Source organism: Pseudomonas sp. AC016 (assembly GCF_979253365.1).
This window is the reverse complement of sequence record NZ_CEEDCC010000001.1, coordinates 3,097,414-3,154,054: the sequence shown is the minus strand read 5'-3', so window position 1 is coordinate 3,154,054 and position 56,641 is coordinate 3,097,414. Positions and strand designations below refer to the sequence as shown.

The 56,641-nt window shown below is 60.0% G+C and carries 50 protein-coding genes and 1 pseudogene (2 of these 51 running past the window's edge); 21 read left to right on the top strand and 30 right to left on the bottom strand.

Annotated features, from left to right (window positions below):
• Positions 1 to 546: the 3' portion of a zinc ABC transporter substrate-binding protein ZnuA gene (gene znuA, locus AC0IXS_RS14310; RefSeq protein ID WP_122667959.1), read on the top strand. Its footprint begins 399 nt before the window's first position; only the last 546 of its 945 coding nucleotides appear in the window; its start codon lies off the left edge, out of view; the stop codon is at positions 544 to 546.
• Positions 547 to 777: 231 nt separating this feature from the next.
• Here the strand turns inward: znuA and AC0IXS_RS14305 are convergent, their stop codons facing one another.
• Together AC0IXS_RS14305 and AC0IXS_RS14300 are read right to left on the bottom strand one after the other, a co-directional pair.
• Positions 778 to 1,728 (bottom strand): homoserine kinase, encoded by a 951-nt coding sequence (locus tag AC0IXS_RS14305; protein ID WP_122690918.1) that lies wholly within the window; start codon positions 1,726 to 1,728, stop codon positions 778 to 780.
• Positions 1,729 to 1,762: 34 nt separating this feature from the next.
• Positions 1,763 to 2,050 carry a DUF2782 domain-containing protein gene (locus tag AC0IXS_RS14300; protein ID WP_004887635.1) on the bottom strand — a complete coding sequence of 96 codons (288 nt, stop codon included), beginning with the start codon at positions 2,048 to 2,050 and terminating at the stop codon, positions 1,763 to 1,765.
• A 74-nt stretch (positions 2,051 to 2,124) separates the two neighbouring features.
• Between AC0IXS_RS14300 and polA the strand changes: the two genes are divergently transcribed.
• Entirely contained in the window at positions 2,125 to 4,890 is a 2,766-nt protein-coding gene (polA, locus tag AC0IXS_RS14295) for a DNA polymerase I (protein ID WP_057410156.1), read from the top strand.
• Positions 4,891 to 5,134: 244 nt separating this feature from the next.
• Here polA and yihA read toward each other — a convergent pair whose 3' ends face one another.
• Complete coding sequence (gene yihA / locus AC0IXS_RS14290) at positions 5,135 to 5,770, bottom strand: ribosome biogenesis GTP-binding protein YihA/YsxC (protein WP_004887638.1); 636 nt, start codon at positions 5,768 to 5,770, stop codon at positions 5,135 to 5,137.
• A 352-nt stretch (positions 5,771 to 6,122) separates the two neighbouring features.
• Between yihA and AC0IXS_RS14285 the strand changes: the two genes are divergently transcribed.
• The 6 genes from AC0IXS_RS14285 to AC0IXS_RS14260 all read left to right on the top strand — a co-directional run bounded on the left by AC0IXS_RS14285 (position 6,123) and on the right by AC0IXS_RS14260 (position 13,095).
• Positions 6,123 to 6,737, top strand: a complete 615-nt coding sequence (locus tag AC0IXS_RS14285; protein WP_057410157.1) for a c-type cytochrome — start codon at positions 6,123 to 6,125, stop codon at positions 6,735 to 6,737.
• 164 nt (positions 6,738 to 6,901) lie between these two features.
• Positions 6,902 to 7,549: a thiol:disulfide interchange protein DsbA/DsbL gene (locus AC0IXS_RS14280; protein WP_025996459.1), complete on the top strand. Its 648-nt coding sequence runs from the start codon at positions 6,902 to 6,904 to the stop codon at positions 7,547 to 7,549.
• A gap of 9 nt (positions 7,550 to 7,558) precedes the next feature.
• The gene (locus AC0IXS_RS14275; protein ID WP_004887642.1) at positions 7,559 to 8,434 is read left to right on the top strand and encodes an endonuclease/exonuclease/phosphatase family protein; all 876 of its coding nucleotides are present in this window, start codon (positions 7,559 to 7,561) and stop codon (positions 8,432 to 8,434) included.
• The gene (locus AC0IXS_RS14270; RefSeq protein ID WP_191953875.1) at positions 8,431 to 10,521 is read left to right on the top strand and encodes a GGDEF domain-containing protein; all 2,091 of its coding nucleotides are present in this window, start codon (positions 8,431 to 8,433) and stop codon (positions 10,519 to 10,521) included. Before AC0IXS_RS14275 ends, AC0IXS_RS14270 begins: the two co-directional genes overlap by 4 nt.
• Before the next feature lie 94 nt (positions 10,522 to 10,615).
• Positions 10,616 to 11,395 (top strand): N-acetylmuramoyl-L-alanine amidase, encoded by a 780-nt coding sequence (locus AC0IXS_RS14265; protein ID WP_122667956.1) that lies wholly within the window; start codon positions 10,616 to 10,618, stop codon positions 11,393 to 11,395.
• A gap of 83 nt (positions 11,396 to 11,478) precedes the next feature.
• Positions 11,479 to 13,095, top strand: a complete 1,617-nt coding sequence (locus tag AC0IXS_RS14260) for an EAL domain-containing protein (protein WP_471824934.1) — start codon at positions 11,479 to 11,481, stop codon at positions 13,093 to 13,095.
• A gap of 149 nt (positions 13,096 to 13,244) precedes the next feature.
• On the opposite strand, the gene AC0IXS_RS14255 is transcribed toward AC0IXS_RS14260, so the two are convergent.
• From AC0IXS_RS14255 to algB, 3 genes are all read right to left on the bottom strand, one after another.
• A complete protein-coding gene (locus AC0IXS_RS14255; RefSeq protein WP_057409210.1) occupies positions 13,245 to 14,192 on the bottom strand; it encodes an IS110 family transposase in 948 nt (315 codons plus the stop codon).
• A 611-nt stretch (positions 14,193 to 14,803) separates the two neighbouring features.
• Positions 14,804 to 16,591: a KinB sensor domain-containing domain gene (locus AC0IXS_RS14250; RefSeq protein WP_191957363.1), complete on the bottom strand. Its 1,788-nt coding sequence runs from the start codon at positions 16,589 to 16,591 to the stop codon at positions 14,804 to 14,806.
• A gap of 10 nt (positions 16,592 to 16,601) precedes the next feature.
• A complete protein-coding gene (gene algB, locus AC0IXS_RS14245; RefSeq protein WP_025996454.1) occupies positions 16,602 to 17,948 on the bottom strand; it encodes a sigma-54-dependent response regulator transcription factor AlgB in 1,347 nt (448 codons plus the stop codon).
• Positions 17,949 to 18,145: 197 nt separating this feature from the next.
• On the opposite strand from algB, the gene AC0IXS_RS14240 reads away from it, so the two are divergent.
• From AC0IXS_RS14240 to AC0IXS_RS14215, 6 genes are all read left to right on the top strand, one after another.
• A complete protein-coding gene (locus AC0IXS_RS14240) occupies positions 18,146 to 18,991 on the top strand; it encodes a BON domain-containing protein (RefSeq protein WP_025996453.1) in 846 nt (281 codons plus the stop codon).
• 233 nt (positions 18,992 to 19,224) lie between these two features.
• A complete protein-coding gene (locus AC0IXS_RS14235) occupies positions 19,225 to 19,509 on the top strand; it encodes a hypothetical protein (protein WP_025996452.1) in 285 nt (94 codons plus the stop codon).
• 60 nt (positions 19,510 to 19,569) lie between these two features.
• Entirely contained in the window at positions 19,570 to 19,734 is a 165-nt protein-coding gene (locus AC0IXS_RS14230) for a DUF1328 domain-containing protein (protein ID WP_002555679.1), read from the top strand.
• A gap of 2 nt (positions 19,735 to 19,736) precedes the next feature.
• Complete coding sequence (locus tag AC0IXS_RS14225) at positions 19,737 to 20,201, top strand: inhibitor of vertebrate lysozyme family protein (RefSeq protein WP_122432629.1); 465 nt, start codon at positions 19,737 to 19,739, stop codon at positions 20,199 to 20,201.
• Positions 20,202 to 20,835: 634 nt separating this feature from the next.
• A complete protein-coding gene (gene gltP / locus AC0IXS_RS14220; RefSeq protein WP_057410163.1) occupies positions 20,836 to 22,167 on the top strand; it encodes a glutamate/aspartate:proton symporter GltP in 1,332 nt (443 codons plus the stop codon).
• A gap of 789 nt (positions 22,168 to 22,956) precedes the next feature.
• Positions 22,957 to 24,198 carry a nucleoside recognition domain-containing protein gene (locus AC0IXS_RS14215; RefSeq protein WP_057410165.1) on the top strand — a complete coding sequence of 414 codons (1,242 nt, stop codon included), beginning with the start codon at positions 22,957 to 22,959 and terminating at the stop codon, positions 24,196 to 24,198.
• 4 nt (positions 24,199 to 24,202) lie between these two features.
• Here the strand turns inward: AC0IXS_RS14215 and AC0IXS_RS14210 are convergent, their stop codons facing one another.
• The 5 genes from AC0IXS_RS14210 to AC0IXS_RS14190 all read right to left on the bottom strand — a co-directional run bounded on the left by AC0IXS_RS14210 (position 24,203) and on the right by AC0IXS_RS14190 (position 30,891).
• A complete protein-coding gene (locus AC0IXS_RS14210) occupies positions 24,203 to 25,384 on the bottom strand; it encodes a DUF5924 family protein (RefSeq protein WP_471824928.1) in 1,182 nt (393 codons plus the stop codon).
• Between the two features lie 99 nt (positions 25,385 to 25,483).
• Positions 25,484 to 26,863 (bottom strand): M16 family metallopeptidase, encoded by a 1,380-nt coding sequence (locus AC0IXS_RS14205; protein WP_057410167.1) that lies wholly within the window; start codon positions 26,861 to 26,863, stop codon positions 25,484 to 25,486.
• 66 nt (positions 26,864 to 26,929) lie between these two features.
• Positions 26,930 to 28,573: a Na/Pi cotransporter family protein gene (locus AC0IXS_RS14200; protein WP_057410168.1), complete on the bottom strand. Its 1,644-nt coding sequence runs from the start codon at positions 28,571 to 28,573 to the stop codon at positions 26,930 to 26,932.
• Positions 28,574 to 28,763: 190 nt separating this feature from the next.
• Entirely contained in the window at positions 28,764 to 29,513 is a 750-nt protein-coding gene (locus AC0IXS_RS14195; protein WP_137202774.1) for a TerC family protein, read from the bottom strand.
• Positions 29,514 to 29,583: 70 nt separating this feature from the next.
• Positions 29,584 to 30,891 carry a CitMHS family transporter gene (locus AC0IXS_RS14190; RefSeq protein WP_122690913.1) on the bottom strand — a complete coding sequence of 436 codons (1,308 nt, stop codon included), beginning with the start codon at positions 30,889 to 30,891 and terminating at the stop codon, positions 29,584 to 29,586.
• A 322-nt stretch (positions 30,892 to 31,213) separates the two neighbouring features.
• Between AC0IXS_RS14190 and AC0IXS_RS14185 the strand changes: the two genes are divergently transcribed.
• On the top strand, positions 31,214 to 31,615 hold the full coding sequence (locus tag AC0IXS_RS14185) for a GFA family protein (protein WP_057410171.1): 402 nt from the start codon (positions 31,214 to 31,216) through the stop codon (positions 31,613 to 31,615).
• A 594-nt stretch (positions 31,616 to 32,209) separates the two neighbouring features.
• Here AC0IXS_RS14185 and AC0IXS_RS14180 read toward each other — a convergent pair.
• The 7 genes and pseudogenes from AC0IXS_RS14180 to AC0IXS_RS14150 all read right to left on the bottom strand — a co-directional run.
• The gene (locus tag AC0IXS_RS14180) at positions 32,210 to 33,607 is read right to left on the bottom strand and encodes an aminoacyl-tRNA deacylase and HDOD domain-containing protein (protein WP_057408103.1); all 1,398 of its coding nucleotides are present in this window, start codon (positions 33,605 to 33,607) and stop codon (positions 32,210 to 32,212) included.
• Positions 33,608 to 33,693: 86 nt separating this feature from the next.
• Positions 33,694 to 35,769: an ATP-dependent DNA helicase RecG gene (gene recG, locus AC0IXS_RS14175; protein WP_043302930.1), complete on the bottom strand. Its 2,076-nt coding sequence runs from the start codon at positions 35,767 to 35,769 to the stop codon at positions 33,694 to 33,696.
• 11 nt (positions 35,770 to 35,780) lie between these two features.
• On the bottom strand, positions 35,781 to 36,704 hold the full coding sequence (locus AC0IXS_RS14170; protein WP_004887197.1) for a hydrogen peroxide-inducible genes activator: 924 nt from the start codon (positions 36,702 to 36,704) through the stop codon (positions 35,781 to 35,783).
• A 92-nt stretch (positions 36,705 to 36,796) separates the two neighbouring features.
• The gene (locus tag AC0IXS_RS14165) at positions 36,797 to 37,549 is read right to left on the bottom strand and encodes an energy transducer TonB (RefSeq protein WP_025993178.1); all 753 of its coding nucleotides are present in this window, start codon (positions 37,547 to 37,549) and stop codon (positions 36,797 to 36,799) included.
• Positions 37,546 to 37,971, bottom strand: a complete 426-nt coding sequence (gene exbD / locus AC0IXS_RS14160) for a TonB system transport protein ExbD (RefSeq protein WP_057408104.1) — start codon at positions 37,969 to 37,971, stop codon at positions 37,546 to 37,548. The genes AC0IXS_RS14165 and exbD overlap by 4 nt, the downstream gene beginning before the upstream one ends.
• A 3-nt stretch (positions 37,972 to 37,974) precedes the next feature.
• Positions 37,975 to 38,682: a tonB-system energizer ExbB gene (gene exbB / locus AC0IXS_RS14155; protein ID WP_412778805.1), complete on the bottom strand. Its 708-nt coding sequence runs from the start codon at positions 38,680 to 38,682 to the stop codon at positions 37,975 to 37,977.
• A 140-nt stretch (positions 38,683 to 38,822) separates the two neighbouring features.
• Positions 38,823 to 38,970 (bottom strand): annotated as a pseudogene (locus AC0IXS_RS14150) (tonB-system energizer ExbB); the annotation flags it as partial.
• Positions 38,971 to 39,177: 207 nt separating this feature from the next.
• Between AC0IXS_RS14150 and AC0IXS_RS14145 the strand changes: the two are divergent.
• Positions 39,178 to 40,038, top strand: coding sequence for an SDR family oxidoreductase (locus tag AC0IXS_RS14145; protein WP_057408106.1), 861 nt, complete (start codon positions 39,178 to 39,180; stop codon positions 40,036 to 40,038).
• A 58-nt stretch (positions 40,039 to 40,096) separates the two neighbouring features.
• Here AC0IXS_RS14145 and AC0IXS_RS14140 read toward each other — a convergent pair whose 3' ends face one another.
• From AC0IXS_RS14140 to AC0IXS_RS14115, 6 genes are all read right to left on the bottom strand, one after another.
• Positions 40,097 to 40,834, bottom strand: a complete 738-nt coding sequence (locus tag AC0IXS_RS14140; RefSeq protein WP_004887185.1) for a hypothetical protein — start codon at positions 40,832 to 40,834, stop codon at positions 40,097 to 40,099.
• Between the two features lie 53 nt (positions 40,835 to 40,887).
• Entirely contained in the window at positions 40,888 to 41,268 is a 381-nt protein-coding gene (locus tag AC0IXS_RS14135) for a RidA family protein (protein WP_004887183.1), read from the bottom strand.
• 25 nt (positions 41,269 to 41,293) lie between these two features.
• Positions 41,294 to 43,399, bottom strand: a complete 2,106-nt coding sequence (gene spoT / locus AC0IXS_RS14130; RefSeq protein ID WP_004887181.1) for a bifunctional GTP diphosphokinase/guanosine-3',5'-bis pyrophosphate 3'-pyrophosphohydrolase — start codon at positions 43,397 to 43,399, stop codon at positions 41,294 to 41,296.
• Positions 43,400 to 43,459: 60 nt separating this feature from the next.
• On the bottom strand, positions 43,460 to 43,723 hold the full coding sequence (rpoZ, locus tag AC0IXS_RS14125; protein WP_004887180.1) for a DNA-directed RNA polymerase subunit omega: 264 nt from the start codon (positions 43,721 to 43,723) through the stop codon (positions 43,460 to 43,462).
• A 147-nt stretch (positions 43,724 to 43,870) separates the two neighbouring features.
• Entirely contained in the window at positions 43,871 to 44,491 is a 621-nt protein-coding gene (gene gmk / locus AC0IXS_RS14120) for a guanylate kinase (RefSeq protein WP_004887178.1), read from the bottom strand.
• 13 nt (positions 44,492 to 44,504) lie between these two features.
• A complete protein-coding gene (locus tag AC0IXS_RS14115) occupies positions 44,505 to 45,368 on the bottom strand; it encodes a YicC/YloC family endoribonuclease (RefSeq protein ID WP_029241372.1) in 864 nt (287 codons plus the stop codon).
• A 306-nt stretch (positions 45,369 to 45,674) separates the two neighbouring features.
• Here AC0IXS_RS14115 and rph point away from each other — a divergent pair, with 306 nt between their 5' ends.
• Together rph and AC0IXS_RS14105 are read left to right on the top strand one after the other, a co-directional pair.
• A complete protein-coding gene (gene rph, locus AC0IXS_RS14110) occupies positions 45,675 to 46,397 on the top strand; it encodes a ribonuclease PH (RefSeq protein ID WP_003313989.1) in 723 nt (240 codons plus the stop codon).
• An 18-nt stretch (positions 46,398 to 46,415) separates the two neighbouring features.
• Positions 46,416 to 46,784 carry a DUF4870 domain-containing protein gene (locus tag AC0IXS_RS14105; RefSeq protein WP_004887173.1) on the top strand — a complete coding sequence of 123 codons (369 nt, stop codon included), beginning with the start codon at positions 46,416 to 46,418 and terminating at the stop codon, positions 46,782 to 46,784.
• Positions 46,785 to 46,853: 69 nt separating this feature from the next.
• Here AC0IXS_RS14105 and AC0IXS_RS14100 read toward each other — a convergent pair whose 3' ends face one another.
• Positions 46,854 to 47,633: an exodeoxyribonuclease III gene (locus AC0IXS_RS14100; RefSeq protein ID WP_471824919.1), complete on the bottom strand. Its 780-nt coding sequence runs from the start codon at positions 47,631 to 47,633 to the stop codon at positions 46,854 to 46,856.
• 81 nt (positions 47,634 to 47,714) lie between these two features.
• Here AC0IXS_RS14100 and pyrE point away from each other — a divergent pair, with 81 nt between their 5' ends.
• Positions 47,715 to 48,356 carry an orotate phosphoribosyltransferase gene (gene pyrE, locus AC0IXS_RS14095; RefSeq protein WP_004887170.1) on the top strand — a complete coding sequence of 214 codons (642 nt, stop codon included), beginning with the start codon at positions 47,715 to 47,717 and terminating at the stop codon, positions 48,354 to 48,356.
• A gap of 73 nt (positions 48,357 to 48,429) precedes the next feature.
• A complete protein-coding gene (locus AC0IXS_RS14090; protein WP_057408107.1) occupies positions 48,430 to 49,011 on the top strand; it encodes a hypothetical protein in 582 nt (193 codons plus the stop codon).
• 70 nt (positions 49,012 to 49,081) lie between these two features.
• On the opposite strand, the gene argB is transcribed toward AC0IXS_RS14090, so the two are convergent.
• From argB to coaBC, 4 genes are read right to left on the bottom strand one after another with little or no spacing between them, the layout of a single operon-like run.
• Positions 49,082 to 49,987, bottom strand: a complete 906-nt coding sequence (argB, locus tag AC0IXS_RS14085; RefSeq protein ID WP_004887166.1) for an acetylglutamate kinase — start codon at positions 49,985 to 49,987, stop codon at positions 49,082 to 49,084.
• A 28-nt stretch (positions 49,988 to 50,015) separates the two neighbouring features.
• Positions 50,016 to 52,601 carry a phosphomannomutase/phosphoglucomutase gene (locus AC0IXS_RS14080; protein ID WP_057408108.1) on the bottom strand — a complete coding sequence of 862 codons (2,586 nt, stop codon included), beginning with the start codon at positions 52,599 to 52,601 and terminating at the stop codon, positions 50,016 to 50,018.
• A gap of 53 nt (positions 52,602 to 52,654) precedes the next feature.
• Positions 52,655 to 53,110 carry a dUTP diphosphatase gene (gene dut / locus AC0IXS_RS14075; protein ID WP_029241369.1) on the bottom strand — a complete coding sequence of 152 codons (456 nt, stop codon included), beginning with the start codon at positions 53,108 to 53,110 and terminating at the stop codon, positions 52,655 to 52,657.
• A 6-nt stretch (positions 53,111 to 53,116) separates the two neighbouring features.
• Positions 53,117 to 54,325: a bifunctional phosphopantothenoylcysteine decarboxylase/phosphopantothenate--cysteine ligase CoaBC gene (gene coaBC / locus AC0IXS_RS14070; protein ID WP_057408109.1), complete on the bottom strand. Its 1,209-nt coding sequence runs from the start codon at positions 54,323 to 54,325 to the stop codon at positions 53,117 to 53,119.
• Positions 54,326 to 54,458: 133 nt separating this feature from the next.
• Between coaBC and radC the strand changes: the two genes are divergently transcribed.
• Complete coding sequence (gene radC / locus AC0IXS_RS14065; RefSeq protein ID WP_057408110.1) at positions 54,459 to 55,133, top strand: RadC family protein; 675 nt, start codon at positions 54,459 to 54,461, stop codon at positions 55,131 to 55,133.
• A gap of 315 nt (positions 55,134 to 55,448) precedes the next feature.
• On the opposite strand, the gene AC0IXS_RS14060 is transcribed toward radC, so the two are convergent.
• Positions 55,449 to 56,641, bottom strand: the 3' portion of a protein-coding gene (locus tag AC0IXS_RS14060; protein WP_057409569.1) for an ABC transporter substrate-binding protein. 394 nt of this gene lie beyond the right edge of the window; 1,193 of the gene's 1,587 nt are visible here — the last part of the coding sequence; its start codon lies beyond the right edge, outside the window; its stop codon occupies positions 55,449 to 55,451.

Here is a 56,641-nt window from a genome sequence, read left to right as displayed (position 1 = left end):
GAGCACGACCACGATCACATGCCCGGCAGTCTGGACTCGCACCTGTGGCTTTCGACTGTCAACGCGCGGGTGATCGCCGCGAAGATGGCGTCGGACCTTGGCGCCGCGGACCCGGCCAACGCAGCGCGTTACACACGCAATGCCGAGGCATTTGCCAAGCGGCTGGATACGCTGGACAGCCGCATCAAGACTCAGATGAGCGCGGTCACGGGCAAGCCGTTTTTCGTGTTCCACGAAGCGTTTGATTACTTCGAAGAGGCGTATGGCCTCAAGCACACCGGTGTATTCGCCATCGCTGCCGAAATCCAGCCCGGCGCCCAGCACGTGGCAGCGATGCGTGAGCGTTTGAAAGAGGCCGGCAAGACCTGCGTGTTCAGCGAACCCCCGCTGCGACCACGTCTCGCGGAAACCCTGAGCGCAGGCCTGCCGGTCAAACTGGCCGAGCTGGACGCGCTGGGCGGCTACACGCCAGCGACCGCTCAGGGTTACGAGCAGGTCGTGCAGAAACTGGCGGACGATCTGAGTGGGTGTCTGTCGGGGATTTAAACCCGGTGAGTCGTGCCCACGCTCCGCGCTCGGCGTTCTACACAAGTCCGCCTCGACACTGATCGTGCCCATCGCTCTGCGTGGGCATGCATCCCGTGACGCTCCGCGTCACATTCGAGGGCGGACGCGGAGCGTCCTGGGAGGCATTCCCACGCAGAGCGTAGGAACGATCATCATAGCCAGATGACTTGTGCATAACGTGAGCGCAGAGCATGGGATCAATCATGGCGCCTATAGCGCAAACGGCAGCGGTATGTGCGTTTCCTGACGTTGTGCAAGGCGCTGTTCGAATTCTGCGGGGTCGTGAATCAGTACGTCCTGTCCGGCAAAGGTCTCTGCCGCAATCAAACGTGACAGCCAGAAACGCACGCAGCCAACGCGCAGCATGGTTGACCAGAGTTTGGCTTCAGCCGCATTGAACGGCCGCAGGGCGGCGTAGGCGCCCAGCATGGCACGGGCGCGGACCGGGTCGATCTGGCCGTCCTCGCGCGAGCACCAGTCGTTCAGCGCAATGGCCAGGTCATACAGCATCGGCCCCGAACAGGCATTGTAGAAATCGATCAGCCCGGTCAGGTGCGTGCCTTCGAACAACACGTTGTCGCGGAACATGTCGGCGTGCAGGTTGGCCCGAGGCAGCGCCAGAATCTGTGGCTTGAGGTCTTCGATTTCCTGCAGCGACTTGTCCAGCAATGCGTTCTGCGCATCACCCAGATGCGACAGAAAATTGCGACCTTCGCTCAGCATCCAGTCCAGACCGCGATCGGTCTTGCGCTCCAGTATATGGTCGCGTGTCGCCAGATGCAGGTTGGCCAGCAGCTCACCGATCTGTGCGCAGTGCTGCGTATTCGGCTGGCTGATGTGTTTGCCAGGCAGGCGCGGCTGCAAGAGCGCCGGTTTGCCCGCCAGCTCGCGCAGCGCCTCGCCGTCGGTGGTGCGCAAGGCGTAGGGCACCGGCAGATCGGCGTCGTGCAGCACGTCCAGCAGCTCGATAAAGAACGGCATCTCCTGCACCGGACCGCGTTCGACCAGCGTCAGAACGAACTCGCCCTGCTCCATGCTGATGAAGTAGTTGGTGTTTTCGCTACCGGCGGCAATGCCTTGAAAGTCGCGCAGACGGCCGAGCCCATAGGGGGCGAGGAATGTTTCCAGCTCGGGCCGAGCCAGTGGGGTAAAGACGGACATATCAGGACTGCCAGCAATAAGTGAATTTAGGGTGTTACCAGCTGAATATTTCCCACTGCGGGATCAGCATGTCCGGTTGGTCCGAACGAATGAAATTGGGGCTCGTCCCATCGGCGCGCACCAGAAAGTAGGGTTTGCCATGCTTGGGCGTGATCTTCACCGCATACAGGAAGCCGTTCTGGCGGTACTCCTGAATGGTCTTGTCACCGTCGGTGCGGATCGTGACGTCCGGAGCCGCCGAGGGCGAATCTTCAGCGCCGATTGCGACCAAAGGACAGATTACCAACAAGCCGGTCAACAACAGTCGATTTGCCTTGCGCATGATAACCTTGCCCCTTTGTCGTCAATGGTCCTCGCATTCTAGCGCCGGACCCGCCGAAAAGGTTGATTCTGCTCATGAGCCAAGCACCCCTCGTCCTGGTGGACGGTTCTTCTTATCTCTACCGTGCCTTCCACGCACTGCCTCCACTGGCCACGTCCAAAGGGTTGCCGACCGGCGCCGTCAAAGGCGTGCTGAACATGCTCAAGAGCCTGCGCCGGCAATACCCGGAAAGCCCGTTTGCAGTGGTGTTCGATGCCAAGGGCGGCACTTTTCGCGACACGCTGTACGCCGAATACAAGGCCAATCGTCCCAGCATGCCGGACGACCTGCGCGTGCAGGTCGATCTGCTGCACGCCTGTGTCAAAGGCCTGGGCTACCCGCTGCTGTGCGTCGACGGCGTAGAGGCGGACGACGTGATCGGCACCCTGGCCCGCAGCAGCGCGGCAGCCGATCGTCCGGTGATCATCTCCACCGGCGACAAGGACATGGCGCAACTGGTCGATGGCCATATTACGCTGGTCAACACCATGACCGGCAGCGTGCTGGACATCGCTGGCGTCAAAGAGAAATTCGGCGTCGGTCCTGAACACATCATCGATTACCTCGCGCTGATGGGCGACAAGGTCGACAACATTCCGGGCGTTCCCGGCGTGGGCGAAAAAACGGCCGTTGGTCTGCTGGTCGGCGTCGGCGGTGGTTTGAAAGAACTGTATGGCAATCTTGAAGCAGTGGCAGGCCTGCCGATTCGTGGTGCCAAGACGCTGGCGGCCAAGCTCGAAGAACATCGCGACATGGCGTTCCTGTCCTATGAACTGGCGACCATCAAGATCGATGTGCCGCTGGACATCGAACTGGACCAGTTGCATTGCGGCGAACCGGACCGCGATGCGCTGATGGAGTTGTACGCCGAGCTCGAATTCAAGAGCTGGATCGAAGACCTGCAACGCGATGCCAAGCGTGCCGGACAGGAACTGTCGGTCGAAGAAGCGCCTGTGGTGACCAAGGAGGCCGCGTACGAGGTGATCCTCGAGCAGGCGCAATTCGACGCCTGGCTGAAGAAGCTTCAGGCTGCGCCGCTGTTCGCTATCGTTACCCAGAGCAACGGCACCGACGCGCAGCGCGCACAGCTGGTCGGCCTGTCGTTTGCCATCCAGACCCACGAAGCGGCTTACATTCCGCTGACCCACTCCTACATGGGCGTGCCGCAGCAACTGGATCGCGACACCGTGCTCAAGGCTCTCAAGCCGCTGCTTGAAGACCCGGACAAGATCAAGGTCGGCCAGCACGCCAAGTTCGCCATCAACCTGCTCGCCAACTGTGCGCTGGGTGGCGATCAGAGCCAGGGCATTGACCTGCAGGGCGTCAAATTCGACACGATCCTGGAGTCCTATGTGCTGGACTCCACGGCCACTCGTCACGACCGCGACAGTCTGGTGGCCAAGTACCTGACGCACACGCCGATCAACTTCCAGGACATCGCCGGCAAAGGCGCCAAACAGCTGACCTTCGATCAGATTGCCCTGGAACAGGCTTATCCCTATGCCGCAGAGGAAGCTGACCTGACCCTGCGCCTGCACGAAGTCTTCGAAGCCCGACTGGCAGCCATTCCGACCCTGCAACCGGTGCTGAACGACATCGAGATGCCACTGGTGCCGGTGCTGGCGCGTATCGAACGCCAGGGCGCGTTTGTCGACGCCAACCTGCTGGGTATTCAGAGCGTGGAACTGGGTGACAAGATGACCGCGCTGGAGCGCGAAGCCTTTGCCATCGCCGGGGAAGAGTTCAACCTGGGCTCGCCCAAGCAACTGGGCGTGATCCTTTACGAAAAGCTCGGCATGCCGATCCTCAGCAAGACTGCGACTGGTCAGCCTTCCACGGCTGAAGCCGTTCTGGCCGAGCTGGCCGAGCAGGATTTCCCGCTGCCCAAGGTGCTGATGCAGTACCGCTCCATGAGCAAGCTCAAGAGCACCTACACCGACCGCCTGCCCGAGCAGATCAACCCGCGCACCGGCCGGATTCACACCTCCTACCATCAGGCCGTGGCGGTGACCGGGCGTCTGTCGTCCAGTGATCCAAACCTGCAGAACATTCCGATCCGCACCGCTGAAGGCCGTCGCATCCGTCAGGCGTTCGTGGCGCCGAAAGGCTACAAGCTGCTGGCGGCCGACTATTCGCAGATCGAACTGAGGATCATGGCGCATCTGGCGCAGGACGAAGGCTTGTTGCACGCCTTCCGCAACGATCTGGATGTGCACCGTGCGACGGCTGCGGAAGTCTTTGGCGTCGAGCTGGAAAACGTCACCACCGACATGCGCCGCAGCGCCAAGGCGATCAACTTCGGCCTGATCTACGGCATGAGCGCCTTTGGCCTGGCCAAGCAGATCGGCGTGGACCGCAAGCAGTCGCAGGCTTACGTGGATCGCTACTTCGCCCGCTACCCCGGCGTGCTCGATTACATGGAGCGCACGCGGGCTCAGGCGGCTGAACAGGGCTTCGTCGAGACAATTTTCGGGCGTCGCCTGTACCTGCCGGACATCAATGCCAAGAACCAGTCGCTGCGCAAGGGCGCGGAACGCATGGCGATCAACGCGCCCATGCAAGGCACCGCTGCCGACATCATCAAGAAGGCGATGGTGGCCGTGAACGGCTGGCTGGATGAGTCCGGTCTGGACGCGCGGGTCATCCTCCAGGTGCACGACGAACTGGTACTGGAAGTACGCGAAGATCTGGTCGATCAGATCAGCGAGCAGATCCGCCCGCACATGAGCGGCGCGGCTGAACTGGCGGTTCCGCTGCTGGTGGAAGTCGGTGTGGGCAACAACTGGGACGAGGCGCACTGACGGCATAATGGCGAACTTGTCATCAAGTTCGTCAAATGCTGTAGGAAATGTGAACTTTTCTTCATTGCTGGAACTTAACCATCCAGGCAGGAGTCAGACGTCGCGATTGGTTGAAAAGCTAATCGCGCTCCTATGTTGTGTTAAGTGTTGGCAGATATCCGGACCCCACCCTAAGGTCTGGACCTTGAACCCCGGAACTTCCCCCTCCCCATTCGAAGTCCGGGGTTTTTTTTGCCCGCTGTTTTTATTCGGCGGGTGCCTTGTCTTCCAGTTCCATCCAGTCGGCCAGCACGGTGTAGGCTTCTTCCAGGCCCATGCGTTTGGGCGCCGAGAACAGCTGAATGGTGACGGCTTCGCCCCAGCCCTTGCGGATTTCCGACTGGACCTTGAGCAGCGTGTTCTTGGCTGCGCCGTAGGTCAGTTTGTCGGCCTTGGTCAGCAGAATGTGCATCGGCATGTTGCTTGCCACTGCCCAGTCCAGCATCAGCAGGTCGAAGTCGGTCATTGGATGACGGATGTCCATCATCAGGATCAGACCCTTCAGGCTTTCGCGGCTGCCCAGATAGGCTTCCAGGTGGCGCTGCCAGTGCTGCTTGAGCGGAATAGGCACTTTGGCATAGCCGTAACCCGGCAGGTCGACCAGGCGGCGATCCTCGTCCAGGCCGAAGAAGTTCAGCAACTGGGTACGGCCCGGCGTCTTGGAGGTGCGCGCCAGGCTGGCGTGGGTCAGGGTGTTCAGTGCGCTGGACTTGCCCGCGTTGGAACGACCGGCGAACGCGACTTCAAAACCCTCGTCGTCGGGGCATTGGTCGACCTTGGCGGCGCTGAGCATGAAGGTGGCCTGTTGGCACAGACCGAGGATGGGGTTCTTGAGTTGCATGTGATTTCCGGTGAAGGCCCTGCCTGCAAGGCAAGCGGCAAGGGGTGTCGTTTCCGTTTGGGTAGCGCGAGTATATAATGCCGCAAATTTTGTGTGTGCTTTCGTCTCCCGGTGGGAGCGTGCACAGTTAAGCGAAATCAATATGCGCATTAGAACGCAGTCCGCTTTCAACCTGAAAGGTTTTTGCTGAGTCATCGGGCTTCAGGGCAGTTGTCACAGGGTCAAAGGCGATGCCGCTGCGCTGTGTGGAACGTGCAAGGACAGCAGTGGCCAGGATTTGCCGACTATCCTTCTGGATACGCAAGTCACGGGCTACCCGACTTTTCACCCCCTTGGCTGATCGGATGACCTGATGAACAAACTATTCGTGAGTCTGCTGCTGGCGCTGGGCATCTGCGCCGCTTCCAAGGCTGCCGACCCGGTGGGCGACGCGTCCGCCGGGCAGGCAAAAATCACTGTATGCGGCGCCTGTCACGGCCCTGACGGCAACAGTCTTGCGCCCAACTTCCCCAAACTGGCGGGCCAGGGTGAGCGCTACCTGCTCAAGCAACTGCGCGAGATCAAGGACGGCAAGCGTGTGGTCGTGGAAATGACCGGCATGCTGAACACTCTCACCGATCAGGACCTTGCGGACATCTCCGCTTACTACGCTCGTCAGAAAGGCAGTGTCGGCGCTGCGTCCCCGGATCTGGTGGCGCAGGGCGAAGCTTTGTTTCGAGGCGGAAGGCTGGATCAGGGCCTGCCCGCCTGCACCGGCTGTCACTCGCCAGATGGCAGCGGCAATATCCAGGCAGGTTTTCCTCATCTTGGCGGCCAGCATGCCGATTACATCAAGAAGCAGCTGACAGCATTTCGTGAGGGTGACCGGACCAATGATGGCGATACCCAGGTCATGCGTGCCATTGCTGCCAAACTGAGCACCCGGGACATTGAAGCGCTGGCGCACTATATTCAGGGCTTGCACTGAGCGGCCGTGCTTGTCGGGGTGACTTGATTCACGCCGTCTGCAAAAAGGGCCACTACGGCTGCCCTTTTTTGTGGTCGCCAGCGTTACACTAACGAACTCAGGCTTTCGCGTTCGGTCGAAAAGACCGTCGCTTGAAGGCGATTCAATCTGCCCAGGAGTAAAGCATGCGTAATCTGATCATCAGCGCCGCACTGGTTGCCGCCAGTCTGTTCGGTATGTCCGCTCAAGCTGCCGAGCCTGCTCAGGCAGGCAAGCCGCAATACGTCGAGCTGAGCAGCGCTGTGCCTGTCGCAGTACCAGGCAAGATCGAAGTCGTGGAGCTGTTCTGGTATGGCTGCCCGCATTGCTACGCGTTCGAGCCGACCATCAACCCGTGGGTTGAAAAACTGCCGTCCGACGTGAACTTCGTCCGTATTCCTGCCATGTTTGGTGGTCCATGGGATGCCCACGGTCAACTGTTCATCACCCTCGATACCATGGGTGTCGAACACAAGGTTCACGCGGCTGTATTTGATGCGATCCAGAAGGGCGGCAAGCGTCTGACAGATCCCAAGGACATGGCTGACTTCGTCGCGACTCAAGGCATCGACAAGGACAAGTTTCTCGAAACCTTCAACTCGTTTGCTGTGAAGGGCAAGATCGCCAAATACAAGGAACTGGCCAAGAAGTACGAAGTAACCGGCGTTCCAACCATGATCGTGAACGGCAAGTACCGCTTTGACCTCGGTTCTGCCGGTGGTCCGGAAGCCACTCTGCAGGTGGCCGACCAGTTGATCGCCAAAGAGCGGGCGGCCAACCAGGCGGCGAAGTAAGCGCCGGTCATGGGCCGCTGGGGCGAGGGCACAAAGCGAGTCGTTGGCCTGCATGATCCGCGGGTCAACGAACATCATCTGAGCAAAAGTGGTCTGCCCGAAGACGGCAGGCTGCGATTGCTCAGTTTCAATATTCAGGTCGGTATCAGCACCGAGCGGTACCGGCACTACCTGACGCGCAGCTGGCAGCACCTGCTGCCGCACGTCGGGCGGGCAGGCAACCTGAAGAAGATCGGCGATCTGCTTCATGATTTCGATCTGGTTGCCTTGCAGGAAGTCGACGGCGGCAGCATGCGCTCTGGCTTCGTCAATCAGGTCGAACATCTTGCCCAGCTGGGTGCCTTTCCGTACTGGTATCAGCAACTCAATCGCAACCTTGGACGCTTCGCCCAGCACAGCAATGGGGTGCTGAGCCGTCTGCGTCCCGCCAAGATCGAAGATCATCCGTTGCCCGGCCCTGCGGGGCGGGGCGCGATTCTGGTGCGCTTCGGCGAGGGCGATGATGCGCTGGTGGTGGTCATGATGCACCTGGCCCTCGGCACGCGAACCCGAACGCGACAGTTGGCCTACATCCGCGAACTGATTGGCGGCTATCGTCATCAGGTGCTGATGGGCGACATGAACACTCACGCCAATGATCTGCTGGAACATTCGCCGCTACGGGATCTGGGTCTGTTGGCCCCGCAGATCGAAGCGACGTTCCCCAGCTGGCGGCCACAACGCTGCCTTGATCATATTTTGCTCAGCCCGACCCTGACACTCGAGCGCGTACAGGTGCTGGCTCAACCCATTTCCGATCACCTGCCGGTTGCTGTCGAGATTCGCCTGCCTGCTTCACTGTGTGGGGACTCGCTGCCTGTGCCCTCTGGTGGAAGCCTTGCATGAGCGACGACGCGGAGCGTTGGAGAGAGAAGTACCTCAAGGGAATCGAACAACAGGACAAGCTTGAAAAGCGCTGGGATGCGCGGCTCGACCTGTTGCGGCGAGGTCTGGTACGAAGCAGTCTGGCCGCAGAAGGCTCTGACCGTGCTGTCGACGAATGCATGAAGGAAATGCGCGAAATCGTGCGCAAGGACGATATGGATGCGGGCCTTGCGGCCTTGATTCCGCGTCTTGAAAAAGCCGTGCTGGATTCCGAGCATCGGCGCGAAGTCCGCGTCGGTCAGATCAGCACCGCCCTGACCGCGCTGGTGACACAGCTGCAAGCCTTGCCGCTGCCGCGCGACGTGCGCAAGCCGCTCAAGCGGTTTGCCAAAGACCTTGAGGAGCGGGCTTCTCAGGCACGCGAGCTGCCATTGCTGCTCAGTGAGCTGAGTGGCTTGCAAGGCAAGGCGCTGACTCAGCTGGAAAAGCCTGAAGAGGGCCATCGACCCGGATTGCTGGAGCGTCTGTTCGGCTCAAGGGACGAGCATGGCGAGGCTCAACCCCATCCCGATGCAGTCATACCTGCCGAAACGCCGTCTTCTTCCGATCACGAGCGCGACGCCCCCCACGCAGAACAGTATGCACACGAGGATCCGGAGCCCGGAGCACCGGTTGAGCGTTCGGTCGAGCCTGCGCAAGTAGTCGCTGTCGCTCCACACGATGCGCCGGCAGTCGCTGCCACGCCTGAGCCTGTCGTTGCCATACCTTCCGAGCCGCCAGTGCAGGCGCTTGATGTGGAAGAGCCTGCAATCATTCAGGTTGCCGAGCCGGTCCTTCCACCGATTGATGCAACACCATTTGCCCCGATGGTCGTCGTGCCTGTGGCTGGGCCCGTGCTCGACACTGATATCGAGGCCATGCTGACGCCGACGCCGAGCGTGCCTTTCCAGCAGATACCGGTGCCAGTCAGCGAGCATGAGGTGCCTGAAGAGGACGCTGACAGCGATGTTGATGAGGAGGCCGAAGACGATGGCTATGCCCTGCCCTCTTCGCCCGAACCGAGTTACAGCTCGGTTGCCACACACATCGAAGAAACCTTGTTGGGGCTGCTTGCCGACCTGACGCTGTCCGAGCACTACCGGCCTCAGGTCGAAGCCATGCAGTTGCGGCTCAGGCACGGGTTAAATTGGTACGAACTGTTGCCAATCCTGGATGATCTGGCCGTGCTGATGCTGGCGATCAACAACGGCGGGCAGCAGGAATTCGGTACTTACCTCAAGCAACTGAACGAGCGACTCGAGTCCTTTCAGAGCCATCTACAGGCGGCCAGCGAGGATCATGCGCAGGGCGAATCTTCGGTTCGTGACCTCAACGAGCAACTGCGCGAACAAGTCGGCGGATTGCAGAGCAGCGTTCAGGACGCCTCCGATCTGCCCAGCCTGAAGCTGGTGCTGGACAATCGCCTGGAAGGCCTGCTCAGCACCATGGATGACTACCAGCGCAAGCGTGATACGCGTGAGCAGGAAGTTGCGTCCCGCCTGCAAAGTCTTGCCGCCAGGGTCGCGAGTATGGAGCAGGAGGCTCTGGGTTTTCGTACCAACCTGGAAGAACAGCGACAGAAAGCCCTGATCGACCCGCTCACAGGGCTTGCCAACCGCGCGGCCTGGGCCGAGCGGCTTGAACAGGAAATGATCCTCTGGCAGCAGCATAAAAACAGTCTATTGGTCGGCATCCTGGATCTGGACCATTTCAAGCGGATCAACGATGGCTACGGGCATCTGGCTGGCGACAAGGTCTTGAAGATCGTCGCCAGCGTTCTGAAAAAACGTTTGCGACCGGGTGATTTTCTGGCCCGTTTCGGTGGCGAAGAATTTGTGGTGTTGATGCCGGCCACCCCTGTCACGACGGGCCTGCAATTGCTGGACGAATTGCGGGAAACCGTCGAACTCTGCCCGTTCCATTTCAAAGGCGAGCGCGTGACCATCACGGTCTCCATGGGCGTGACAGCGTTTCGCTCCGGCGAGCGCAGTGAAGTGGCTATCAAACGCGCCGATCAGGCGCTGTACCGGGCCAAGGAAAACGGCCGGAACAAGGTCGAACAGGGCTGATGCGCTGTTCTGGACAAACAGCTGTCGCAACGCATGAGCTATTGGTGCACGTTTTGTTATGATGTTGCATTAATCGCGCACGTAGTCTGATCTCATGAAGTTGTACCTTGCTGCTTTTCTCCTGCTTGCCCTGACCGCCTGCTCCAGCGGCCCTAGACTGGACACCAGTCATCCCTCGGCAAACTTTGACGGACGTATCCAATACGTTGTCATGCATTACACCTCCGCTTCACTTGAACGGTCCCTGCAATTGCTCACCCACGGCGAGGTCAGCAGCCATTACCTGATTGGCGATGACACTTCTGCAACCATCTACAAGCTGGTCGATGAAAGTGCCCGCGCCTGGCATGCCGGTGAAAGCGAGTGGGATGGCCGGACCTGGCTGAATTCAAGCTCCATCGGCATCGAGATCGTCAATCCCGGCTACACCGAAACGCCGACAGGCCGTCTGTGGTATCCGTATACCGAGGCGCAGTATCAGTCGATCAAGGTGCTGCTCAAGGACATCGTCAAACGCAACAGGATCGAGCCGAAACACATCATCGGACACAGCGACATCGCACCGGCGCGCAAGATGGATCCGGGACCGTTGTTTCCCTGGAAGCGCCTGGCCGCAGACGGCCTTGGCGTCTGGCCCGACGAACGGCAGGTGGCGCAGCGTCAGGCGCTGATGATGAACAACGTGCCAACGATCGGCTGGTTTCAGCAGCAACTGGCACGCCTGGGTTACACAACGCCTCAGACGGGTGAGCTGGATACTGCCACACGAGAGGTTATGGCCGCTTTCCAGATGCATTTCCGGCCCGAGCGTTTCGACGGCGAGCCAGATGCGCAGAGTGCTGCCATCCTGCAGGTGCTCAACCGCGCGAACTGAGCGCAGATCCGGCCCGTTCTTTCGACGGGCCAACTCCGTGCTTGTTGCTATAACTGATGGGTACTCTCTCTGAGTATCCACCGATGCTGATTGCGTCAACGCGTCTTCGAACGACCCTTTCCCGCCCTTGGTTGCCGGCATTGCTCGCAGCCTTGCTGAGCGCGGCCGTGTTGCTGACGGGCAGTCTGATGCTGGCCTTGCAGCAGGCGCGACAGACCGAAAGTCAGCAGATGAACGCTCAGGGCGAGCGCTTTCTGGTCAGGCTCGAGCAGCTGTTTGGCCAGTTGCAGTCGGGGCTGGACCAGCTCGAGCATCAACCGTTGCGACGTTGCAGTCCGGAGATGCTGGGACGTCTGCGGGAGGTCATTTCCAGCCACCGTTTCATCTACGAAGCCGCTTATGTCGGTGACGCCCGCGCCTGCTCCAGCTGGCCGCGAAAAACACTGCTGGCTGAAACCCGAACGCCCGACATTCGTGGGCCTACGTACGACTACTGGCTGAACACTTCGGCCCAGCCGGACGATAACCTGGCGGCGCTGGTGATGGGCCGTGGGGGCTTCCGGGTGTCCACATCCCGTGGTCACCTGACTGACGTGGTCGATCTTCCCCCAGGCGGCAGCCTGCTCGTGGTGCTGGATAACGCAACTCGCGCTATACCGGTGCTCGGCCCCGCACAGGCGTGGCCTGTTCCGGGTTGGGAGACGGGTGGCAGCGAGCCGCTGATCACCACGGCCACGCAATTGGTCTACCGCATGGCCACTCAGAGTCCGGAGTATCAGCTGGTGCTGATCACGCCGCGTACCGGTCTGCGCGACGATATGACCGGCGCGTGGTGGTTGCTGGTGCCCGCCAGCCTGATGATATCGCTGTGCGTCGGGGCGCTGGTGTTTCAAGTGCTGCGTCAGCGTAAATCGCTGGGGGCCGAGCTGACCGGTGCGTTGCGCCGTGCGGAATTGAAGGTGCTTTATCAGCCCATCTTCAATCTCGAAACGCGACAGTGTGTGGGTGCCGAAGCGCTGGTACGCTGGCATCGGCCCGACGGGTCGCTGACCAGCCCGGACCTGTTCATCCCGCTGGCGGAAAACACAGGTCAGATCCGCCAGATCACCGACTTCGTGCTGCAGCAGACACTGGAGCAGCTGGGGCCTTTATTGCGCGCCAATCCGCACCTGTACATCTCGGTGAATCTGGCCGCCTGTGATGTCATGTCGGCCCGCATAGGACGGGTCACTGCCCGGTTGCTGGCGCTACACAAGGTGTCGGCACGGCAAATAGCATTCGAGGTGACTGAGCGCGGTCTGATCGATGTCGTGGTGGCGCGCAATCATTTGCAGACGCTGCGTGATCGCGGTCATCAGGTGCTGATCGATGACTTTGGCACCGGTTATTGCAGCCTGGCCTACTTGCAGACATTGCCGGTGGATTGCCTGAAAATCGACAAGGCCTTCATCGATGCGCTGGGCCACGATGCTGCCAGCAGCGGTGTGGCACCGCATATCATCCGCATGGCCCATGCCCTGCAGCTCAAGGTGATCGCCGAGGGCATCGAGTTCGAATCCCAGGCGGCGTTGCTCAACAGCGAGGGCGTGATCTACGGTCAGGGTTGGCTGTTCGCCCGACCACTGACCGCCGTCGCGTTTGCCGAGCGGGTGACAGGCGGCCGCCGCAGCGCGGCCAGGCGCAGGAATGACGTGGCGTGAGGTGTCATCAAAATGCACCTCCGATCAAACAATCCATAAATCATTGAAAAGCGCTATTTCCGTGGGAGGCACCACCACGTCTTCGACGTAGCGCTGTCGCGCAGCAAACCCCGGGCGTCGTGGGAGATTCTATGGTTTTGGGAAACCCCTCAAGCCGCCTTTGATTGATATTCGCTCTGGGTTTTTAACAGGGCGAATACGACTCGAGCCATCTTCCTTGCCAGCATGACCAAGGCTTGAGTGGTGCTGAAGCCACGCTTTCTCTGCTCTTCATAAAACGGCTTCCACGCGGCTGTACGGCTGCCAGACATGGCCGCGTTATGAAGCAGCCGACGGGCTTCCGGATCGCCACGCTTGGTCAGGCGGCGCGGCCCGTCACTTTGTCCGGATTTGGACACCCTGAGGTCCAGGCCTAAAAAGGCGATGAAGGCGTTGGCGTTGCTGAATTCGCCTCGCTGAAAAGTAGTGACCAGCCGGGCCGCCGTCAGAAAGCCGATACCTTCTACTTTCATGCAACGACTGACCTGTCCCATCAACTCGGCTCGCTGCAGGACATCCTTGATCTTCTTCTCGACCAGCGCTTCAAGGCGCTTCATCGAATTGATCTGCGCCGCGAACGCTGTTTTCAACAGGGGCTCATTGGACCAGCTCTGAACCAGTCCGGTACGCGCCTGGACCAACGCCGCACGACGACGAAACAGGCTCAGCAACTGACGATAAAGCGGGCACGGCGGTACCCAGGGGTGCAGCTCGTCAGCCTCTTTCTTCAAATATCGGGCAAGCAAACGAGCGTCCAGCGCATCCGTCTTGGCGCGTACATTGACGCCTTTTCGGTAATGGCTCAGTTGGTAACCATCGATCATATAGATGGTGCAGCCGGCCTCATAAGCCATGTCGGCGAACAGTACGTGGTAGGTATTGGTGGCTTCGACAGCGATTGACACCGTTCCAGCCAAGGTACGCAACCACTTGCTGATAGACGCCTTGGTGTTGGGAATCGCTTCAAGTCGGTCGGACTGGTCCTGATAGATCACCAGCTCATTTTTGGCGACGTCTACTCCGACGACAGGTTTAGTCTGGGCAACCAGCATTGCCATGGCGCAATCTCCGGGATAAGGTTTGAGAACTTGAAGGGACCACCCAGAGGCGCAGGCTTGTTTCTATCGTAGGTCGCGAGCCATAAGCATTCTTTATCGGCGCTTGGGTGAAAGGAGGAGGGGTGAAATCTCCCACAGGTCTGTACTGCGCAAACAGTCAGAAGCGAACTGAGTCCCTCCTCCTCCCTTCAAGTCCTACCATACAAGCGGACTTGTCCGCGAATGCTGCATTTCAGTCGCTGAACCTTCATCGGCCGCACCGCCCCTTCGCGGACAAGTCCGCTCCCACAAAATCCAGTTCCTTCAGTGGCTTACAGGTTATTTGATAAGAGCGGACTTGTCCGCGAAAAGACCTGTGCATCCGATGAATATTCATCGGCTGAACTACAGTATTCGCGGACAAACGGAACGCCGCCCGGTCCGCTCCCACAAAAACGTGTTCATCCAGCAGATTACAGGTTGTCTGATAAAAGGCGATCTGCCGGGAATCGGCAGCAAAACCTGCACACGCGGTGTGTCAGATGCAATCTGGGACCGCTGCGCAGCCCATCGCTGCCGTCGTAACCTCCGAGAGCTGCAGAAGCAGGTGTGCGTGCATTTCACGGTATTGGCTAAAGCGGCAGCGCCATGTAGAACTGCGTGCCCTGCCCTGGGCGCGAATAGACGCCCATTCGTCCGCCATGCAGCTGGACGATTTCCTTGCACAACGCCAGTCCCAGTCCTGCTCCGCCTTTCTTGCGTCCGACCTGCACGAAGGGCTCGAAGATCCTCGCCTGTTGACCGTAGGCAATGCCTTCGCCGTTGTCTTCCACGCTGATGACAGCGCGTTCGCCATGACGTTTGGCCTGCAGGCGGATCAGGCCGTTTTCCGGGGTATGACGCAGGGCGTTGTCGAGCAGGTTGTCCAGTACCCGCTCCAGCTGGGCCTGGTCGGCATGCAGGCGCGGCAGGGTTTCGTGAATGTCCAGCATCAGAACGATGCCCTGCTCCTGAGCCTGCTCTTCAAAGCGCGCCTTGGCTTGCTCCAGCAGCGCTTCGATGGAGCAAGGCGCCAGCTTGAGCTTCTGCAGGCCGTTTTGATAACGCGAAAAATTGAGCAGGTCGTTGATGAGCTGCATCAGGCGCTGCATTTCTTCGGTGACCGTATTAAGCAGGTCCGCTTCGCGGGATTCGGGCGCGAAGTGCAGCCTCTCCTGCAGCAGACCGAAGGCCATGTGCATGCCTGTGACCGGCGTGCGCAGTTCGTGCGAAGCGCGCAGCACGAACTCGCTGCGCACGCGCTCGAAAGCACGTTGCTCGGTGACATCGTGCAAGACCATCACCGCGCCGAGGATGTGTCCTTTGGTGTGGCTTACCGGCGTCATGCTGTAAGTAAGAAGGCGCGATTCACTGTCGATCTCGATGGCGAGGTCTTCCGGGGCGCGCTCCAGGCTGCCGCCACGCAGAATCAGGTGCAACTGCTCGTCCAGTTCGGGATGGCCCAATGCTTCGCCGAGCCCTTGTCCGAGTCGACTCTCGTCCCAGCCAAGCTGACGCTGGGCCACAGGGTTCAAGTGCTCAAGGCGGCCCTGTCGGTCGATCATCAGCAGGCCGTCATCAATGCTGTCCAGCACCGCTTGCAAGCGTTGCTGGCCTGCCAGTAGTTCATCGACATTGGTGGCCTGATGCTGGCGCAGCGCCTCGGCCATGATGCCGAAGCGTCGGGTCAGCAGATTCATTTCAGCCGCTGAAGAGATGGGCAGCGTGACCTCATAGTTGCCCTGCCCGATGCGGTCGGCTGCCTTGGCCAGCGCTTCGATGGGCGCACCGAAACGCCGGGCGATACCGTGTGCCGTTACAAAACCGATGCACAGCACAGCCAGCCCAACCAGTCCCAGAAGGCCTGCGATCCACAATGCCCGCTCTCGAGAGCTGATCTCGGCGTTGCTGATGCTTTCCAGTGCCTGCCGATGTATGTCCAGCAAGCCGTTGCGCAGCGTGTCGAAGCTTTCGCTGAGTTCGGGGTTGCCGCGTATGCCGCGCGGATCGTCGCCCAGGCGCTTCCAGTCGTCGATGAAACGCTGATAGTCGTCTCGAGTCTTTTCGAACGCCCCCGTGACCGTCAGCCGGTCGTCACTCGCAGCGCTCTGATCCAGCAGATCCTTGAACGCTTCCTGGGCTTTCTCCAGCTCCGCCTCGTTATGCCGTGAGCCGGTCATTAATACCAACTGATCGCCGAGGTTTTGCCGCAGTTTCAAGCCGGTATCGAGAATGGCGAAGTTGTGCTGGATCAGCGATTCCTGGGTTCTGGCCATCTGCATGACGCTGACCAGGCCCAGTAACAGACCCAGCAATGCCACGGTGATAAGGGCTGAAATACTCAGGAACAGTCGAGTGCGCAACTTCATTGCCAGTTTCATATGCGCTCAATCACAGGTTGTATTGTTTGCGTTTTCGATAAAGCGTCGAGGCATCGATACCCAATGTCTTCGCTGCCTGATCGAGTGTGTCGCTGGTCGCCAGAACGGCCCCGATGTGGGCTTTTTCCAGCTCGTCCAGGCTCAACGCAGCACCGACGCGAGGCGCGTTGTTGGCCGGTTGTTCCGCCATGCCCAGGTGGCTGATTTCAACCCGCTCCTGCGGACAGATGATGCTGGCCCGTTCGATGACGTTGCGCAGCTCGCGGATGTTGCCCGGCCAGCGGTAGTTGAGCAGTGCCGCACGCGCCTCTTCGCTGAAACCGCGGGCCGGACGCGCGTATTCCTTGACGAAACGGGCCAGAAAACGGTCCGCCAGGGTCAGGATATCTTCGCTGCGCTCGCGCAAGGCAGGCAGGTGCAGGGTGATCACGTTCAGACGATAGAGCAGGTCTTCACGGAAACGGCCGCTGCGCACCATGTCTTCCAGGTTCAGGTTAGTGGCGGCGAGGATGCGCACGTCGGCGCGGCGAGTGACAGGGTCGCCGACACGCTCGTATTCCTTGTCCTGAATGAAACGCAGCAACTTGGGTTGCAAAGTAAGCGGAAAGTCGCCGATCTCGTCGAGAAAAAGCGTGCCGCCATCCGCTTGGTTAACGCGACCCAGCGTGCTTTCGCTGGCACCGGTAAAGGCCCCGCGGCTGTGACCGAACAATTCGCTTTCCATCAGTTCGGCAGTGAGCGACGGGCAGTTGATCGTCACGCAGGATTTCTTGGCGCGTTTGCTCCAGCCGTGAATCGCGCGCGCCAGCTCACCTTTACCGGTGCCTGACTCGCCGAGAATCAGAATGTTGGCGTCGGTCACGGCCACCTGACGGGCTGTTTCCAGAATCGCCATCATCGACGGGCTGTGGGAATCCAGACCGTCCTTGGGTTTGCGAATCTCGCCTTCCAGTGCTTCCAGGCGAGCCGACAGTTGCCTGACTTCAAGCTGTTTGGCGGTCGCCAGTCGCAGTTGGTCAGGGCTGCAGGGTTTGACCAGGTAATCGGCCGCGCCGGCCTGAATGGCATCAACCGCTGTGTCCACCGCCGAATGGGCGGTCACGATGACCACGCGCATCCATGGCGCCTGAACCCGCATCTGTGCCAGCACATCCAGGCCATTGTCTTCGCCCAGGCGTAAATCGAGAAAGCACAGGTCGAAGACCTGGCGTTGCATCAATGTGTCCGCCTGCGCTGCGCTGTTGGCAGTGGCGACACTGTAGCCTTCGTCTTCCAGACAGTACCGGAAAGTGCGGAGGATGGCGGACTCATCGTCCACAAGCAGAATACGGCCCTGATTCTCAGTGGCTGCTTCCATTTTTCCTACGCTCCTTAGTGAATTGTCTTGGTTAGTCTCGGAATCATCGGGCAAGTTGCATGGTCAATTCTGATTGATTCTGCGGCATGCATGCTAGCGATCTGTTCATCTAATGACGAACAGACCGATTAATCCGTGTTTATGTCGTTAAAACCGTCTGTTCAAAGACGAAACGTCAACCTCAGAAGGAGAACGCCATGCACTCACTGAAAAAGATCGCGTTGATCACAGCGACCGCTGCGGTGCTGGGCAGCAGCCCACTGCTCGCGCAGGCTCAAGGCGATCTGCCCACCCAGTTGGCTGAAGCGCGTCAGGAAGGTTCGATCTGGACCGCTTTCGCGTTGAACAAGCATCTGAGCCCTTTCAAGATCGATGTGGATGTTGAGCAAGGCACCGCGACGCTCAAGGGAAAGGTAGAAAACGAAGTCGACCGCGAACTGGCCGAGCGTATTGCGCTGGACATCAAAGGTATCGACAAGGTCGATAACCAGCTTGAGACCGACGCAGCCCTCGCCAGTGAGCCCGGCACCAAAGCCAACATGGCTCAGCGCTTTGAAGACGCCACACTGGTGGCGACTGTGAAGTCCAAGCTACTGTGGAGCAGCGTGACCGAGGCACTGAACATTGATGTGGACAGCAAGGATGGCGTGGTCACCCTCAAGGGTCGCGCCCAAAGCCCTGAAGCCAAGGAGCTTGCAGGCAGCCTCGCCAGCAACACGGATGGCGTGGTCAGCGTCAATAACCTCATCAGCCTGAGTGCGGCGGACTCCATCGCTGCCAAGACCCAGCCGCAGAACCTCAACCCTGTCGAGCAACTCAGCGACGCCTGGGTCACCAGCAAAGTGAAATCCAGCCTGATCTACAGCCGCAACCTCGACGGCCTGAACATCAAGGTCGATACCAAGGAGGGTCTGGTGACGCTCAACGGTGTGGTGGCCAACTTCGCTGAAAAAGAGCTGGCGGTCGAGATTGCACGCAACATTCGGGGCGTGAAAGGCGTAAACGCCGACGCCTTGAAAGTCATGGCTCGCAGCGCAGGTTGACGATCGGCGGCGCAGCAGTCGCTGCGCTTCGTGCAGAACGCACGATTGCAAAGGTGCAATCGTGCAGCTTGCTCGCAGGTCCTCTTTTAAAAATCTTATAAGCTGTTGATTTTATTGATTTTATTTGGCATCTGAAAACTGGCATGCAGTCTGCAATATCCCTTTCAACGAAGGTCGGCACATACGGCCCATACGATTGATCGAATGCCCCAGGGGGCGGAGGGAGTTTGCGGATGAACAGCCAGCGTATCGCACAGTTGCGTATCTCCCCTCTGCACGTACAGCAAGGTCTGTTTCTGCTTCTCGCCCTGCTTGTCACCCTGATCGCCATTCAGCAGTTCCAGCGTTGGTCTCAAGCCAACGAAGCGACTGAAACCAGACAGCAAATCATTCACAGCAGCGTCTCGTATCGGAGCGTCAGCGCTCCAGCGGCCCAGAACACTGCATTGAGCCTGCGCCCTGTAGAGGGTGTGATCTCTTCGAATGATGTAGCGCCGCAGCAAAAATGGGTCTTCTGATCCGACTTGAAATGACTGCATCCAATACATTCAAACAGCTGTAAAAAAAGGAGTATCACCATGTTGAGTTGGGCTATCACGTTTCTGATCATCGCCATTGTCGCTGCAGTACTTGGCTTCGGTGGTATCGCCGGTACAGCTACAGGTATCGCCAAGATCCTGTTCGTTGTCTTCCTGGTGATGTTCGTTGTTTCGTTCTTCTTCGGTCGTCGCGGTCGAGGCTAACGATGCATACGTCGCTCCGTGCGCTGGCTGTCGCCCTGTTGATGGGCGGCAGTGCTGTAGTGATTGCCGCCAATGATGGTCAGGCGCGTGTAAACGAGTTGCTGTCTTCAGCGCCCGAATACCGCCAGACCTGGGCGAAGGTTGTGAAGAAAGAAGAGCGACTGCCCGACTGGGTGATCAATCTTTCCGGCACTTCCGAGCAGATGACGGCAGTGACCGAGGATGGTGATCCGTATCTGGTGGGTCCGCTTTGCGAGACCGCCGATACGTGCAAAAGCAAGCGCCTGATCGTGGCTTTCAGTCTCGACAAGGAAGATGCCTACGCAATGCTGGTTGAAGTGCCCGCCGGTCTGCCTGCGGACAAGTCGCCAACGCGTCATGCCACCTACCGGTATCTGGGCAAGCCCGACGAGGGCATGCAGCAACTGCTCAACGAGCAATTGCGCAAGGATCCGAACTGGTATTGATCCAGAGGGGAAGAGCTTGATGGTTCTTCCTTATTGCGCGACCTGAGGAAGGTACGCGCATGACCAGGGGGCCGGGTTGTGTTGATCGAGATGATCGGCGCGACCTAGGGGTACAGGGAGTACCTCCGTTGAGGGCCGGGTCAGGCAAGCTGCCGCACAGTGGAAGGTTCCATGCATCGACTTCGTCGGTCAGGAACTGCCCCGCTCGTGCGGCGCTTTACGTATTTCATGCTTAGTTCAATCCCAGTCAACCGTATATCTATTAAATCCTGTAACAACATCGTTCCAACCCCGCAAAACACCCCTCCCGATTGTTCGACCCTCTTTACAACGTAGACGACGTTTTAGCCACCTTTGCGCCGAATAGCCGCATCCGCCATGTCGTAAATCAATCCTTTTTGTCGTTTTTGTATGCCGATTGTGCATGAGGTAGTCGTTTACGGCATTAGACGTGGATCCATGTGGTGGGAATAGTTGCGACTTTTTTCGCCTGCTACAGAGCCGGGATGCTCGACTGCGGTGACCTTCTGTGGACAGCCCAAAGGTATCCGCCCCTTGAAAAGGCTGTGGAAAAAGCCCTTTTCAGCGTGTCGGTTTTGGAGTTGCCCAAGCCACTTTCAACAAGGGTAATAATATGAAGAAGGCAAAGCTGAGTCTGGCCTGGCAGATATTGATCGGTCTGGCGCTGGGTATCGCTGTTGGCGCACTGCTCAATCACTTCAGCGCCGAGAAGGCCTGGTGGATCACTAATATCCTGCAACCCGCGGGTGACATCTTCATTCGCCTGATCAAGATGATCGTCATCCCTATCGTCGTCGCCTCGCTTGTCGTGGGCATTGCAGGCGTAGGCGATGCCAAGAAGCTGGGGCGTATCGGCCTCAAGACCATCATCTATTTCGAAGTGGTTACGACCATCGCGATTCTGGTCGGTCTGGTCCTGGCCAACGTGTTCCACCCTGGCACCGGCATCGACATGAGCACGCTGGGCACGGTCGATATTTCCAAATATCAGCAGACCACTGCCGAGGTTCAGCACGATCATGCGTTCATCGCCACGATCCTCAACCTGATTCCATCCAACATCTTTGCCGCCATGGCGCGTGGCGAGATGCTGCCGATCATCTTCTTCTCGGTGCTGTTCGGTCTGGGTCTTTCCAGTCTTCAGGCTGAAGTACGTGATCCGCTGGTCAAAATGTTCCAGGGCGTGTCGGAGACCATGTTCAAGGTTACCCACATGATCATGAACTACGCACCGATCGGCGTTTTCGCACTGATCGCCGTGACCGTCGCCAACTTCGGTTTTGCTTCGCTGCTGCCGCTGGCCAAGCTGGTGATCCTGGTTTACGTGGCCATCGCTTTCTTCGCCTTTGTGGTACTGGGCCTGATCGCCCGCGCCTTCGGCTTCTCGGTCATCAAGCTGATGCGCATCTTCAAGGACGAGCTGATCCTGGCCTACTCCACCGCCAGCTCCGAGACCGTATTGCCACGCGTCATCCAGAAGATGGAAGCCTATGGCGCGCCGAAAGCGATCTGCAGCTTTGTGGTGCCGACCGGTTATTCCTTCAACCTCGACGGCTCGACGCTGTACCAGAGCATCGCGGCGCTCTTCATTGCACAGCTTTACGGCATTGACCTTTCGATTGGCGCGCAACTGATGCTGGTCCTGACCCTGATGGTGACGTCCAAAGGCATTGCCGGTGTTCCGGGCGTGTCCTTCGTGGTGCTGCTGGCCACGCTGGGCAGCGCGGGCATTCCGCTGGAAGGCCTGGCGTTCATCGCCGGTGTCGACCGCATCATGGACATGGCACGCACCGCCCTGAACGTGATCGGCAACGCCCTGGCCGTACTGGTCATCTCTCGCTGGGAAGGCATGTACGACGACGCCAAGGGCCAGGCCTACTGGGACTCCCTGCCGCACTGGCGCAGCAAGGAACCGGTCGCGCTGGGCAGCCCTGCTGCTGAGTAATCGCTAATGGCAAAAACAAAACCCCGGATTTCCGGGGTTTTGTGTTTCTACCGATGTTGAAGGGCATGATGATCGTTCCACTCTCAGTGGTAACGCCGCTCAGGGCACTCCGCGTCCGCCTTCGAATGTGACGCAGAGCGTCACGGCTGCATGCCCACGCACAGCGCTCATCGTTATAAACAAGTCCGCAAGACACGCAAAACGCGGGGCAAAACGAAAGTAACTGACTGAATGCCTCCCACAGCCCGTGGTCGCAGCAAGACTCGGGTATAACGCTGAGCACAAGCATGGGCATGATCGGCGTGCTTGAGATCACGCTGATCGTTCCTACGCTCCGCGCTCGGCGTTATACACAAGTCCTCCTGGAAGAATACGATGATGATCGTTCCTACGCTCTGCGTGGGAATGCCTCCCAGGACGCTCCGCGTCCGCTCTCGAACGTGGCGCAGATGCGTGGACAAGCTCCAGCGTTATCCACGTCACGCGCTCGGCTAACTGAATCCTCCTTCTGTGCCATTTGTGACGCGGAGCGTCACGGGAGGCATGCCCACGCGATGGGCACGATCGGTGTGCTTGAGATCCCTGATTGTTCCCACGCTCCCACAGGTCCGCATTCAGTCAGAAGCTTCCGTTTTGGCCCCGTTTTCTCGTCTTCCAGACTGTTGTATGACGATGAACGTCGAACATCGGCGCCTGACTACGACGCGCAGCGCCATGGATACAGCCCGCCGATTTCCCTCCAGCCCACCCCGCCGTTATCATCCCCGCATCTTGTGAAGGACTTATCCGATGCTCAATGGCCTGTGGCTTGGTTTTTTTGTCGTGGCGGCGATTTCCGCGATGGCGCAGTGGCTGGTTGGCGGCAATGCGGGCATCTTTGCGGCGATGGTCGAAAGCATCTTCGCCATGGCCAAGCTGTCGGTCGAGGTCATGGTGCTGTTGTTCGGCACCCTCACCCTCTGGCTCGGTTTTCTGCGCATTGCCGAGAAGGCCGGGATCGTCGACTGGCTGGCCAAGGTGCTCGGACCGCTGTTTTTGCGGCTGATGCCCGAAGTGCCGCCCGGCCATCCTGCGCTGGGTCTGATTACCCTCAACTTCGCTGCCAACGCACTCGGGCTGGATAACGCCGCCACGCCCATCGGGCTCAAGGCCATGCGCTCCCTGCAGGAGCTCAACCCCAGCAAGGACACCGCCAGCAACGCGCAGATTCTGTTTCTGGTATTGAACGCGTCGTCCCTGACCCTGCTGCCGGTGACGATCTTCATGTACCGCGCCCAGCAAGGGGCTGCGGACCCTACGCTGGTCTTCCTGCCAATCCTGCTGGCCACCAGCGCCTCGACGGTTGTGGGGCTGCTGTCGGTTGCGTTCATGCAGCGTCTGCGGCTGTGGGACCCGGTGGTGCTGGCCTATCTGATTCCCGGCGCGCTGCTGCTCGGCGGTTTCATGGCCTTTCTGGCGACCCTGTCAGCGGCTGCACTGGCGGGTCTGTCGTCCATTCTCGGTAACCTCACGCTGTTTGGCCTGATCATGATGTTTCTGATCATCGGGTCGCTGCGCAAGGTGCAGGTGTACGAGGCGTTTGTCGAAGGCGCGAAGGAAGGCTTCGACGTCGCCAAGAGCCTGCTCCCCTATCTGGTGGCAATGCTGTGTGCCGTCGGGGTGTTGCGGGCTTCGGGTGCGCTGGACTTCGGCCTGGAAGGCATCAGGCACTTAGTCGAGTGGCTGGGCTGGGACACCCGCTTCGTCGATGCGCTGCCGACGGCGATGGTCAAGCCGTTCTCCGGCAGTGCTGCACGGGCCTTGCTGATCGAGACCATGCAGACCCAGGGTGTGGACAGTTTCGCCGCGCTGGCTGCCGCAACGATTCAGGGCAGCACCGAAACCACGTTCTACGTGCTGGCGGTGTACTTCGGTGCAGTCGGCATTCAGCGCGCCCGCCACGCCGTGGGGTGTGCGCTGTTTGCCGAGTTCGCGGGTGTAGTGGCGGCCATCTTCGTCTGCTACTGGTTCTTCGGCGCCACCGCCACCTGACGGATTATTGAGCGGGCGTCTCCGGCGCTGCTTCAGTGGCGGGCGCCTCCTGCTTCGGCTGAGCGGGCGCGGATTTTTCAGGTGTCGATTCCGGTGTGGTCTCTTCGCCGGTATCGCCACCCGGCTTGAGTTTGATGATCCTGCCGGTCGGGCGTTTGACGGCAGGCTCATTACCCTCGGTGACGTTGAAGCGCAGCACACCGATCATCTGCCCGTCTTCTGTCAGCACCCTCACCTGCCAGCGCCCGACCACGTCCTGCGGGAAATTCTGTTTGTGGGTCCAGGCGCGGTAGCCCTCCTTGCGTCCGCCATGGATGTCCAGGGCGATCCGGTCCATCTCCTTACCGTCATGTCGCCACACGTGATAGATGCGCTCCTCAAGGCCCCGTGGCGCGTTGATCGCGGTGTACGCATACAGGCCGCTCGCGCGCAGCTGACTGGCGCTGATCTGGCGGATGCTGTCGCCCGGTGTACGGTTCTTGTCGTCGAAGTCCGGGCTGACAGCCACTTCGGTCAGCCACAGGGTTGCAGGCGGTACCCAGGAACGCAGCAGCCAGCCCGCGCCGCCCGCCACCACAATCATCGTGATGACCATCAACGCGTTGCGCCAGTTGGTCAGCGGGAAGCTCGACGCCAGGCTTGGAAACGACAGCAGCATTGCGACGCCCAGCGCCAGCTTGTAACTCTCGGCGGTGGTCAGGTGCACAATGATGGGCAGCGCAGTAAGGAGCGCTGCGAACAGGGTCAGGGTGTGCAGGGCCATGAACAGCCAACGGCGTGGCGCGAGCCATTTGTAGTACAGCGGATCGATGATCGAGATCAGCCCCGCAGCGCCCAGGAGCGCCGTGAACACGGCCTGGCCGCTGTTCCAGGTGGTGGTGATGAAAAAGAAAGGCAGGACGAAGAACAGGCTTTCCTGGTGGATCATCTGCGTGCCGTAGCGCAGCAGCCCCTGGGGAATCTCTCGACCGATGGCCTTGTTGAGCATCCCGACCATGGTGTTTTCGACCATCAGCCACAGCCAGCTGATCAGCATGACCACTGCGATCCAGGTGGCCAGACCTTCCTGACGATCCACCAGAATGAAACTGGCAATACCGGAGGCGAATCCAAAAGCCGCAATAAGCCCCGGATAGCGTTGCATCAGGTTGAGCACGGGTGTCACAAAGCGGTTCAGGTCAGGCATCTGGGCAGTTCACTCGGTTCGAAACGATCAAAAACCCGCGCAGCATAACAACGCAGCGCGGGTCCCTGTGCAAAGAGGTGCAGTGCACCGGTTCGGTTCTTATTTACGCCGCGCCCGCCAGCGCCAGAGCGCCAGCAGGACCACGATCAGACCCAGCACTGCAGCAATCACCCAGTACAGGCCGTCATAGCTGAGCAGCGGTTTTTCGATACGCATGTAGCCCGGCTGAGCCAACAACTGGCGCATCGCCCGGTTGGCGGTTTCCAGGCTCACTGCCTTGATGCGTTTGGCCGGATCGACAAAGCGTCCGTCCTCGTAATCGTTGATCGCGCCCCAGTAGTAATCGGCCAGTGCGCTGTTGCCTTGAACGGCCCATGCCTGACGCGCAATCGCAGCTTCCTGCAGACGTGCAAAGGTTTCGGGCTGCATGCCGTCCTTCTGCAGACGCTCGACCAGCGCGCGCATTTCCCGCTCAGCCTCATCGGCGTCTTCGCGTTCGACATCGGCATTCAGACTCAGAAAGCCAACATCGCCGAACACTTCGCGCTCGGCTGAGGGACCGTAGGACAGGCCATGCTTGAGGCGTAGCTCGGTGTAGAGCGACCAGTCCAGGTAGGCTTTGACCAGATCCCAGGTCTCATCGTGTTGATCGTCGAGTTCGGGTTCGGTGTAGAACAGATGCAGCCTGGCGTTATCTCCCAGCCCGCCGCGCTCCAGCTCGCGTCGCGGCTCGGCAGAGCCATTGCTCTCGGCCAGTGGCGGGTGATCGATGGGATCGGTCGGGGCCAGCTTGCCGTAGGTGCGTTCAAGATAGGCTGGCAATAGCTTGTCGAGATCGCCGACCACGATCAGGGTCATGTTGTTAGGGGCATACCAGCTGGAAAAAACCTCTTCGATGTGTTCCAGCGTGATGTTGTCCACTTCAGGACGTTCAGCGCATTTGAGCCCCATTTCTATCGCCAGTTGGCTACTGGCGCCGTGGCTTGAGCCGCGATTATCAAGCAGGCGCTGCAAATGGGAAAAGTGCCCGCCGTCCTCACGCTCGACAATGCGCTTCACATTGTCCAGCCGGTCCTGAGTGAGCTCGGTCTTTGTCATGACGTCCAGCAACAGGTCCAGCACCTTGCGCTGATTGCGGGCGGGCGCTTCGAGCACGAAGGTGGTATCGGTGTTGCTGGTGAAGGCATTCCACTCGCCACCCAGCGCCTGCATGCGCTCTTCCAGACCGCCTTCTCCGGTCCTGTCGATGCCGCTGAACAACAGGTGCTCCAGCAGATGCGGCAGCTCCTTGTCCTGGCATTGGAAATCATCGAAGCCGATGCCCACCACCAGACGGATGGCAACGTGGCCTTTTTCGTAACCGGGTTTCAGAAGAACTTGCAGACCATTGGGCAGCAGATAGCCCTCGACCTTGAAGCGGTCAAGGGCGAACGAAGGGAGTGTGACGAGAAACAGACAAGCGAACAGCAGGCAACGCATAACGCAGCTTTCCTTGCGGGCCGGTATGTTTAACAGACTTCGACACTCCCCTTACGTTCATAACGATTACTCCACCGCAGTCTCGCTGGCCAGCGCGCCGGTATCGGAGGTTTCCAGTACTGCGTAGGCGCTGCTGCAGAACAGTGAATTGAGGCGCTTCATGTCGGCAATCAATTCCAGATGCAGCGAACTGGTCTCGATGCTCTGCACGACTTTCCGCTGCAAACGACTGACGTGAGCATGCGCCAAACGCCGTTCCTGCGCCCGAAAACGACGTTTTTCACGCAGCAGTTGGCGGGCGCTTTCTTCGTCGCCGCTGAGAAAGACCGAAAGCCCCAGACGCAGGTTGGACTGCAACTGAATATGCAGGTCGGCCAGCTCTTCCAGTCCGACTTCCGAAAACGAGCGACGTTGCGAGGTCTTTTGCTGCTGGATCTTGCGCAGCATGCGCTCGATCAGACCGGCGGCCAGCTCCAGGTTGATGGTCAGCTCGATGATCTCCGCCCAGCGACGATTATCGTGCTCGCCCAGCTCTTCACGCGGCATCTGCGCCAGGTAAAGCTTGATCGCGTTATAGAGCGCTTCCACGTCATCGTTGAGACGACGTACCTCCTGCGTGACGGCGGTCTGTGTGCCGCGCAGCACGGCCAGCATCGAGCCGAGCATGCTTTCGATCAGATCGCCCATGCGCAGCGTTTCGCGCACGGCATTGGCCAGCGCCAGGCTGGGCGTTGCCAGTGCGGTAAGGTCCAGATGGCGCGGTTTGGCCAGGCCGCCGACTTCGTTCTGCTGTGGCAGCAACGCTGTGCACAGGCGTGCCATCGGGCCGACAGTGGGCAGCATGATCAGGCAGCGCGCAGTGTTGTAGATCAGGTGGAAGCCGATCACCAGCTCTTGAGGGCTGAAGCCCAGGGTGTCGATCCAGGCTACGAGCGGATCGAGCACCGGGATGATCAGCAGCAGGCCCAGCAGCTTGTACAGCAGGCTGCCCAGCGCGACCTGCCGGCCTGCCACGTTCTGCATGCTGGTGCTCAGAAACGCCAGCAGCCCGCTGCCGATGTTGGCGCCGATCACAAGACCGATGGCCACAGGCAGCCCGATGATTTCCGCGCCCGCCAGCGTGGCGGTCAGCAGCACGGCCGCAAGGCTTGAATAGGAGATCAGGGCGAACATGGCACCGACCAGCGCATCCAGTAGCAAATCGCCCGTCAATGACGCGAACAGCACCTTCACGCCGGCCGCCTGGGTGATCGGAGCAGCCGCTTCGACGATCAGTTGCAGCGCCAGCACGATCAACCCCAGGCCGATACCGACGCGGCCCAACTGCCCTGCTCGGGTCTGCTTGCGTGACAGGAAGAACACCACGCCGAGGAAAATCAGCAGCGGCGACAGCCAGGATAGATCGAAGGTCAGCACCCTGGACATCAGTGCGGTGCCGACGTCGGCGCCGAGCATGATCACGAGTGCTGGCGTCAGCGTCATCAGACCCTGGCCCACGAACGAGGTCACCAGCATTGCCGTGGCGTTGCTGCTCTGCACCATGGCGGTCACGAGAATACCGGCGATGAAGGCCAGCGGACGTTTGGACATGTTCTGGCTGAGTACGCGCCGCAATTGCGCGCCGTAAACACGAAGGATGCCAGTGCGCACGATGTGCGTGCCCCAGATCAGCAGGGCCACGGCGGATAGCAAATCGAGCAGGGTCAGCATACTGAGAGCCCCTGAGGTTTGCCCATTCAGGCATTGGATTGAAAGGTGCAGCGTGTAGCGAGCGGGGAAGTGTGTTGTAACGCTCTACTAAGCTTTAGTCGGCCTTTGGCCTTGGCGCCAGCATCGCACAGCCTTGGTTTCATTGAAATAAAACTGTCATAAATCCTCCTCCCACAGGTTGTGCTTCCAGTCAGCGCCTGTCGCTTGAGTTACTCATGCGTTCCTTACGGACAGCCCTGGCCATGCGCATCCGGATATTGATGGTTTCCACCCCCAGCGAAAACGCCATGGCGAAGTACACATAGCCCTTGGGCACATGCACGTCGAACGCGTCCGCGATCAGGACGGTGCCGACCAGAATCAGAAACGACAGGGCGAGCATCTTCAATGACGGATGCCGATTGATGAAGTCGCTGATTGCGCCGGAGCACAGCATCATCACCAGGACCGCCGTCACGATGGCCGCGATCATGACCGGAATATCGGAAACCATGCCCACGGCGGTGATGACCGAATCCAGTGAGAACACGATGTCGAGAATGGCGATCTGAATGATGGTGTAGAAGAACTGCCCGTTGCCGCCCCTGGGCGTTGCGCCCTCTTCTTCGCCTTCCAGCCCGTGATAGATTTCCTGCGAGCTTTTCCAGAGCAGAAACAGCCCGCCGCAGAACAGAATCAGATCACGCCCGGAAAAGCCTTTGCCCAGCACCGAAAACAGATCATCGGTCAGGCGCATGACCCAGGTGATGGAGAGCAACAGCAGAATCCGCGTCACCATCGCCAGCGCCAGCCCGACGATCCGGGTGCGTGGCTGCATCGCCTTGGGCATGTGCCCGACGAGGATGGAAATCATGATGATGTTGTCGATGCCCAGCACGATTTCCAGGGCAGTGAGGGTAAAAAAAGCAGCCCAGATCTCGGGGTTGGTCAGCCATTCCATGGGGTGTCCTCAAACATGAAAAAGCCCGCCATCAACCCTCGGGTCAATGGCGGGCCTGTCACAGCTGAGGTTATAGACTGCTGTAGAGCGGGAAAATGCCCATGACCAGCGCTGCAACCAGAATGCACATGCATACCAGAATCGCCCACTTCAGGGTGAAACGCTGGTGATCGCCGAACTCGATCCCGGCCAGTGCCACCAGCAGGTAAGTCGAAGGCACCAGCGGGCTGAGCAGGTGAACCGGCTGGCCGACGATGGAGGCGCGAGCCATTTCCACCGGGCTGATGCCGTAATGGGCGGCGGCCTCGGACAGCACTGGCAGTACGCCGTAGTAGAACGCATCGTTGGACATGAAGAAGGTGAACGGCATGCTCACCAGCGCAGTGATGACCGCCAGGTAAGGGCCCAGTGCATCCGGGATTACAGCCAGCAGGCTCTTGGACATGGCGTCGACCATACCGGTGCCGGTCAGGATGCCGGTGAAGATACCCGCAGCGAAGATCAGGCCGACCACGGCCAGAACGCTACCTGCGTGAGCCGAAACGCGGTCCTTCTGATCCTGCAGGTTCGGGTAGTTGATGATCATGGCGATACTGAACGCAATCATGAACAGTACCGGCAGCGGCAGCAGACCCATGATCAGGGCGACCATCAATACCAGCGTCAGGCCACCGTTGAACCAGATCAGTTTCGGGCGACGGGCATCCGGGAACTGCGAAACACTGATTTCGCTGTGATCGACTTCGTCGCCTTTCAGGTGCAGTTCACCCAGGCGGGCGCGCTCACGTTTGCCGTAGAAGTAGGCAATCGCCAGGATCGCCACCACGCCAGCCAGCATCGCAGGGATCATCGGGACGAAAATGTCCGAGGCATCGACATGCAGGGCACTGGCCGCACGAGCGGTTGGGCCGCCCCACGGGGTCATGTTCATCACGCCACCGGCCAGAATGATCAGACCTGCCATGATTCGCGGGCTCATGCCGACGCGGCTGTACAGCGGCAGCATGGCGGCGACGCAGATCATGTAGGTGGTTGCGCCGTCACCGTCCAGCGAGACCACCAGGGCCAGCACGGCGGTGCCGACCGAGATGCGCATCGGGTCGCCTTTCACCATTTTCAGGATCTTGCGCACGGCCGGGTCGAACAGGCCGGAGTCGATCATCAGCGCGAAGTACAGAATGGCGAACATCAGCATCACGCCGGTCGGCGCCAGCTTGGTGATACCGGCCAGCATCATCGGGCCGATCTGCGACGCGAAGCCGCCGAACAGAGCGAAGATGATCGGAACCAGAATCAGGGCGATCAGCGCGGTCAGTCGCTTGCTCATGATCAGGTACATGAACGCAATGACCATGGCAAAGCCAAGGAAAGTCAGCATGGGAATACTCCAGACGTAATACGGCTACAGAACGATGGAAACGAACGAGTCAGCTCAGTAGGAGCGGTACGTGGAGAGGGGGCGCAAGGAGGGTACGGATCGGAAATTCAGCAAGCATTGCAATCACCATTATTGTTGTTAATTGGGCCTGGGAGCGCGTGGAGCGACACCTGGGCTGGCCGGTCTTTTTGCCGGAAGTGAGGCGATGCTAATTGCGCAAGCTTTCACCGACCTTTCAATCGGTGTTTGTGGTCACTTTATTCAGTGTTTGTGGTCACTTTAAGGCGACACGCTTATCGGTGCACAACAGGGAGATGCGGTCATGAGCCAGATTCACACCGGCGGCTGCCATTGCGGCAACCTGCGTTATCAGTTCGATGCGCCCCTGGAGGACATCGCCCATTGCCATTGTTCCATCTGCAGACGAACGTCCGGCGGGACGGTCATGACCTGGACCTCCGTGCCGCTGACTTCCTTCCAGTGGCTGGCGGGCAGCCCGGCGACCTACGATTCGGGTCCGACCTGCATCCGCTACTTCTGCGGCAACTGCGGAGCCCATGCGGCGCTGTTCACCCGCAACAGTCCGCAGCAGATCGACGTGGTCATCGCCACGCTCGACCACCCGGAGCTGGCAGCGCCATCGCGGCACATCTTCATCGAAAACCGATTGCCATGGCTGCACCTGGACGAGCACTTGCCGGGGAGCGAGGGGGAGCCGGATTGAAAAGGGTACGGAATTGATCGTTCCCACGCTGCGCTCATCGTTATACACAAGTCCGCAAGACGCGCAAAACGGGGGCTAAAACGAAAGTGACTGACGGAATGCATACCCCGTGGAAGGCGGCTTGCTGGCGAACGCGTCAGTTCAGTCACCGATAGATCGCTTGAGAAAACGCATCGCCGGCAAGCCGTCTCCCGCAGTCCGTGGTCGCAGCAAGACTCGGGTATAACGCTGAGCACAAGCATGGGCATGATCGGCGTGCTTAAGATCACGCTGATCGTTCCTACGCTCTACGTGGGAATGCCGCTCAGGACGCTCCGCGTCCGCTCTTTAATGCGGCGAAGATGCGCGCCCAACCGCCAGCGTTATCCACGTCATGCGCTCGGCTCACTGAATCCTCAGTCTGTGCCATTTGTGACGCGGAGCGTCACGGGAGGCATGCCCACGCGGAGCGATGGGCACGATCAGTGTCGAGGCGGACTTGTGTTTAACGATGAGCGCTCTGCGTGGTAACGCCTCTCAGGACGCTCCGCGTCCGCTTTCGAAGTGACGCAGAGCGCAAAGGATGCATGCCCACGCGATGGGCAGAGTGAGCGCTTACTGGCTGAACTGAGACGCCAGTTCGCGCAGCAGCACTTCGGCTTCCAGTACCTTCTTCACGGATTCGTTGGCCTTTTCGCGGGTCAGGCCAAGACGCTCGAACAGCTCGTCCGGAATCTCCTGCTGTGGCCCTGCGCCGACGCCGTTGGCACGCAACAGACGCACGGCCAGAAACACCAGATTGGCGTAGGCGTGATGTTCGCCTGCGTAATGCGGATCATGCTGAAAGCGCAGCGCAGTGGCGAGCTCGTCCGGCATGTCCCAGTAGCGCATCAGCCACGCACCGATCTGCTCACGGCTGATACCGAGCAGATGATGCTCGATATAGCTGTGGTGCAAATGCGGGTTCACTTCCAGCTGACGGCAGATCAGCGTGAAGTGCGGCGGGAACACGTGCGCGAGCAGCAGGTAGCCAAAGTTGTGCAGCAGACCGGCCAGATACGTCAGGCCGCCTTCAGGTCGCTTGGCGCGCGGGATGGCGCGGGTCAGGCCTTCGATGACGGCTGCGGTGTAGATCGACTGTTGCCAGTAAGGCGTGGTCTGTTGCGGCTGATCCTTGGGCAGGCTTAGGGTCTTGCCCAGCGCCAGGCCCAGTGCCAGGTTGATCACCAGATCGAAACCCAGCACGCGGACGATGGCGTCTTCCACCGAGCGAATCTTGCCGGTCGACGCGTAGTAAGGCGATGCAGCCCAACTGACGACCTGTGCAGCCAGCGCAGGATCGGTTTCAACCACGCCGGTGATGTCGTCGATGGTCGCATCGGGATCGACCCGCAGCTTGATGATCTTTTGCGCAGTCCCGGCCAGCGGCGGAATTTCCAGTGTCGCTTCCAGGCGTTGCTGGATACGACGCGCCGTGAAATTACTCATGGCTTTGGTAATTTCTGCCGGGTCATCGTCAGGGCGATCGAGGTTGGGATGAATAGCGCTGACAGGCTGCCCGAAAACGGCGGCGCTGGCTTTGCTTAGCATCCCTTTGAAGTCTTCGCTGCTGATTTCCAGTAACACGCCGGGTTCGCCCGAACCTACCAACAGCGAGGGTTCCTGCAGCAGGCGCTCATCGTAAAGGCAGGGTGAGCTCGTCAGCGCGGGCAGGCCCGGCAGTACATGCAGGCTGTGCTTGGCCAGCATGCGCAGCAGCCGCTCGTGGGGAACAGCGGTCAATTGCCGACCCGTCAGCTCGGTAATCCGGCTGAGGTCCAACAGCTGACTTTGCGGAAACAGGATAAGAAGAGCGCCTACGGCGTCTTCGACCAGGACGGCTTGAACCTTCCGCGCCGGTTGCAGGTTTTTGTCATCGACGACTTCGTTGTAGCTGATCGCCAATTTTTCAAGCAACTGCCGGATAACCGACGGGGCGTGATGCGAATCATCGACGTGAGCAACTTCTGTCATGGTCTTTGTCCAAATTCCTACAGTGGTCGAAGTATAACCACCTTATTCAAGTTGGGTCGCATGCGGTTTCCAAAGCGTAGCCTGTATCACACCTGGCCATACTGCTGGCCATGACGAAGCCAGCGTTCTAGCAATGGACTGACATGTTGCGGCCAACGCTCAAGCAGGGCTTGGGCTGCGTCGCGAACGGCGGGCAATAGATCGGCGTCACGCATCAGGTCGGCGACCTTGAATTGCAGCAGGCCCGTTTGTCGGGTTCCGAGCATTTCGCCTGGGCCGCGCAGCTCCAGATCCTTTTCGGCGATGACGAAACCGTCGTTGGTCTCGCGCATGATTCCCAGTCGCTGTCGCCCGATTTGCGACAGCGGCGGATGGTAAAGCAGCACGCAGTGACTGACAGCGCTGCCACGACCGACTCGACCGCGTAGCTGGTGGAGCTGGGCAAGGCCCAGTCGCTCGGGGTTCTCGATAATCATCAGGCTGGAATTGGGCACGTCGACGCCGACTTCGATCACCGTGGTCGCCACCAGCAGTTGCAGAGCGCCCTGTTTGAACTCGGCCATGATCGCGGCTTTCTCGGCAGGCTTCATGCGCCCGTGGATCAGCCCGACGCGCAACTCGCCCAGCGCGCTGCTCAATTCTTCGAACGACGTTTCGGCCGCCTTGCAGGTCAGTTCTTCGGATTCTTCAATCAGCGTGCACACCCAATACGCCTGCCGACCCTCCGCACAGGCGGAGCGCACCCGTTCGATCACTTCCATTCGGCGACTGTCGGCGACCAGCACGGTGTTGACCGGCGTACGACCCGGCGGCAGCTCGTCGAGAATCGACGTGTCCAGGTCCGCGTAGGCACTCATGGCCAGCGTGCGGGGAATCGGTGTTGCCGTCATGATCAGCTGGTGCGGGCACATCAGGCCGCCCACGCCTTTCTTGCGCAGCGCCAGACGCTGCTGAACGCCGAAGCGGTGTTGTTCGTCGATGATGACCAGTGCCAGATTCTTGAACTGCACTTCGTCCTGAAACAGCGCGTGTGTGCCGACCACCATCTGTGTTCCGCTAGCGATCTGTTCAAGCGAGGTCACGCGGGCTTTGCCCTTGAGCTTGCCGGCCAGCCACGCCACACCGATGCCCAGCGGCTCGAGCCAGCGCTGAAAGTTGATGTAGTGCTGCTCGGCGAGAATCTCGGTCGGTGCCATCAAGGCCACCTGATAACCTGCCTCCAGCGCCTGCAAGGCCGCGAGCGCGGCTACCACGGTCTTGCCCGAGCCGACGTCGCCCTGAATCAGGCGCAGCATGGGTTCGGGCTGACTAAGGTCGTAGGCCACTTCCTTGCCGACCCGCTGCTGCGCGCCGGTGGGCGGAAAGCCGAGGTTGGCAAGAAACTGCTTTGGCAGCTTTTTCGCCAGCGGCAGCGCAGGTGCACGTTGCGAGCGCAGGCTTTCGCGCAGCCGCTGTTGGGAGAGCTGGTGAGTCAGCAGTTCCTCGAACGCCAGACGATGCTGGGCCCAGTGATGACCCAGAGCCAGCTCTTCGACATCGGCGTCGGCCGGTGGGTGATGCAGGTAGCGAATCGCATCGTCCAGCGGAGCCAATTGATAATCGCGGGCCAGCTCATCCGGTAGCCAGTCCGGCAGACTTTTGGGGCCGAGCATCGCCAGGCTTTGCTGGCAGAGTTGGCGCAGGCGCTGTTGCGTCAGGCCTTCGGTCGAGGGGTAGATCGGCGTCAGGGTCTGTTCGACAGGCGCAGGCTCGTCGCCCGTGATCGCACGGTATTCGGGGTGATAGATTTCAAGGCCGGAGGCACCAGGGCGTGCTTCGCCGAAGCAGCGCAGGTGAGTGCCGCGCTTCATGCCTTCTTTCTGAGCATTGCTGAAGTGATAGAAGCGCAGGCTGACGACACCCGTGCCATCGCCCAGCCGTACCAGCAGGCTGCGACGTTTGCCCATCACTACATCGGCGCCGCTTACGACGCCTTCGATCACCGCGTCCTGGCCTGGCCGCAACGCGCCAATAGGCACGACGCGAGTCCGATCCTGATAACGCAACGGCAGATGAAACAGCACATCCTGCAGGTTTTCCAGACCGACCTTTGCCAGCTTTTCAGCCATGGCCTCGCCGACACCCTTGAGCGCGGTGACCGAGACTTTGGAAAGCTCGCTCATTTTCTTCCTGCCTAGCTCGCTTCTGTCTTGGGACGTGCCACTGAACACAGGCGCACGGAGTCAGCGAGAATCTCGATAGCCTTGGGCCTTGGGAAACTTGCACGCCAGGCGATGGCAACCGTGCGGAACGGTACGGGCGGCGTCAGCGGACGTACTTCGATCACGCCGGGCGCGTAGTGGTGACTGTCGACTGCCGACAACGGCAGAATCGAAATCCCCAGTCCTGACGCGACCATGTGGCGAATGGTTTCCAGCGAGCTGGATTCCACGGTGGTGTGCCTGGCACCCTCGCTGCCTTTGGTCAGTGTAGGACAGGCTTCCAGCACCTGATCGCGGAAACAGTGGCCTTCGCCCAGCAACAGCAGGCTCTTGTCATTCAGGGCCGAGGCGTCGATGGTCTCTTTTTGAGTCCACGGGTGGTCGGCAGGCATCAGGACAGAAAACGGCTCGTCATACAGAGGCAGGGTCAGCACGTCGGCTTCGTTGAACGGCAGCGCGATGATGACGGCATCCAGCTCACCGTTGCGCAGCTTGTCGCGCAGCACGTGAGTGAAGTTTTCCTCGATGTACAACGGCATCTGCGGGGCAACGCGATGCAGTTGTGGAATCAGATGGGGAAACAGGTAAGGGCCGACGGTGTAGATGGCGCCGACTTTCAGCGGTGCCGTCAGCTGGTTCTTGCCAGCCTGTGCCAGCTCGCGGATACCCTGGGCCTGTTCAAGTACCTTTTGCGCCTGGGCGACGATGCCTTCGCCCACTGGCGTCAGGCGCACGGCGCTCTTGCTGCGCTCGAAAATCAGCACACCGAGTTCGTCTTCGAGCTTTTTGACACCCACCGACAGCGTAGGCTGGCTGACATGACAGCGCTCGGCGGCGTGGCCGAAGTGCTGTTCCTGGGCAAGCGTAACGATGTAGCGCAATTCTGTAAGAGTCATAACGTGCGTCCATGAAGTTGCGGCCCCAGCATAGCGGGTGCAATCGATAGACGCACGTTATCAGAAGCACTCTTGAGTAACAAAAGTGCGATTCAGCGTTTATCCAGCGAATAAACGAACGGTGCGAGGATTTCGATGGTGCCGTTGTTGAGGATTTCTGCTGGCGGCTTGGGCAACGGCTGAGCGCGACGGATCATTTCCATCGTGGCTCTGTCCAGCGCCGGACTGCCTGAACTGCTGGCAATCTCGTAGGACGAGACATTGCCCTGCGCATCCACCACGAAGCGCAGACGGGCCACCCCTTGCATGCCTCGACGGCGGGCGTCTTCAGGGTATTTCTTGTATCGGCTCAAGTGGCGCAACAACTCACCCTGCCAGCTCGGCAACGCGTTACTGGGCGGTGAGGGCGGTGCAGGCGGCGTCGGTGCAGCCGATTTCTCGGGTTTGGCCGTCGTGGGAGGTGTATCCACCGGCTTTTCTTCCGCCGGTTTTTCCACGGGCTTCGGTGGCTCAGGCTTCTTCTGCGGCTTTGGCGGCTGCGGTTTGGGCTTGGGCTTCTCGACCTTTTTCGGGACCACGATTTCCGGCTTCGGGGCCTCCACGACCTCAGGCACCTGCACCTGCTCTTCCGGTGCGGGCGGTTGAGGCGGCTGAACGACCTGAGGCGGCGGTGGTGGCGCGGGCTCCGGCAACGGCGCGAGTTCAACCATCATGGCGGCCGGAGGCAGTTCGATGGCCTGAGTGTCTGGCCAGCGAAGGGCGATGATGATCGCGACAGCGTGCACGGCCAGCACCAACAACAGACTACCGCTATAGCGCGTCAGTTTTTGGCGCGTAGTGATCATTTCTTACCAACCGTCTCAAGGCCTACCAGACCGACTTTCAGGTAACCCGCACCCCGAAGCGAGTTCATGACGTCCATCAGATCGCCGTAATCCACGCCCTTATCGGCCTGGAAGAAGATCGTGGTGTCTTTTTTGCCCTTGGTGCGCGCGTCCAGCACCTGGCCGATCTGTTCGCGGGAGACCTTCTCTTCGCCCAGGTACAGGCTCTTGTCGGTCTTGACGCTGAGGAAGATCGGCTTTTCGGGCCGGGGTTGCGGCGTCGCGGTGGACGCAGGCAGATCAACCTTGATGTCCACCGTGGCCAGTGGCGCTGCGACCATAAAGATGATCAGCAGCACCAGCATGACGTCGATGAACGGCGTGACGTTGATTTCGTGGTTTTCGGCGAGATCGTCGTCGCCTTCCTTCAGATGCATGCCCAAGGTTCAGCCCACCTTGACCATGTGTGGCGATTGACTGCGTTCGGCAGCTGGCTGGTGGTCCATATCGCGGCTGACCAGCAGCAGTACCTGCGCCGAGGCATCGGCAACCTGTGCCTTGTAACCGGCAATGGAACGGGCGAAGACGTTGTAGATGACCACCGCAGGAATCGCGGCAACCAGGCCCAGCGCGGTTGCCAGCAAGGCTTCGGCAATACCTGGAGCAACGACCGCGAGGTTGGTGGTCTGGGTCTTGGCGATGCCGATGAAGCTGTTCATGATGCCCCATACAGTACCGAACAGGCCCACGAATGGCGCGGTGGAGCCGATGGTTGCCAGCACGCCGGTGCCGGAGCTCATGTTGCGACCGCAGGCTGCAACCAGACGCTCGAGGCGGAAGCTGACGCGTTCCTTGATGCCTTCGCGCTCGCGGCTGTTGGTCGACAGGCGCATTTCTTCCATCGCGTCGTGAACCAGCAGGTTGGCCAGCGTGCCTTCCTTCGCAGCGGTTTCACCGGCTTCGGACAGGGTGCGGGCCTTCTTCAGGTTGGCGATTTCAGTACGCAGGCGGCGCTTGGCGCCCAGCAGTTCGAAACCCTTGGCGATCCAGATGGTCCAGGTGATGATCGAGGCAATGGCCAGGCCGATCATGACGGCTTTTACGACCACGTCCGCGTTTTGGTACATGCCCCACGGTGACAGGTCATGGGACATGCCCAGGCTGTTGGCTTCGGTAGCCGCTTGCTCCGAACCTGAGGATTGAGCGCGCAGGTTCTCTAATTCGGTACGAATCTCCGGTGGAAGCTGGGAAATTTTTTCCTGGAACTGCTGGTCAGTGAGCGTAGTCATCGACTGCGCGTCAGGCGGCGTCGCAGGGGCCGATTGATCGGCCAGCACGACGGGCGCGAACATCAGGCTCAGGATGAGAGCCGCAATACCGCGCCATGCGCGAGGCAGGCTGAATAGCTTGGTTGGCGAAGCGATTGATTGGATACGTGTCATGCTGGCCTGACCTGGGAGAATAGAAAGTGATCGTTCCAGTCGCCGTGCGTTGCGTTCGGCGTTCCAGGGGAACAAATGGGTCGCCATTATTGCAAATCGTTCTTGTTAACAAAAGTAATACTGTATCTTTTTTACATATTGGCCCGAATGTATGACGTTTTCTGATGACTTACACGGTGTCTGATCACCGTCCTGTGGAGATATGCAATGTCAGTCCCATCCGTTTTGATCGCTGGTTGTGGCGATATCGGCTCCCGACTGGCCACGCGCCTGCTGGCTCATGACTGGTCTGTCCATGGGCTGCGGCGCACGGTTTCCGAGCTGCCCGAGGGTGTCTTGCCAATCCAGGGGGATCTGTTCGCGACCGCGAGACCCGCTGACTGGCCGGCTGGCCAGATCGACTATGTGGTGTATTGCGCCACGCCCTCGCAACGCGACGAAGCCGGTTATCGAGACGCCTATGTCAACGGGCTGCGCCATGTGCTTGGCTGGCTCAAGGAGCAGGGTCAACGGCCCAAGCGTCTGTTTTTCGTGTCCAGCAGCGGTGTTTACGGCCAGCAAGAGGGTGAATGGGTCGATGAGACGTCCGTCACCGAGCCCGTCGGCTTTACCGGCACGGTCATGCTTGAGGCTGAACATCTGGCGCTGAATAGCGGCCTTCCCGCCACTGCCGTGAGATTGACCGGAATCTACGGGCCGGGCCGTGCAGATTTGTCCAACCGGGTGCGCCAGGGCCACAGCGTCAGGATCGATCCGCCGGTCTACGCCAATCGCATTCACGCCGACGACGCAGCGGGTCTGCTGGCGCATCTGCTTGAGGCCGATGATCGGGGCATTGCACTGGAGAGCTGCTATCTGGGCGTGGACGACGACCCGGCTGCATTGGCTGACGTGGTGTCGTGGATTCGTGAGTACCTGGGCGTTACCGAATGGTCTGACGACGTCAGCGTGCAGCGGGTCGGCAGCAAACGCTGCAGCAATGCGCGCGCCCGTGCGCTGGGCTGGGTACCGGTGTATCCGGATTACCGAGCGGGATATGCGGCTTTGCTGGGCGCCGACAAGGCCTGAATGAGCCGAAATAAAAAAGCGCCTCTTGAAGGCGCTTTTTTATGGGTGACGCTATGGCTTACTGCTGCTCAAGCAACCAGCGGCGAGTGCCCGGACGCAGTTCGGGCATCTGATCGGCCCCTGCGTTGTTCACCGCCTGGAAAATTTCCAGTTGCTTGCCCTTGCGAGCGAAAATCCAGGGATTACCCTGCTCGGCCTTTTCCAGCCACATGCTGTCGTACTCACCGCTCATGGCGGCACAGTCGCCAGCCAGGCACAGCGCGAAGCGATCGTTTTCTGGAAGACCCTGAACGCTGCCGTCCGGCATGAACTGCACGGTGCTGCCTTGGCCGTCGCCTTCGACGATGGTCCATTTGCCGCCCATGTAGGCCGCATACAGCGCTTTTTCAAAGGTGCTGCCCGGCTGTGCGCCTTCGGGTACGGTGTTCTTCGGTTTTTCGAAGTGCTGTTCAGGGCCGGATTCGCTGGCTGCCTGAACCAGTTCGTCACCCTTTACGCTGAGGTCTTCGAAGAAGTTGCCGTAGAAGTCGATGTGCAGCTTGCCTTCAGCAGCACTGACAATTTTGCCTTCGCCCAGCTCGAAGCCATTGGAGTACACCGCCTGATTGGCCTTGGAGTTGATCTGCCACTCCAGATTCGGACCGTTGGCGAGCAGCGCCTGACGCAGGTTGCCCTGCTTGACTGCGGCATCAATGGCAGTCTGGTTGATCCAGGTGCCATCCGGGTTGCGGTCGGCGAAGCTGGAGCAGCCGCCAAGAACGACGGCCAGCAGTGAAATGGCGAGCGCGGAACGCATAACAGATTCCTTCCTTCAGGGAGAGCGGAGCGCAGCAACGCTCCGCTGGGGATTTATTCGATGACGAGAATCGCGTCCATTTCGACCTGCGCACCACGCGGCAGTGCGGCAACGCCGATGGCTGCGCGCGCCGGGTAAGGCTGTGCGAAATAGGTGCCCATGATCTCGTTGACCTTGGCGAAATGGCCCAGGTCGGTCAGGAAGATGTTCAGCTTGACGATGTCCTTGAACGAGCCGCCAGCCGCTTCAGCGACGGACTTCAGGTTCTCGAAGACCTGAGTGATCTGGGCTTCGATGCCGTCGACCAGCTCCATGGTTTTCGGGTCCAGAGGGATCTGGCCGGACATGTAGACGGTATTGCCAGCCTTGATTGCCTGCGAGTAAGGGCCGATGGCCGCCGGGGCTTTTTCGCTGGTGATGACAGTCTTGGTCATGAAGAACTCCTGAGAAAGGGATTGCCTACGAGCGCATCCGGGTGATGCGTGTGACCCCGGTCAGTGCACGTAGTTTCTTGATCACGCGGGCCAGATGCACACGGTCGTGCACGCTGACGACGAGCTGGACCACACTGATGCGGCCATCGCGCTCGTCCATGCTGATTTTTTCGATGTTGCCGTCGGCGGCGTTGACGCTGCTGGCCAGCAAGGCGATCAGGCCACGCTGGTGTTCCAGTTCGACACGCAGCTCGACATTGAATTCGCCGGTCACATCCTTGGCCCAGGACAGCTGGATGCATTTTTCCGGGTTGTGGCGGATTTCGCTGATGTTCCGGCAGTTGTCCAGGTGCACGACCATGCCCTTGCCCGCAGACAGATGGCCCACAATCGGGTCGCCCGGTATCGGCGTGCAGCACTTGGCGTAGCTGAGCACCAGGCCTTCGGTCCCGCGAATCGCCAGCGGACCTTCCGGGCTCGGCAATTGATCGCCCTCGCCCAGCAGGCGGCGGGCAACGACGTAGGCCATGCGATTGCCCAGGCCGATGTCTTCGAGCAGGTCTTCCAGCACTTCGACGCGGTATTCGTTCAAGGCCAGTTGCACGCGCTCGGCAGGAATCTTGTCCAGGCTGCTTTCGAAGCCATTGAGAACCTTGTTCAGCAGGCGTTCGCCCAGGCTGATGGATTCGGAGCGGCGTTGCAGCTTCAGGGCGTGGCGAATGTGCGTGCGCGCCTTGCCGGTGACAACGAAGTTCAGCCAGGCCGGGTTGGGGCGTGCGCCGGGCGCGCTGACGATCTCGACGGTCGAACCGCTCTGCAGCGGTTCCGAGAGCGGCGCCAGTCGGCGATTGATCCGGCAGGCGATGCAGCTGTTGCCGACGTCGGTGTGAACGGCATAAGCGAAGTCCACGGCCGTGGAGCCCTTGGGCAGCTCCATGATCCGGCCCTTGGGCGTGAAGACGTAGACCTCGTCCGGGAACAGGTCGATCTTGACGCTCTCGATGAATTCCAGCGAGTTGCCGGCACGCTGCTGCATTTCCAGCACGCCCTTGACCCACTGACGGGCACGGGCATGCGTACCCTTGGGCTGTTCATCGTCGCTGGATTTGTACAACCAGTGCGCCGCGATCCCGTTGTTGGCCATCTCTTCCATTTCGCGGGTGCGGATCTGGATTTCGATGGGCACACCGTGCATGCCGAACAAGGTGGTGTGCAGCGACTGGTAGCCGTTGGCCTTGGGAATTGCGATGTAATCCTTGAAGCGGCCGGGCAACGGTTTGTACAGATTATGCACAGCGCCCAGCACGCGATAGCAGGTGTCGACCTTGTCGACGATAATGCGGAACGCGTAAACGTCCATGATCTCGTTGAAAGCCCGACGCTTGCCGCGCATCTTCTTGTAGATGCCGTACAGGTGCTTCTGTCGCCCGCTGACATCGCCCTCTATGCCGTCGACGGCAAGGCAGTGGCTCAGGGACTCTTCAATCTTGTTGACCAGTTCCTTGCGATTGCCTCGGGCGCGTTTGACCGCCTGATTGATCCGCGAGGAACGCATCGGGTACATGGCCTTGAAGCCCAGGTCCTCGAATTCGATACGCACGCTGTGCATGCCCAGGCGGTTGGCGATGGGTGCGTAGATTTCGAGGGTTTCTTTCGCGATACGGCGGCGCTTTTCACCGGAAAGGACTTCCAGGGTACGCATGTTGTGCAGGCGGTCGGCGAGCTTGACCAGGATCACGCGGATGTCGCGGGCCATGGCCATGGCCATTTTCTGGAAGTTCTCGGCCTGAGCCTCGGCCTTGGTCTCGAAGTTCATCTGAGTCAGCTTGCTGACCCCGTCGACCAGTTCGGCCACGGTTTCGCCAAACTGTGCGCTGAGCGCTTCCTTGGCAATCCCGGTGTCTTCGATCACGTCATGCAGCATCGCCGCCATCAGGCTCTGATGGTCCATGTGCATGTCGGCAAGAATGTTCGCCACCGCAAGAGGATGCGTGACGTAGGCTTCGCCGCTTCGACGGCGCTGACCGTCGTGGGCTTGTTCGGCGTAGAAATACGCTCGGCGAACCAGATTGACCTGGTCCTTGCCGAGGTAGGCCGACAGTCTGTCGGCGAGGGCGTCTATGCTCGGCAAGGCGCTACCCCCTGCCGATGGCTTTTACCCTGCGCCGTACTACGTCGACCCGGCATAGGCTTAGACGGCCTCGTTGGACTCGTCCTCGAACGCTGCGAACAATGGTTCATCTTCAACGATTTCGGCTTCTGCAATAACGGCATAATCCATCAGGCCGGCCGCGATTTCACGCAGGGCCACAACGGTAGGCTTGTCGTTTTCCCACGCCAGCTTTGGCTCTTTGCCGCCGGTGGCGAGTTGACGCGAACGCTTGGTAGCGAGCATGACCAGCTCGAAGCGGTTATCGACGTGTTCTAGGCAGTCTTCAACGGTCACGCGGGCCATGGGTATTCCTCGTAGCAAATGCGTATGCGCGGTGCCCGGATGGGCGAGCGGACTCGGTAGTTTACAAGCGGACTGCTGCAAGCAGCAAGCGGCATGCCACAAACGGTCTTTGTATGACCTGCAGTCTGCCGCGTTGAAACGTCCCGATCAAGCCAGCAATTGCTGAAAAAGCTCGCTGTATTGCTCTTGCTGATGCTGCTGGGTCAGGCGATTGGCGCGGAAGATGGACTTCAGGTCTTCCAGTGCACCGGCGAAATCATCGTTGACCACGATGTATTCGTACTCGATGTAGTGGCTCATCTCGCTGACGGCTTCACGCATCCGGTTTTCGATGATCTCGTCGCTGTCCTGGCCGCGGTTGGTCAGGCGCTGACGCAGGGCCTGCTGGCTTGGCGGCAGAATGAAGATCGAGCGGGCGTGAGGCATCTGTGCGCGAACCTGCTGGGCACCCTGCCAGTCGATTTCCAGAATCAGGTCGTGGCCTTCATCCAGCGTCTGTTGCAGGTGGCTTTGCGAAGTGCCGTACTGGTTGCCGAAGACTTCGGCCTGTTCCAGGAAGTCGCCGTGTTCGATCATGCGTGCGAATTCCGCGCGGTCGACGAAGTGGTAATTCACCCCGTCCTGCTCGCCCGGACGCATGGCGCGGGTGGTGTGCGACACCGAGACGCGGATCTGCGGCTGAGCCTGGATCAGGGCATTGACCAGACTGGTCTTGCCTGCGCCGGAGGGCGCGGAAATGATGTACAGGGTGCCGGATTTGTGGGTCATGTCAGGTTCAGCCTTACTCAATATTCTGTACTTGTTCACGCATCTGCTCGATCAACACTTTCAGGTTGACGGCCGCTTGCGTGCTGCGTGGGTCGAAGGCTTTGGAGCCCAGTGTGTTGGCTTCGCGATTCAGTTCCTGCATCAGGAAGTCCAGGCGGCGACCCGCCTGGCCGCCGGTCTTGAGCACGCGGCGTACTTCGGTGACGTGAGTGCTCAGGCGATCCAGTTCTTCGGCGACATCGCTTTTCTGCGCCAGCAGGACCATTTCCTGCTCCAGACGCTGCGGATCCAGCTCGGCCTTCATGTCGGCGAAGCGATCCAGTACTTTCTGGCGCTGGGTGGCGAGCATCTGCGGTACGAGGGTGCGCAGGGTGACGACTTCTTCAGTGATGGAGGTCAGCCGTTCGTCGAGAAGTTTCGCCAGGTCCGCGCCTTCACGGCCGCGGCCGTTCTTCAATTCGGTGAGTGCTTCGTTGAACAGCGTCAGGGCTTCGTTGTTCAGCGCTTGCGGATCGTTGGCATCGGCCACCAGCACACCGGGCCAGGCCAGCACTTCGAGCGGGTTTAGCGGAGCGGGCTGCTTGATCAGGCTGGCAACCGATTCCGCTGCAGCGATCAACTGGCTGGCGCGCTCGCGATCTACCTGCAGGGGTTTGCCTGCGGTTTCCTCGACGAAGCGCAAGGTGCATTCGACCTTGCCCCGCGACAGACCCTGGCGCAGCGCCTCGCGAATCCCGCCTTCCAGATCCCGGAATGACTCGGGCAGGCGCAGATGGGGCTCAAGGTAGCGATGATTGACCGAGCGTAGTTCCCAGCTCAGTGTGCCCTGGGCACCGGCCCGTTCTACTCGGGCGAAGGCAGTCATGCTGTGCACCATGGGAATACCTCTTGATTCAGTCCGGGCGGTCGAGTCCGCTCATGGGGCGGACGGCTGCCGTGGGTGTCGTGAAAGCCGACAGGCTGCAAAGGCGCAGGATTGTAGCGCAGTGCGGCGCAGGCTCCCAATCCGGCAGTGTGTCAAACCGTGCAAGACTTTTTTTGCCAGCGCGGATAGTGGCTCAAAGCCCCGTTTCAGAGCCTTTCAGCCTTGGCGGTCGGGCGGCGCCGACTTTAAGAGATGCCCTGTCCGGACGATGGCCTCTATAATGCTCGGCAGTTTTCCGTCTCAGTACAGGTATCCCAGATGAAACGTCCAAGTGGTCGCGCCGCCGATCAGCTCCGCTCGATCCGCATCACCCGCAACTACACCAAACACGCCGAGGGTTCTGTGCTGGTCGAGTTCGGTGACACCAAGGTGATCTGCACCGTCAGCGTCGAGAATGGCGTGCCGCGCTTCCTGAAAGGCCAGGGCCAGGGCTGGTTGACGGCCGAATACGGCATGCTGCCGCGCGCCACCGGCGAGCGTAACCAGCGTGAAGCGAGCCGCGGCAAGCAGGGCGGTCGTACGCTGGAAATCCAGCGCCTGATCGGTCGTTCGCTGCGCGCTGCGCTGGACATGTCCAAGCTGGGCGATGTCACCCTGTACGTCGATTGCGATGTCATCCAGGCCGACGGTGGCACACGTACCGCGTCCATCACCGGCGCTATGGTTGCGCTGGCTGATGCCTTGAAAGTGATCAAGAAGCGTGGCGGTCTGAAAGGCGGCGATCCACTCAAGCAGATGATTGCTGCGGTGTCGGTCGGCATGTATCAGGGTGAGCCAGTGCTCGATCTGGACTATCTGGAAGACTCCGCTGCCGAGACCGACCTGAACGTGGTCATGACCAGCGCAGGCGGCTTCATCGAGGTGCAGGGCACCGCCGAAGGCGCGCCGTTCCAGCCTGAAGAGCTGAACGCGATGCTGGCGTTGGCGCAAAAGGGTATGACCGAATTGTTCGAATTGCAGCGCGCCGCACTGGCCGACTGATAATCCTGGAGCGTGACCATGAGTGACAGCCAGCATCCTGTGCAGAAACCGGCTCAAAGCGCCCGTCAATGGGCGATGTTCTGTCACTTGTCTGCGTTCTTCGGGATGCTCTTTCCGTTCGGCAATCTGCTGGGGCCGTTGATCCTTTGGCAGATGAAGAAGGAAAGTGACCCGTTTATCGATGCACAGGGCAAGGAAGCGCTCAATTTTCAGATCACGGTCGCTATTGCGGCCACGATCAGCATCCTGCTGATGGTCGTAGTGATCGGCTTTGCATTGTTGATGCTGGTGGGGCTTGGTGCTCTGGTGCTGACAATCATTGCCGGCGTGAAGGCCAACGAAGGGGTGGATTATCGCTACCCGTTCACCTGGCGTCTGCTGAAGTAAACGCAATCGCAGGCAGCACAAAAAGCCGACATCAAGTCGGCTTTTTCGTGTTCGGGTGTCGCGTGACGATCACATCGTCAGGGTCCAGTCGTAATCCACAATCAGCGGCGCGTGCTGCGAAAAGCGCGGCTGGCGGGGCAGACGGGCGCTACGCACGAAACGGCGCAGACCTGGAGTCAGGATCTGGTAGTCGAAACGCCAGCCCAGGTTCAGCATCTCGGCCTGTTCGTTATCCGGCCACCAGCTGTACTGGTCTCCTTCGCGACTGACTTCACGCAGTGCATCGACATAGCCCATGGTGCCCACGATCTCGTCCATCCAGGCGCGCTCGGGTGCCAGGAAACCAGGAGACTGCTGGCTGTCGCGCCAGTTCTTGATGTCGAGCTTCTGCTGCGCCACATAGAGCGAGCCGCAGTAGATGTATTCGCGGCGCTTGCGGCGCTGCTTGTCCATGTACTTGCCGAAGTCGTCCATGAGCTTGAATTTCTGATTCAGGTCTTCATCCCCGTTCATCCCGGAAGGGAAGAGCAGGGTTGCAATACTGACTTTGTCGAAATCGGCTTGCAGGTAACGCCCGTAGCGGTCGGCTGTCTCGAAGCCGAGGCCGCTGATCACCGCCTTCGGTTGCAACCGCGAATAAAGCGCCACGCCACCCTGAGCGGGGACTTCGGCTTCGCAGGCATAGAGGAAGTAACCATCCAGCTGAAAAGCTGGATCATCCAGTTCAAAGGCGGAGGCGCGGGTGTCCTGTAAGCAGATGACGTCGGCATTCTGAGCTTGCAGCCAGCTGAGCAACCCGCGCTCGACCGCAGCCTGAATGCCATTTACGTTCACACTGATGATCCGCATAAATGGCCCCAAAAATCACGTGCGTGTATGATACCCGAGCTCTACCCAATTAGCTAAATCCGTGCTTTCGAGGCTTTTTTTATGCAGGCGTATCAACGCGATTTCATTCGTTTTGCCATAGATCGCGGCGTGCTGCGCTTCGGTGAGTTCACGCTCAAGTCTGGACGCACCAGCCCGTACTTCTTCAATGCCGGTCTGTTCAACAGCGGCTCGGCCCTGGCGCAGCTCGGGCGTTTCTACGCTGCAGCAGTGGTCGAAAGCGGCATTTCCTTTGATGTTCTGTTCGGGCCAGCCTACAAGGGCATTCCGCTGGCGGCCGCGACGGCTGTGGCGTTGGCCGAACATCATGATCGTGATCTGCCCTGGTGCTTCAACCGCAAGGAAGCCAAGGCGCATGGCGAAGGCGGCAGTCTGGTCGGCGCACCGCTGGCCGGTGATGTACTGATCATCGACGACGTGATCACGGCCGGTACCGCCATTCGTGAAGTCATGCAGATCATCAGTGCGCAGGACGCCAAGGCTGCGGGCGTACTGATCGCGCTCAACCGTCAGGAACGTGGCAACGGCGAATTGTCGGCCATTCAGGAAGTCGAGCGCGACTTCGGCATTCCGGTGGTGAGCATCGTGTCGTTGAATCAGGTGCTGGAATTCCTCGCTGACGATCCTCAGCTCAAGCAGCACTTGCCTGCTGTCGAAGCCTACCGCGCACAGTACGGTATCTGACATGCCGTTCTGGCGGGCGCAGAAGCGATGCCCGTCAGGCGCATTGCAGAGGCTTGTACGCGGATCGGGCGCGTTGACGCTGTGGCTGTCGCTCGCGGTGCTTGCGAGCACTGCCGTGCAGGCTGCCGACGTTCCCGAGGTGCGGCTTTACCGGTACATCGACAGTCGCGGCGTCACGGTCATCGACCGCCTGGGTGTGCCGGCCGAGTACGTCGCCAAAGGCTATGAAGTGCTCAACGCCCGGGGCCGTGTGGTGCAGGTGATCCCGCCAGCACCCACTGCCGAACAGATTCGTCAGGCCGAAGCCGCCAAGGTTCAGGCCGAGGCCAACGCGAAACTTCTCAGCCTGTACGGCAGCGTCGAAGAAGTGGACCGGGTAAAAACCCGCAAGCTGGCCGAGCTGGATACCCTGATCGATGTTGCCCAGGGCAATATTCAGGGTCTTGCCAATCAACAGCGTTCTCTTCAAGGCCAGGCCGCTGATCAGGAGCGGGCAGGGCGTCCGGTTCCGCAAGCGATCATCGAGCAACTGGATGACCTGCGCAGCCAGCAGCAGAAATTGCAGGCCGACATCGCAGGCTATCAGGCCGCACGCACCAGGGCCGAGGCAGACTTTGCAGCAGACAGAGTGCGCGTGCAGCAACTGACCCGCTGATCCGTCTGAAAAAACAAAGGCCCCGTCAGCGTCTGCTGGCGGGGCCTTTTTTGTAGCTGAGACGATGTGATCAGTAGCGCTTGCGGTTACTGATCAGAGTGCCTACACCGGTGTCTGTGAAGATTTCCAGCAACACGGCGTTCGGAACGCGTCCGTCGATGATGTGTGAAGTGGTCACGCCACCCTGCACGGCTTCCAGCGCGCATTTGATCTTTGGCAGCATGCCGCCGTAGATCGTGCCGTCGGCAATCAACGTGTTCACCTGCTCGGTGGTCAGGCCCGTCAGGACCTGGCCCTGCTTGTCCATCAGGCCGGCAATGTTGGTCAGCAGCATCAGTTTCTCAGCCTTGAGGGCCTCGGCAACCTTGCCCGCGACCAGGTCGGCGTTGATGTTGTAGGACTCACCGTCGGCACCCACGCCGATAGGCGCGATGACCGGGATGAAATCGCCTTTGACCAGCATGTTGAGCAGATCGGTATTGATGCCGACCACTTCGCCCACATGGCCGATATCGATGATTTCAGGCTTGGTCATTTCCGGCGTCTGACGGGTGACGGTCAGCTTCTTCGCACGAATCAGCTCCGCGTCCTTGCCGGTCAGGCCGATGGCACTGCCGCCATGACGGTTGATCAGATTGACGATGTCCTTGTTGACCTGGCCGCCCAGAACCATTTCCACAACGTCCATGGTCTGGGCATCGGTGACGCGCATGCCATCGATGAAGTGGCTTTCGATCGACAGGCGCTTGAGCAGATCACCGATCTGAGGCCCTCCGCCATGGACGACCACCGGGTTGATGCCCACTGCTTTCATCAACACGATGTCGCGAGCGAAGCCAGTTTTCAGCTCGTCGCTTTCCATGGCGTTGCCGCCGTACTTGATAACCAGCGTCTTGCCGACAAAGCGGCGAATGTAAGGCAGCGCTTCGGAAAGGACCTTGGCTACATTAGAGGCGGCATCACGTTCGAGGGTCATTCAGGGCTCCAGTCAAATGGGAAAGCAATCAAAAAGGAAGATCGAGGTCCGGCGCAACTTTCTTGAGCTCGGCGTGGAACACATCCTTGATGCGCTGCAGTTCGGCCTCGGTTTCGGCTTCGAAGCGCAGCACCAGAACCGGAGTGGTGTTTGACGCGCGAACCAGGCCCCAGCCCTTCGGATAGTCTACGCGGACTCCGTCGATGCTGGTCAGTTTGGCGTCGCCCCACTGGGCGTCTTTTTCAAGGGCTTCGATGATGCTGAACTTCGTGACGTCCGTCACCTTGATGTTGATCTCAGGCGTCGAAATGTCGTTCGGGAAGGTCTCGAACAGGTCTTCGGCAGAGGTCGACTCCTGGCTGAGAATCTCCAGCAGGCGTGCCGCACTGTAGATACCGTCGTCGAAACCGAACCAGCGCTCCTTGAAGAAGATGTGGCCGCTCATTTCGCCAGCGAGCAGGGCACCGCTTTTCTTCATTTCTTTCTTGATCAGCGAGTGACCGGTTTTCCACATGACCGGACGGCCACCGTGTTCGCTGATCAGCGGCGTCAGTCGGCGTGTGCATTTGACGTCGAAAATGATGTCTGCACCTGGATTGCGCTTCAGCACATCCAGCGCGAACAGCATCAGCAGGCGGTCCGGATAGACCACGTTACCCTTGTTGGTCACGACGCCGACACGGTCGCCGTCACCGTCGAAAGCCAGGCCCAGATCGGCGCCAGTTTCGTTGACCTTGGCGATCAGGTCCTGAAGGTTTTCCAGTTTGCCCGGATCCGGGTGGTGGTTCGGGAAGTTGCCGTCAACCTCTGCGAACAGGGAGATCACTTCGCAGCCAAGCGCTTCGATCAGTTGCGGAGCGATCACGCCCGCCGCGCCGTTGCCGCAGTCGACCACGACCTTGAGCTTGCGCGCCATGACGATGTCGTCCTTGATCTGCTTGAAATAGCGATCGAGGATGTTGACCTTGGTGACGCTGCCTTTCTGCGAGGTCAGGTTGTTGGTCTTGATGCGCTCGTGCAGCGCCTGGATCTGCTCGTTGGCCAGGGTGTCGCCCGCGATCACGATCTTGAAGCCGTTGTAGTCCTTCGGGTTGTGGCTGCCGGTCAGCATGACGCCGGTCTTGCCTGCCAGCACGTTGGCTGCGTAGTAGAGCGCAGGTGTCGGCACCAGGCCGACGTCGCTGACGTGGCAGCCGCTGTCGTGCAGGCCTAGAATCAGTTGTTCAACCAGCTCGGGGCCGGAAAGACGGCCATCGCGGCCAACGCTGACATTGGGTTCGTTCTGCGCCAGGCTCTCGGAGCCAATGGCGCGGCCGATCCAGTAGGCGGTCTCAGCGCTGAGGGTGTCCCCGACCACGCCACGGATGTCATAGGCGCGAAAAATGGTATCAGGGAGTTTGGGTGCCACGGATGCTGGGCTGTTCATAGCGATGGGGTGCTCCGATCTCAGGAAGTCCTGGTTTTCGTCGAGAAGGTCGATATCGAGAATATCGGTATCTTGAAACAGCGGGTCTGTCCAATCGCTGCCGGGAGCAGCGATTGTATTCGACGCGCTGCCTGTCTTGATATTCGGGTCGTATTCCTTGTCCGTAGCCAGCGCAGGTATTGCCTGGGGTTGATTACGAAGCGAAACACGAGCCAGAGCCTGAGCCAGGCCGCCAAGGGCAGGGAGGCTCAAACCGAACGGTTTGACGGCTTTTCCGCTCGAGAGTTCTTGAAGCAACTGATCCAGCTGACGAGCGTCAGCGCAAATGAGCCGCTGCAAAGCCCTCTCATTGCGGTACATCCCAAGGATTACGCCCGCTGCGGCGATGATTGCAGCCAGCAGCAGGAATAGAATCGGGGACGAACTTTTTGACATCGGGCCAGGTGTGAATTCAAGTTTCCAGCCCGGATAGCCTGTGTCGAAAATCTGCGGCTTGCCGCCGTCGGCCTGGCCTCGCTCAAGAAAAATCTGTGCCGGCCCGTTGCCAAACTGCTGGCTCAGCACGACCCGCCCGGCATCCTCTTCAATGGCTGGCAAGGCGCTGGTCAGACGTTGCGGGTCGAAAGCCAGCAGCAAGGTTCCACTGACCGGCTGGCCAGGGGCGGAGCGTACAGGTGCTGCGCTGTAGATCAGCCAGCGCTCGCCGGTCTTGCGTGCTTCAGGGGCAACCGTCTCGCCTCGTGCAGCCTTGTTCAGCATGTCGAGGGTGGCGTAGGTCACAGGCAGCGGGCCGCTCGGGTCCACATCCGCGAGACCCTTGGGATTGAGGCGCGCGCCAGCCAGACCATCCCAGCGCGTCAGGCGATCCTGCGCCGCGATCAACGCAGCAGCGTCGTTGCCTTGCAGGGCCTGGATCAGCAGTGGGCCGGAGGCAGCCGCCTGGGTGTCGGCGCTGATCTGTCTCAGGGCCAGATTGACCGCCTGCGCCTGACTGGTGCCCCATGCCTGGGTGAGACGGTCCTGCTCCTGCGGGCTGTTCGAGACGCCCAGCCATGCGACGACCAACGCGATAACCAGCCCCGCAGCTGCGGGAACCAGCCCTGGGGAAAGCGATTGCATGTTCGCGGCGGGCAGCGGGTAGGCGGCCGATACGGGTTGTTTTGACGGACTGTTCTGACTGCCTTTCAACGACCTCTCCCCACGCTTCATCCCTTGAACCGGTGCGACGCTTCGGTCGGCGATCAGTGACTGCCGGAGTGCCCGAAGCCGCCTGCGCCACGCTGACTTTCATCGAACTCTTCAACCAGTTCGAAGTGCGCCTGTACCACAGGCACCAGCACCAGTTGCGCGATACGCTCGCCAATCGAAATAGTGAATGCAGTCTGGCCACGGTTCCAGCAGGACACCATCAGCTCGCCCTGATAATCGGAGTCGATCAGGCCTACCAGATTGCCCAGCACGATGCCGTGTTTGTGGCCCAGGCCCGAGCGCGGCAGGATCATCGCGGCAAGGCCCGGGTCGCCGATGTAGATCGACAGGCCGGTCGGGATCAGCAAGGTCTGGCCCGGCTCCAGGACAGTGTCTTCCTTGAGCATGGCGCGCAGGTCCAGGCCGGCGGAGCCGACAGTGGCGTAGGCCGGAAGCGGAAATTCGTTGCCAATGCGAGGGTCGAGGATCTTGGCTTGTAGAGCGTGCATTCGTAGTTAAACCTGATTCATGCGGTCGGCGATAAAAGTGATCAGCTTGCGGGCAATCTTGGCCTTGCTGGTCTGGGCGAAAAGCGTTGCGTGCAACGCTCGGTCGATCACGCTGCAGGCGTTCTCTTCACTGTTGAAGCCAATGCTGGGGTTGGCCACGTCATTGGCGACGATCAGGTCGAGGTTCTTGTCCTTGAGCTTGCGTGCAGCATAGTCGAGAAGATGCTCGGTCTCGGCGGCAAAACCGACACTGAACGGGCGATCCGGGCGGGTGGCGATGGTGGCCAGAATGTCCGGGTTGCGGACCATCTGCAGCAAAAGGCCGTCGCCGTTCGTAGGATCTTTCTTGAGTTTGTGGGGCGCGATGACTTCCGGGCGGTAATCCGCAACCGCGGCCGAGGCGATGAACAGGTCGCAGGGAATCGCCGCTTCGCAAGCTGCCAGCATGTCGCGGGCGCTCACCACATCGATACGCGAAACGCGATCCGGTGTCGGCAGGTTCACGGGGCCGGTGATCAGCGTGACGCGCGCACCGGCTTCCACAGCCGCTTCAGCGAGGGCGAAACCCATTTTGCCGGAGCTGTGGTTGGTGATATAGCGCACCGGGTCGATGTTTTCCTGGGTTGGGCCGGCGGTGATCAGTACATGTTTGCCGGTCAGGCTCAGGCGCTGAAAGCAATCGGCTGCGCACTGCGCCAGATCGTTGGGTTCAAGCATGCGCCCGAAGCCCACGTCGCCGCAGGCCTGGCTGCCGGAGGCAGGGCCGAATACACGGAAATCACGCTCTTCCAGCAGGCGGGTGTTGGCCTGTACCGACGCGTCGCGCCACATGGCCTGGTTCATCGCCGGGGCGATGGCGACGGTCGCATCCGTCGCCAGCACGACGGTGGTCAGCAGGTCATTGGCGATGCCCTGTGCCAAGCGTGCGATCAGGTCGGCGGTCGCGGGCGCGATGAGAATCAGGTCTGCCCATTTGGCCAGCTCGATATGCCCCATCGCCGCTTCGGCGGCAGGGTCCAGAAGGTCCAGGTGCACAGGGTGGCCGGAAAGCGCCTGCATGGTCAGGGGTGTTATGAACTCGGCCCCGCCCCGCGTCATGACGACACGGACTTCCGCACCCAGGTCGCGCAACCGGCGAACCAGCTCGGCGCTCTTGTAGGCGGCAATGCCGCCGCCGACGCCCAGAACGATGCGTTTTCGATACAGCCGCTGCATAGGCCTGCCTTTTTGGTCAAGTGTTGACGCGACGGCCAGGACGCCTCCCCAGGCCAGATCGTCGCGTAAAAAAGATGGACTAAGATAGCACAGCGACCGCACCGGAACAGGTGCCCAACCACAGGGAAGTGCTATGAGTATTCGCAGTTGGCCCGCGGCCGAACGCCCACGGGAACGTTTGTTGGAACTGGGGGCAGACAGCCTGTCGGACGCCGAGTTGCTGGCGATCTTTTTGCGCACCGGAGTGGCCGGAAAAAGCGCTGTAGACCTGGCCCGTCATTTGTTGAATCAGTTTGGCGGGCTGAGACCGTTACTGGATGCGAATCTGGACGAATTCACCGGACAGCTGGGTCTGGGGCCTGCAAAGTTCGCGCAGTTACAGGCGGTCATGGAAATGGCGCGTCGGCACATGGCCGAATCGTTACGTCGTGATTCGGCACTGGAAAGTCCTCTTCAGGTCCGCAACTACCTCAAGGCATTGCTGCGTCATGAGCCGCACGAAGTCTTTGGCTGCCTGTTTCTGGACAACAAGCATCGGGTCATGACCTTCGAGATACTGTTTCGCGGCACAATCAACTCGGCGTACGTACATCCCCGGCAGGTGGTAAAGCGCGCCATGGCCCACAACGCCGCCAGCCTGATCCTGTGCCACAACCATCCTTCCGGCATCACTGACCCCAGTCGTTCCGATATCGACCTGACAAGGCGCCTGAAGGAAGCCTTGCTGCTGGTGGATGTTCAGGTGCTGGACCACGTGATCGTGGGTGACGGCGAGCCGTTGTCGATGGTGGAGCGGGGGTTGATGTAGCGCGTGTTGCGCGCCCACGCGGAGCACTCATCGTTATACACAAGTCAGCCTCAACACTGATCGTGCCCATCGCTCCGCGTGGGCATGCCTCCCGTGACGCTCCGCGTCACAAATGGCACAGATTGCGGAATCAGTGAGCCAAGCGCATGACGTGGATAACGCTGGAGCTTGGGCACACATCTGCGCCACATTCGAGAGCGGACGCGGAGCGTCCTGAGCGGCATTCCCACGCAGAGCGTGGGAACGATCATCATAGCCAGATGATTTGTGTATAACGATGAGCGCGGAGCATGGGCGCGATCAACTGCGAAAGAGCTACTTCACCTGCACCTTGTAGAAATCCTGCCGGCCGAACGGGCTGACCTGATAGCCCGTCACGTCCTTGCGCACCAGTGCGGCGGCGGTCGGGTGGGCGAGGGGGATCCACAGGGCCTGTTGCTGGATCTGCGTCTGTGCCTGATGGTAGAGCTTGCTGCGGGCGGCCTGATCGCTGGTGGATTTGCCGTCGCTGATCAGCGTGTCCAGCGTCTTGTCGCAATAGCGGGCGAAGTTGGTGCCCGACTGCACGGCCGCGCAGGAAAACTGCGGCGTCAGGAAGTTATCCGGGTCGCCATTGTCACCCGCCCAGCCCATGAACAGCAGATCATGCTCGCCCGCCTTGGCGCGACGAATCAGCTCGCCCCACTCGATGACCCTGATTTCTGCATCAATGCCAATCTGCTTCAGGTCAGCCTGCAGCAATTGCGCACCCAGGCTCGGGTTCGGGTTCAGCAGGCTCCCGGACGGACGTGTCCAAAGGGTGGTCTTGAAACCATCCTTCAAGCCGGCCTTGGCCAGCAGAGCCTTGGCTTTGGCAACGTCGTGAGGGTAGCCGGGCAGGTCCTTGGCGAAACTCCAGGTGTTGGGTGGATAAGGCCCTTTGGCGGTTTCAGCAGTGCCCTCGAATACGGCCTTGAGGTAGTTGGCCTTATCGAAAGCCAGGTTAACGGCCTGACGGACTTCCGGCTTGTCGAACGGCGGATGCTGGCTGTTGATCGCCACGAACGCGGTCATGAAGGCTTCGGTTTTCTCGACCTTCAACGAAGCGTCCTTGCTGGCGGCCTGGATATCGAGTGGCTTGGGCGAAAGGGCAATCTGGCATTCGTTCTGGCGGATCTTCTGCAGGCGCACATTGGCGTCCGGCGTGATGGCGTACACCAGCGTGTCGATATCGGACTTGCCTGCGAAGTAATCGTCGAACGCTTCGTAACGCACCACGGCGTCTTTCTGGAAGCGTTTGAATACAAACGGTCCTGTGCCGATGGGCTGGCTGTTCAGTTTCTCTGGCGTACCCGCCTTCAGCAATTGCGCGGTGTATTCGGCTGAATAGATCGAGGCAAAGCCCATGCTCAGCGTGGCGAGGAACGTCGAGTCGGCACGGTTGAGGGTGAATTTCACCGTGTGAGCGTCAGGCGCATCGATGGTCTTGATCAGTGCAGGCAACTGCATGGACTGCGCATGCGGGAAGC

Excerpts from the sequence above, each read along its gene's own strand:
- AC0IXS_RS14135 (WP_004887183.1), bottom strand. The coding sequence starts at position 41,268 with ATGACCAAGACTGTCATCACCAGCGAAAAAGCCCCGGCGGCCATCGGC.
- AC0IXS_RS14115 (WP_029241372.1), bottom strand. The coding sequence starts at position 45,368 with ATGGTGCACAGCATGACTGCCTTCGCCCGAGTAGAACGGGCCGGTGCC.
- AC0IXS_RS14205 (WP_057410167.1), bottom strand. The coding sequence starts at position 26,863 with ATGCGTTGCCTGCTGTTCGCTTGTCTGTTTCTCGTCACACTCCCTTCG.
- AC0IXS_RS14270 (WP_191953875.1), top strand. The coding sequence starts at position 8,431 with ATGAGCGACGACGCGGAGCGTTGGAGAGAGAAGTACCTCAAGGGAATC.
- rpoZ (WP_004887180.1), bottom strand. The coding sequence starts at position 43,723 with ATGGCCCGCGTGACCGTTGAAGACTGCCTAGAACACGTCGATAACCGC.
- gmk (WP_004887178.1), bottom strand. The coding sequence starts at position 44,491 with ATGACCCACAAATCCGGCACCCTGTACATCATTTCCGCGCCCTCCGGC.
- AC0IXS_RS14165 (WP_025993178.1), bottom strand. The coding sequence starts at position 37,549 with ATGATCACTACGCGCCAAAAACTGACGCGCTATAGCGGTAGTCTGTTG.
- AC0IXS_RS14105 (WP_004887173.1), top strand. The coding sequence starts at position 46,416 with ATGAGTGACAGCCAGCATCCTGTGCAGAAACCGGCTCAAAGCGCCCGT.
- AC0IXS_RS14100 (WP_471824919.1), bottom strand. The coding sequence starts at position 47,633 with ATGCGGATCATCAGTGTGAACGTAAATGGCATTCAGGCTGCGGTCGAG.
- AC0IXS_RS14230 (WP_002555679.1), top strand. The coding sequence starts at position 19,570 with ATGTTGAGTTGGGCTATCACGTTTCTGATCATCGCCATTGTCGCTGCA.
- AC0IXS_RS14250 (WP_191957363.1), bottom strand. The coding sequence starts at position 16,591 with ATGAAACTGGCAATGAAGTTGCGCACTCGACTGTTCCTGAGTATTTCA.
- pyrE (WP_004887170.1), top strand. The coding sequence starts at position 47,715 with ATGCAGGCGTATCAACGCGATTTCATTCGTTTTGCCATAGATCGCGGC.
- AC0IXS_RS14215 (WP_057410165.1), top strand. The coding sequence starts at position 22,957 with ATGCTCAATGGCCTGTGGCTTGGTTTTTTTGTCGTGGCGGCGATTTCC.
- AC0IXS_RS14140 (WP_004887185.1), bottom strand. The coding sequence starts at position 40,834 with ATGCGTTCCGCGCTCGCCATTTCACTGCTGGCCGTCGTTCTTGGCGGC.
- polA (WP_057410156.1), top strand. The coding sequence starts at position 2,125 with ATGAGCCAAGCACCCCTCGTCCTGGTGGACGGTTCTTCTTATCTCTAC.
- AC0IXS_RS14145 (WP_057408106.1), top strand. The coding sequence starts at position 39,178 with ATGTCAGTCCCATCCGTTTTGATCGCTGGTTGTGGCGATATCGGCTCC.
- gltP (WP_057410163.1), top strand. The coding sequence starts at position 20,836 with ATGAAGAAGGCAAAGCTGAGTCTGGCCTGGCAGATATTGATCGGTCTG.
- AC0IXS_RS14185 (WP_057410171.1), top strand. The coding sequence starts at position 31,214 with ATGAGCCAGATTCACACCGGCGGCTGCCATTGCGGCAACCTGCGTTAT.
- AC0IXS_RS14235 (WP_025996452.1), top strand. The coding sequence starts at position 19,225 with ATGAACAGCCAGCGTATCGCACAGTTGCGTATCTCCCCTCTGCACGTA.
- radC (WP_057408110.1), top strand. The coding sequence starts at position 54,459 with ATGAGTATTCGCAGTTGGCCCGCGGCCGAACGCCCACGGGAACGTTTG.
- rph (WP_003313989.1), top strand. The coding sequence starts at position 45,675 with ATGAAACGTCCAAGTGGTCGCGCCGCCGATCAGCTCCGCTCGATCCGC.
- AC0IXS_RS14225 (WP_122432629.1), top strand. The coding sequence starts at position 19,737 with ATGCATACGTCGCTCCGTGCGCTGGCTGTCGCCCTGTTGATGGGCGGC.
- AC0IXS_RS14210 (WP_471824928.1), bottom strand. The coding sequence starts at position 25,384 with ATGCCTGACCTGAACCGCTTTGTGACACCCGTGCTCAACCTGATGCAA.
- AC0IXS_RS14240 (WP_025996453.1), top strand. The coding sequence starts at position 18,146 with ATGCACTCACTGAAAAAGATCGCGTTGATCACAGCGACCGCTGCGGTG.
- AC0IXS_RS14195 (WP_137202774.1), bottom strand. The coding sequence starts at position 29,513 with ATGGAATGGCTGACCAACCCCGAGATCTGGGCTGCTTTTTTTACCCTC.
- recG (WP_043302930.1), bottom strand. The coding sequence starts at position 35,769 with ATGAGCGAGCTTTCCAAAGTCTCGGTCACCGCGCTCAAGGGTGTCGGC.
- AC0IXS_RS14300 (WP_004887635.1), bottom strand. The coding sequence starts at position 2,050 with ATGCGCAAGGCAAATCGACTGTTGTTGACCGGCTTGTTGGTAATCTGT.
- AC0IXS_RS14190 (WP_122690913.1), bottom strand. The coding sequence starts at position 30,891 with ATGCTGACTTTCCTTGGCTTTGCCATGGTCATTGCGTTCATGTACCTG.
- dut (WP_029241369.1), bottom strand. The coding sequence starts at position 53,110 with ATGCACGCTCTACAAGCCAAGATCCTCGACCCTCGCATTGGCAACGAA.
- AC0IXS_RS14255 (WP_057409210.1), bottom strand. The coding sequence starts at position 14,192 with ATGGCAATGCTGGTTGCCCAGACTAAACCTGTCGTCGGAGTAGACGTC.
- AC0IXS_RS14265 (WP_122667956.1), top strand. The coding sequence starts at position 10,616 with ATGAAGTTGTACCTTGCTGCTTTTCTCCTGCTTGCCCTGACCGCCTGC.
- exbB (WP_412778805.1), bottom strand. The coding sequence starts at position 38,682 with ATGTCCCATGACCTGTCACCGTGGGGCATGTACCAAAACGCGGACGTG.
- AC0IXS_RS14280 (WP_025996459.1), top strand. The coding sequence starts at position 6,902 with ATGCGTAATCTGATCATCAGCGCCGCACTGGTTGCCGCCAGTCTGTTC.
- yihA (WP_004887638.1), bottom strand. The coding sequence starts at position 5,770 with ATGCAACTCAAGAACCCCATCCTCGGTCTGTGCCAACAGGCCACCTTC.
- AC0IXS_RS14260 (WP_471824934.1), top strand. The coding sequence starts at position 11,479 with ATGCTGATTGCGTCAACGCGTCTTCGAACGACCCTTTCCCGCCCTTGG.
- AC0IXS_RS14170 (WP_004887197.1), bottom strand. The coding sequence starts at position 36,704 with ATGACTCTTACAGAATTGCGCTACATCGTTACGCTTGCCCAGGAACAG.
- algB (WP_025996454.1), bottom strand. The coding sequence starts at position 17,948 with ATGGAAGCAGCCACTGAGAATCAGGGCCGTATTCTGCTTGTGGACGAT.
- AC0IXS_RS14200 (WP_057410168.1), bottom strand. The coding sequence starts at position 28,573 with ATGCTGACCCTGCTCGATTTGCTATCCGCCGTGGCCCTGCTGATCTGG.
- coaBC (WP_057408109.1), bottom strand. The coding sequence starts at position 54,325 with ATGCAGCGGCTGTATCGAAAACGCATCGTTCTGGGCGTCGGCGGCGGC.
- AC0IXS_RS14275 (WP_004887642.1), top strand. The coding sequence starts at position 7,559 with ATGGGCCGCTGGGGCGAGGGCACAAAGCGAGTCGTTGGCCTGCATGAT.
- argB (WP_004887166.1), bottom strand. The coding sequence starts at position 49,987 with ATGACCCTCGAACGTGATGCCGCCTCTAATGTAGCCAAGGTCCTTTCC.
- AC0IXS_RS14285 (WP_057410157.1), top strand. The coding sequence starts at position 6,123 with ATGAACAAACTATTCGTGAGTCTGCTGCTGGCGCTGGGCATCTGCGCC.
- AC0IXS_RS14305 (WP_122690918.1), bottom strand. The coding sequence starts at position 1,728 with ATGTCCGTCTTTACCCCACTGGCTCGGCCCGAGCTGGAAACATTCCTC.
- AC0IXS_RS14180 (WP_057408103.1), bottom strand. The coding sequence starts at position 33,607 with ATGACAGAAGTTGCTCACGTCGATGATTCGCATCACGCCCCGTCGGTT.